This is a genomic window from Geothrix fuzhouensis, from assembly GCF_024609325.1.
Classification (GTDB): domain Bacteria; phylum Acidobacteriota; class Holophagae; order Holophagales; family Holophagaceae; genus Geothrix; species Geothrix fuzhouensis.
Genome location: NZ_JANHMQ010000001.1, coordinates 392,440 through 448,891, shown reverse-complemented (window position 1 = coordinate 448,891; position 56,452 = coordinate 392,440). Strand labels below are relative to the sequence as shown.

Genomic DNA, 56,452 nt, shown 5'->3' with positions numbered 1-56,452 from the left:
GGATTCTGATCCCAGTGGATCTTAAATCTCGAAACAAGAAACTGATTTACCACCAAGACACCAAGGCACCAAGAAAAGCGAAAAGAAATGCTTCTGCAGTTCCTGGTGTCTTGGTGCCTTGGTGGTGATCTTTAGCTTTTTGTGCCTACCCCAGCCTCAGTCGGAGGCGCCTCGGCGCAGCGGCGGCACAGGCAAACCAGGTTTCGCAGGTGCTCCGGGATCAGGGCCAGCGAGGCCGGATTGAAGGTGACGGTGGTGCACCAGCAAGGCACATCCGTGCGACCGCAGGCGGAGGGCACGCACCCGTTCGGCCCGCCGCAGAGTGGGCAGGCCTGTCTCTGGGCGGCGGTCAGGCTCTGGTAGTCGATGGGCATGGGAAACCTGAGGGGATCAGAGGCCGCGCCGTCACGGGCGGATGGTGGCGATGGTGGCCTGCATGAGCGCGACCACCTTGGGGACGGACTCAGTCCCGGAGAAGGCCTGGACCTCGCCCGTGCAGACCGTGAGGGAGCGGCCCGCGTTCTGGACCCGTCCGATGGCCAGGAAGCGGTCGCCGAGGGCAGGCCGCAGCAGGTTGATCTTGAACTCGGCGGTGACGACCTCGCAGCCCGGCGGCGCCATCGTCAGGGCCGCGTACCCGCAGGCGCTGTCGAGGATGCTCGTGATGGCGCCCGCATGCATATACCCGTGCTGCTGTGACAGCCGCTCCGAGAAGGGCAGTGCGATGTGGACTTCCCCCTCCGCCACCAGGGCCAGCTCCGCCCCGAGGGTCGCCATCAGGCCCTGGGCCTGGAAGCTGGTGGTGATGCGCTCTTGGAGGCGATTCATCGGCATGGGCGTGACCATTCACTGGCGCAGAATCTTGTCCATGGATTTGCCCTTGGCGAGTTCATCCATGAGCTTGTCGAGGTATCTAATCTTCTGCGTGATGGGATCTTGAATGTCCTCGACGCGAATGCCACAAACGACGCCTTTGATTTGAGAACTGTTTGGGTGGATCGCCGGCGCCAGGTCAAAGAAGCTCTGGAAATCGATGTTGACCACCGTGTGGTGCCGGAGCTGATCGCGACTGTAGCCCGTCAACCAGCAGATGATGGTGTCCACCTCCTCCCGCGTCCGATGCTTGCGCTCGGCCTTTTGCACGTACAGCGGATAGACGGTCGTGAAAAGCAGCTTGGAGATGTCGCGTGTGGTCATGGTGATGTCTCTTGGCTTGATTGTTCAGGGATGCCTGGCGAATGAAGCAATCCGCCCGTACCTGCATCGAGGCGATGAACGGAGCCGGGATAGCGAAATGCTGAGAGTAAAGAGAGAGCAGAAGGCGATGCAGGCGGGGTCCGAGTTGAACGGAGGGCTAGGCTCGTAGATGGCATCCCATTAATATGCCTCTTCGGTGGTAGCAAGTTTTTTAAGATAATAATTAGTTAATGCTTCTTTAGATGCGACCGAGTAAAGTTCGCTGAACCGATGGAGCAATTCGCTGCGCTCAGAAGAGAAAATGGGGGACAGTTCGCCAAGTTTGCCCCGAGCGATATGGAAAACCTGGATAGTGCGGCTATCCGTGACCATGAAGAAGTCACACTGTGTCCACAAGCAATAGCTTTTGGCCTGATTGTGCGCAGATAAAAGTTCGCGTTGCCTTGAAAGGCGACCTTCTCGTTTTGCCTCAACGGTGAGTATAGGTTGGTTCAGAAGGTCACTGTTTGATACATTAAATAATGCAAAATCAATCACAAGTGTTGTATCTCTTGACCCATGAGCAGCCGGTATAGGCATTCCGTCGTAGCGATCGTCATCTGTGTAGCCAAGGCGATGCAGGAGAGGAACAATAAACTTTATCTCCACTTCCTTTTCGGTACGGAGATCCATTTGGGCAATCTTGTCGAACCAGCCATCAGCATTCCATGTGGGCAAAGTGGGTGATGGCGTGGTTTCAACAGGAGTTTCACACGACAAGTAGATCCAGGTGTCGATGCTAATGTCCCAACTTTCGCCGAAGCGAACTATCGGTGGATTCATGCAGAGCCCCTCCGACGAAAGCAGTCGTGTGATTTCTGCGGTGTTGTTGTCTGAGCGCTTGATGTGCCCAAATTTGGCAAGCAATGACTTGAGGCGCATTCGCTTGGCGCCCCTGGTCGATTCCTCAACATCCAATCGGATGGATTTAGCAATCTGAGTGAAATCGCTGTTGGTCGTCATTACTTTTCCTGGTTGACCGGTAGGAGCTTAACTACCTTTAGACGCATATGAACGAAGAAGACGGTAATGGGACCACTTTCCCACCACCGTCCTTCCTCGTCCATCAGCAGCTTGCACTGTCTTTTCTTGGCACCTTGGTGTCTTGGTGTCTTGGCGGTGATCTTTTTATCAGTGCGAGCGGCTCACCGCTTCGGATAAGCCGGAATCGCCGGGAACGCAGGCGTGGGGTTCTCGTGCAGCTGTTTCAGCAGGGTCTCGATGCCCACATCGAGCTGACGGTCGTGGCCCTGCATGAGGCTAGCGGGGTCGTTCTCCACGGTGAGGTCGGGGTCGGCGCCGTGGTTCTCCACCCACCACTTGCCTTCGCGGCCGTAGAAGCCGTTGTTGCTCTGCTCGACGCGGCCACCGTCCAGGGTGAACTGCGTGTTGATGATGCCCACCAGGCCGCCCCAGCTGGGCACGCCCACGATGGTACCGAGGTTCCGCGCCTTCACGTGCATGAGGAAGGCCTCGCCGTCGCTGCCGTTCTGCTCGTTGGTGAGGAAGACGTAACGGCCGTCGCTGGCGGTGCCGGGGTAGCGGAAGGGACCCATGCCGCGCAGCACGTTGAAGCCCACCTGCTTGCGCTCCAGCTTGTCGATCATGAAGAACTCGGTCCAGCCACCGCCGTTGCCGCGCACGTCCACCACGATGCCCTTCTTGTAGCGGAAGGCGCGCCAGTACTTGTCGAACTGGCCGATGTTCTGGTCGCCCATGGCCGTGAGGTGCATGTAGCCCAGCTCGCCGTGGGAGGCCTTGTCCACGGCGGCGATGTTGCCCGCCACCCAGTGCTCGTAGCGCAGGGGCCCATCATTGGGAACGGGTTCAACCTCGACGGTGTGGGCGCCATCCAGAGTGGGCTTCGCGTTCACCGTCAGCGTGACCTTCTGGCCCTTGATGACCTGGAGGCGAGACTCGATGGCCTCCGGGGCCTTGAGAGGCTTGCCGTCGATGGCCAGCAGGTACTCGCCCTCCCTCACCTTGGGCGCCGGGTCGGCCAGGGGCGCCTTGAGGTCACGGGCATAGGCCGTGGGCCCATAGACCTTGGCGAAGCGGTAGACGCCGTTCTCGGCCTTGAAATCGGCGCCGAGGAACCCCGTGTGGATCGGGCTGGGCGCCAGCTTGGCCGGCCCCAGGTCACCGCCGGACACATAGGTGTGGCTCACGCACAGCTCGCCCACCATCTGGCTCAGCAGCCAGTTCAGTTCCTGGCGGGAGTTCAATTCGGGGAGCCAGGCGCGGTACTTGGCGCCGATGGCGGTCCAGTCATTGCCGTTCATGTTCACGTCGTAGAAGAAGTCCCGGTACCAGCGCCAGGTGTCCTCGAAGATCTGCTTCCACTCGGCCCGGGGGTCGGCGGTCATGCTCATGCGTTCCAGGTCCAGCTTCTCGGGCAATGCCTTGGACGTGAACACCGCCGCGGCCTCACCCACGTGGAAGTTCGGCCCCTTGCGAAGGAGCAGGCGCTTGCCTTCGGTGTCGAAGGCCCAGTCGCTGATGGCGTCGGTCAGCACCACCTCCTTGTCCTTCTTGGCGGTGGCGTCGTAGAGGTGCAGTTTCCACTTGTCGACGCCCCGGGGCGCGTAGAACTCCTCCACCACGTGATCGTCCCAGGCTTCGGCCTCATCCCAGCCCACGAGGCCGCGACCGGCCTTGAGGTGGAAGAGGTTGCCGGGCTTCACCGGCAGGGGGGCGATGCGGTCGGAGAGGCCCGCCACATCGATGCGGAAGGCCGAGGCGGACGCGAGGGATGATGCGGCCGACACCTTGTCTTCACCGGCCCGCAGCTTCACGGCCATGACCTGCACCGGCGCAGACTGGATGTGGTTGTCCTGGCTGGGGTCGAGCCTCGTGTGGAAGTTGCTGTAGCTCAGGAAATAGAGGGTGCTGCCGTCCTGGTCGAACGTGGGGTTCACACAGTCGTAGAACCCGTCCGTGAGAGCCACCTTCTGCTTCGTGGCCAGATTGAAGAGGACGATGCGGCCGTTGCGGCTAGGCTCTACCACCGAGTAGGCCACCCACTGGGAGTCCGGCGCCCAGGTGTAGTCGCTCACCTCCCAGGTGAACTGGTCGTTCTTCAGGTCGTGGAACTCGTCCACCTTGGTGAGCCTCTTCGTGGCCACGTCCATGACGTAGATGGCGAAGCTCTTGTCGCCGAAGAGGATCCTCGTGCCGTCCGGGCTCCACTCCAGGTGGTAGAGGGCGGTCTTGAGGCCCGTGGGGATGCGCTCCGCCGCGCCACCCTCCGCGGGCTGCACATAGAGGTCGTAGTCGCCGCTGGCATCGCTGAAGTAGGCCACGCGCTTGCCGTCCGGCGACAGGCGCGGGAAGCGCTCGCGCACGCCCGGCGTCTGCGTGAGGTTCTTCGCGGGCTTCGTCGCGTCCGTGGGCAGGAGGAAGACTTCACCCCGGGCCTCGAAGACGGCGGTGCCGCCAGTCAGGCTCATGGCCTGGATCCACTCTTTGGGATTCACGGGATGGGGCGCCACCTTCCAACCGTCGCTGGCGGTGGTGACGGGGACGGGATGAACAGCTTTCGTGGCCAGATCGAGGGCCTGGAGGTGGCCGCCCTGTATGAAGACGACCGTGTGGCCGTCCGTGCTGGGCTGCTGCACGTCGAAGTCCTTGAGGTCCGTGAGCTGCTCGACGGCCTTGGTGGCGGGATCGACCGCATAGAGATTGGTGATGCCGTTGGCGCCGCGGTCGGACTCGAAGAGCACCTTGCCGTTCGCCCAGATGGGGGCGCCGTTGCGGCCCACATAGTCCGTCAGCTTTGTGAAGCTGCCGGCCTTCAGATCCGCCAGCCAGAGGTCCTGGTGCAGGCCTCCCTTGTAGCGTTTCCAGTAGTACTCGACATGCCCCTTGGAGCTGTAGGCCAGGCGCTGGCCATCCGGCGAGAGGGTGCCCTGGACGGCGCGCGGAACCGCGAGGGCCGCGGGTTCGTGGCCTTCCAGATCGACGGTGAAGAGCCGTTCGATAGGGCGGCGGTCGTACCCACCAAGGGCTTTGACCACCACCTGGAGGCTGTCCGGCGTCCAGCCCTGCACGGCGGCATACCCGCTCCAGGTGAGGCGCTTGGGCGTGCCGCCCTCGGCGGGCATGACATAGGCCTCGGTGGCCCCGTCGTACTGGGCGGTGAAGGCGATCCACTTGCCATCAGGGCTGAAGCGGGCCGCGGTCTCCAGACCGGGATGCGTCGTCAGGCGACGGGCCTCGCCACCCTTGAGGGAACCCAGCCAGAGGTCGCTTTCCCAGGTGAACACCACGCGGTCTCCGCGCACATCCGGCGAGCTGACGAAACGGGGGGCGCGGTCCTGGGCCACCAGGGCGCAGGCCACGAGAAGCACAGCGGAAGCACGGAAGCGCGGCATCAAAGACTCCGGTGAAGGGTGGACTACTATACATCGCTTAACGATGAAGGCGCGAGCCCTGCCTGCGCCGCCCCCAAAATCGCCTTGTGGCACCAGGAAATCGATGCTAGTTTGACCTTCCAACAGGCTTCTCATGTCCCACGCCGGTTCCACCCTCATTATCGCCGCCATCGCGATCATTCCGTCGCGCGAGGGGGCATAGGCCGGATCCGATTCACGATTCCAAGCCCCCCGCACCGCAAGGTCGGGGGGTTTTTTCTTTATCCCGGAGCACCCATGAGCCCAGATATGGTCCAGCCCCCGCAGGATCTCCTTGAGCGCATCCTCACGGCCCTGGTCTATGACGTGGCCATCGAGTCGCCCCTGGAGGCGGCACCGCGCCTATCCAGCCGCCTGGGCTGCCCCGTGTGGCTGAAGCGAGAGGACCTCCAGCCAGTGTTCTCCTTCAAGCTGCGGGGAGCCTACAACAAGATCGCCCAGCTCGACCCGGCCCAGCGGGCCCAAGGTGTCATCGCCGCCTCAGCCGGCAACCACGCGCAGGGCGTGGCATTGGCGGCCCGTAAGCTGGGCTGCGACGCGGTGATCGTGATGCCCGTGACGACGCCCCGCATCAAGGTGGACGCCGTGCGCCGCCTGGGGGGGCGGGTGGTCCTCCACGGGGATTCCTTCGAGGAGGCCTACGCCCACTCCCAGGCCCTCATGGCCGCCGAGGGCAAGATCTACATCCACCCCTACGACGATCCCGAGGTGATCGCGGGCCAGGGGACCATCGGCCTGGAGCTGCTGCGCCAGATGCCCCGGGGGCTGCAGGCGGTCTTCGTCCCAGTGGGCGGTGGGGGCCTCATCGCGGGCATCGCCGCCTACCTCAAGCGCCTCCGGCCCCAGATCAAGATCATCGGCGTGGAGCCGGTGGACGCTGACGCCATGACCCGCTCCCTGGCGGCCGGCCATCGGGTGCGGCTGGAGCGGGTGGGTCTCTTCGCGGACGGGGTGGCCGTCAGCCAGGTGGGCGCCCTGCCCTTCGAGCTCTGCCGGCAGTACGTGGACGAGATGGTGCTGGTGAACACGGACGAGATCTGTGCCGCCATCAAGGATGTCTTCGAGGAGACCCGCTCCATTCTGGAACCCGCGGGTGCCCTGGCGCTGGCGGGGCTCAAGGCCTGGGCGGCCCGCCAGGGCGCCGACCCGGCCGCAGGCAACCTCGTGGCCATCCTCTCCGGGGCCAACGCCAACTTCGACAACCTCCGCTTCGTGGCGGAGCAGGCGGAGCTGGGCGAGAAGCGCGAGGCCATCCTCGCCGTCACCATCCCCGAGCGGCCGGGCAGCTTCAAGGCCTTCTGCGAACTCATCGGCCACCGGGCCATCACCGAGTTCAACTACCGACTCGCGGACCCGGAACGGGCCCACATCTTCGTGGGCCTGCAGATGTCAGACCGCTCAGAGCTCGAGCCCCTGCTGGCGCGCCTGCGGGCTGAGGGGCTGGAGGCCCAGGACCTGAGCGACAACGACATGGCCAAGCTCCACGTCCGCCACCTGGTGGGCGGACGAGCTCCTTCGGTGACCCATGAGCGCGTCTATCGCTTCGAATTCCCCGAGCGCCCCGGCGCCCTGCTCCGCTTTCTGGAGCACATGAGCCGTGGCTGGAACATCTCGCTCTTCCACTACCGCAACCACGGCGCCGACTACGGCCGCGTCCTGGCCGGAATTCAGGTACCGCCCGAGGACACGCCTGCCTTCCAGGCCTTCCTGGACGGGCTGGGCTACCGGTTCGTGGATGAGGGCGACAACCCAGCGTACCGGCTGTTCCTGGGCTAGAACAGCTTCCCCACCAGCGCCGCCAGGGCGGTCTCGGTGCGGAGGATGCGGGGGCCGAGGTCCAGGGGATGCAGGCCGGCCTTCAGCAGGCTCTGGACCTCAGCCTCCACCCAGCCGCCCTCGGGGCCGATGGCGAGGGTGACCGGGGCCGCCAGCACCTTCGGCGCCACCGCGCCCGTGCCGGGATGGGCCATGAGGCCCGTGCCGCCCGCCAGCAGGCCCGGCAGCTCATCCTCCACAAAGGGGCGGAAGAGCCGCGCCAGGCGCAGGTCCGGCAGGACCGTGTCCTTGGCCTGCTCCAGGCCCAGGAGCAGCTGCTCGCGGAGGTTTTCGGGCCGCATCTTCGGGCTGGCCCAGTAGGCCTTCTCCACCTTCCAGGCGTTCAGCAGGACGATACGGGCCACGCCCAGGCTGGCGGCGGCCGCCACCACCCGGTTCAGCACCTTGGGGCGCGGCACGGCGATGAGCAGCGTCAACGGCAGCTTGGGCGGAGGCGCCTGATCCAGGGTCAGCTCCAGGTCCAGGGCCTCGTCGTCCAGGCGCAGCACCCGGCCCCGGCCCATCTTCCCGCCCAGCAGGCCCACGGCCAGCTCGTCGTCCACCGCGGCGCGATGCACCTCGCGGACGTGGGCCAGGCGTCGGCCCGTGAGGCGAGCCCGATCCGGAGCCGTCAGATCCTCCGGCAGCAGCAGTACCAGGTTCAAGTCAGGTCCCGCGCCAGGATCAGGTCGCGATCGACCTGGTCCCCGATCTGGAAGACGTGGTCGCCCACCTCGCGGAAGCCGGTCCGGGCATAGAAAGCCAGGGCCTTGAGGTTGTTCTCCCACACGCCCAGCCAGAGGACATCCGCCCCCCAGGCCCGGGCCATCTCCACCGCCTCCGCCATCAGGGCCGCGCCCCGGCCCCCGCCCTGGGCCGCGCGCAGCACGTAGATGCGCTGCAGCTCGACCGGTTTCTCGCCGGGAACACCAGGCTCCCGATGGCCCAGGCGCAACTGGAGGAAGCCCGCGGGTACGCCATCCACCTCCAGGATCCGCGCGGGCCGGGAGGGATCCGCCAGTTCCGCGCGCTGGATGGCCTCGCCATAGGCAGTCGCCAGGAAAGCCTCCAGGTCCGGACCGGAGATGTGCGGCTCGAAGGTCTCGCGGAAGGTGCGGGCGCCGAGATCCGCGAGGATGGCGGCATCTTCGGACGTGGCAGGACGGATGGTGAAGGCGGGCATGGGCGTTACTTTCGTTTGGGATTGGAACGTACTTTCGATTTGGCGCGGGCGGCCACGGCGATGGCCTTGGCCATCCAGACTGCGAGCTGGTCCGGGTCCTCCAGCACCTCGGCGGGTAGCTCGTAGTACCCCATCGGCTTGGCAGGATCACCGAAAGGCAGAAAGGGACCCATGCCGGCGGCCTCGAAATCGGGCCGGTTTGTGTCATCCACCTTGAAGTAGAGCGTGTCTTCCGCCGCCAGGGCGAAGGCGCGGCCTTCGGCGAAGAAGCAGAGACCGCCGAACATGGGCCGGGAGCTCACAGGGCGGATCTGCCCCATCTGCTCCTGGAGGTATGTGCGCAAGCTCACGGAAACGGCCATGGCGCCATGGTACTCTCCTCGCGGTACCGCTGGGGCGCCCAGCGTTTTTCGACAGGATCCCCCATGCGGATCAACACCCTCGACGACCTGCTACGCGCCGTGAAGGACCGCCCCCACAAGCGGCTGGTGGTGGCCTGGGCCAACGACGCCCACACCCTGGAAGCCGTGAACGCAGCCGTGGAAGCGGGTCTGGTGGAGGCCATCCTGGTGGGCGACGAATCCGTGATGACGAAGGTACTCCAGGAGCTCGGCCTTCCCAAGGAACGCTTCCGCATGGTCCATTCGCCCTCAGCCACGGAAGCGGCCGACAAGGCGGTGGCCATGATCCGCTTCGGTGAGGCCGACCTGCTCATGAAGGGCCTGCTCAGCACCGAGCTCTACATGAAGGCCATCCTGAACAAGGACCAGGGGCTGCTGGATCCGGGCGCCATCCTCAGCCACGTGACCGTGATGGAGCATCCCGGCCACGCCAAGCTGCTCATCGCCGGCGATGTGGCCGTGATCCCTGAGCCCGAGTTCAAGGAGAAGGTCGCCATCCTCGGCTACCTGGTGAAGACCGCGAAGGCCCTGGGCATCGAGATGCCTAAAGTCGCCGTGCTGGCAGCCTCGGAGCAGGTGCAGCCGAAGATGCGCGCCAGCGCCGAAGCCGCCCTGCTCTCGAAGATGGCGGATCGCGGCCAGATCAAGGGCGCCCTGGTGGACGGCCCCATGGCGCTAGATGGCGCCATCGATCCCGAATCCGCCCGTATCAAGGGCATGGCTGGCCCCGTGGCCGGCGACGCCGACTGCCTGCTCTTCCCCAACCTGGAAGCCGGCAACACCTTCTACAAGGCCGGCACCAAACTCGGCGGAGCCGAGATCGCTGCCGTCGTCGCCGGCGCCAAGGTGCCCTGCGTCCTCAGCAGCCGCGGCGATACCGCCAAGACCAAGCTCAGCTCCATCGCCTTGGCAGCGCTGCTGGCTTAGAGCGCCTACTTTTTCTCCAGGTTCAGCTCTGAGAAAGTCATCAGGATCTGTTGCTTATTCCCGCCGGTCCAGACGCTGAGATCCAGTGCGACGGGAAGGGGCAAGTCCTGGATCGCCTTGTTCTTGATCAGGACCTTCAATCGCAGCGAGGAGGCCTTGGACAGATATTCAGCGTCGTACCCAGCCAGCACCAACCCGCCTGGCTGCCGGTCGAAGATGGGCCGGATGGTGGAATCGAATGCGGGGCTTTGCACCCTCATGTCGGTGATGACGAAGGCCTTGTCCATCTTGAGCTGGACCTTGGTGTCTCCCGCCTCTTCCCAATCCACGCGGTAGTGGGTGCCGGCATCCTCGATCCGGGCGGCGTGGCCCACGGGCGGGAACGGCGATTCGACCATGAAGGGGGTCCAGGTTTGGAAGAATCCCGTGAGGGTCTGTTCCATCCCGCCGTAGACCTGGTTCAGGCCCGCCGTTGTCTGCGGGTTGGGGCTATCCACGATGTTGTGCGAGACCTGGGCGTCGCCCTGGGTGCCCACCAGCACGTTGAACCGGATTTTCGCGAAGAGCTTCATGGCCGCGTCATAGCCCTCGGGATTGGCCTTCGCCTGCTCCGCCAGCATGGCGGCCCAGTCCGGCGTCGCGACGAAGCGGTAGCGGCTGAACCCTTTCGCTGCGAGGTTCACGTAGGCGGCGCGGGCCGGACGGAGCACGAGTTCAGGATCCGGTGCAGCCTTGGACGGGCCCGCGTGGAGCGCTGGGCCCCAGGCCGTGGGGCCGAAGACAGCCAGCAGCGTGAGGAAGATTGGGGCAAGGCGTCGGCAGTGGCTCAAGAGGCCTCCACATCGCAAGTCTCAGAAACGGGTGTCCCCAGTCTAGAGGCAATGGGCGCATCAAGCAGGGGGATATTCCTTGGCCCCTTCCCGTCCCGACAGCACACGCAAGGCACCCTTGGCGAGGGCGGCCATCTCGTTCTCCCCCGGATAGACCTTCACGGGGCATCCCATGGCCGTGGTGAGGCGGGTCAGTTCCGCCACCAGCTTCGGCGACCTGGCCATGCCGCCCGTGAGCAGGATGGCGTCGATGGGGGCGCCGTCGAAGGCCGGGGCCAGGGCCGTGATGGCCTTGGCGATCTGGTAGATCATCGCGTCGTAGACCAGGGTGGCCTCGGCATCTCCGGACTCCACGCGACGCTCCACTTCCCGCATGTCCGAAGTGCCCAGCAGATCGATCATGCCACCCCGGCCCTTGTTCTTGAGCTTCAGCTCAGCCTTGGTGTACTTGCCGGAGAAACAGAGGTCGATGAGCTGACCTGCCGGCAAGGTGCCCGTGCGCTGAGGCGAGAAGGGCCCTTCGCCGTCCAACCCATTGTTCACGTCGATGTAGCGGCCTTTGCGGTGGGCGCCCACGGTGATGCCGCCGCCCATGTGCGCCACGATGACATTGACGCGCTCGTAGAAGGTCTCGTGCTCTTCGGCGTAGCGGCGGGCGGTGGCGATCTGGTTGAGAGCGTGGCTGATGACGCGGCGGGGCAGTTCCTTGAGGCCCGAGACCTTCACCTTGGGGTCGGCTTCGTCCACCACCACCGGGTCCACGATGTAGGCGGGTTTGTCGGTCCCGGCCACCAATTCGGCAGCGATGAGGGCGCCGAGGTTCGATGCATGCTCGCCGCGCCCGCCCGCCTTCAGATCCTCGAGCATGACGGGCCCCACCCGCCAGGTGCCGTGGGGGATGGGCCGCAGGAGGCCGCCACGCCCAGCCACGGCGTCGAGGTCAGCCAGCGAGAGGCCTTTGCCCGCCAGGAAGCGCAGGACAGCGTCTTTGCGGAAGCTGAACTGTTCAGTGATCGGCTTGCCTTCGAACGCCTTGAGGTCTTCGGCGGAATGCTGGAGCTCCTCGGTGAACCGTTCCTCGTCCCCCTCGAAGATCGAGGTCTTCGTGGAGGTGGAGCCGGGATTCAGCACCAGCACGCGATGGCGGCGGAAGAAGGTGTCCTTGGGGGTGCGCTTCCACTCGCCATAGGCATGAAGCCGCATCAGCGACGCCTTCACGGCGAGTCGGATGTCCTCCGGCGTGCAGTCCATGGGCAGGTCCACGCCCTGGAACCAGAGGCCGAACATCACCGGGAACTTCTTGGCCTCGGGGAAGCGGGTGGCATAGAGGTGGTAGAGCAGGTTCCCCATGTCCAGGTTGGGACACACGATCACGTTGGGGACGCCTTCCCAGGGCAGGCCGTCCGCATGGTAGAGGCCGGCGGAACGGCGCGACAGGGCCACGCTGACTTTCACCTCGCCCCGGATCTGGATGCTCGCGTACCGGGGGCTGTGGGCGATACGCTCCGCGAGGATCTCCGGCACCAGGTCCGCCGCCTGGCGCACCAGCTCCGGCGAGGGGCCCTCGTCGCTGCCGCGATTGGAGTAGGACACCATGGCGCAGCGGATCTCCGGCAGGATCTCCTCGGGGATGAGGTCCCGGGCCACGGCGCAGGTGCCCACGGCCACCTCCGCCAGGGTGCGGGGGGTCATGCTGGCGTTCACGCCCACATCCCCGAAGACCACGATGTTGTGGGGGTAGACCTCTTCGGGGTGTTCGTCCGGCAGCACGAAGACGCCGGCCTCGCAGGTGACGCTGCGCTGGGCCAGGATGTCGACCATGGGGCGGAAGAAGGCCTTGGGCTCGTGGATGGCACCACCCACGACCATGTCGGCGTGCCCCAGCTTCACCGCCCAGATGCCGAAGCGCCCGGGCTCGGAGACCAGCGCTCGGGCCTCGGCCAAGCCGATTGGCTTGCCATGGACCTGCCCGAAGGCCACGCAGGCGGCGGCGAAGGATTCCACCATGTCGGGGCGGGAAGCGGGATCGACGAAGGCGCTTTCCGAGAGGGTATAGGCCACCCGGTCCACGCCCAGATGGGCCAGCCGCTGAGCGGCCACGGCCCGAACCTCGGCCTCTGGCGCCAGGAAGACCGGGCGGATGAACCGGCCCAGGAAGCAGGCGGCTTCGAGGGTGCGTGGGTCCAGGGCCTCCGGAAACATCACCGTGGGACGGTTCCGGGGCACGGCCAGCAATCGGCTGTCGAGGGACGCTTCGATGTCAAACATGGGGCTCCAAGGGCTTGGAAGGCCTTACCTCGCTGAGTCTAGCAGCCAGAGGATTCTATTTTGCCGATCAGGCGGTCACATATCCGGTGAGTGGTCTGCGACCCGGGCCGACTCCACCCAGATCACCTCGCAGGAGCCATCCCCGGTATCCGTCCGACTCAGGCTGCTGACCCAATGCCAGCCATCCTTCCCATCGGCACGCACGAGCTGGCCTTTCAGATCGACCACCTGCCCTACCCTGGCCGCCTTCAGGCGCCGGGCAATGCCTTCGTTTGCGGGGATCATGTGCATGTTGGCGCTGTGGTCGATGACCTCGGCTTCTGGGATGGGCATATGGGCTGACCGCCAGAAGTACCAACGGTCCCGCTGCTCGATGCTGAAGGCCTCGAGGACGCGCGAATCGGACATGGAACCCCAACCCAGGGCCAGGTCCACGGGGGATAACTCCGCGGCCCGGTCGAAGCGGTAGCGCTCAGCGCTCAACACCCGGGCATGGATCTCGAAGGCCGCGAGCGATGTGAGGGTGTGATTCCGGTAAGTCCAGGTCGCCGCCGTTTCCGGCTGAGTCTGCACTGGATCCCCCGGCGCGAGGATGCCCGGCGGCTGGGTCACGGCCCGACCCGACCACCACCAGAGCCCTCCCAAACCTACCAAGACCGAGAGCGCCAGCCTTCCCCAGCGTTCCCGAAGCCACTCCAGCGATTCATCCATGGGACAAGGCTACCTTGGGCACGGGGGGAATGATCCAGGTCAGAATTTCACGACATCGCTGACGATGAATTGATGGTGTTCCGTCCCCGGATCTCGAACCAATGGGTAGGCAACGGTCAACAGGAACACCCGTCCGACCGAGCTCTTCAGGTTACCCAGACGCAAGCCCCCGCCCACATCCGCGTAGGTGCGGCTCCAGCGTCCGGTGTCGGTTCGACGGATGGCCCCAATATCCGCGTACGCCACGAACCCTAGCCGGAGGATGCCAAGCCAGTCATAGGGCGTGTTCACACGCTCCTCTAGGGAGGTCATCCAGCGACGATCACCCAGCAGCAGGTGATTCCCGTACCCCCTCATGCCATCCATGCCGCCGAGGTAGAGGTAGGAGCTGGGGTCGGGTCGGTGAACTGCGTCCAGCTGCGCGTAGGCGGCCTGGGTCTGGTAGCGGAATCCCTGAAAGTAGGCGGTGAGATTCAGGTTGAGCGCCACGTCCTGCCAGCCGTCGGCCTCATGGCGGGCAGCACCCTGAGTTCGCAGCAACAGGAGGGAACTGGGGCCCGGGGCCCACCCCTTGGAGGCGTTCGCCCGCAGGAAGGGCGAGGCGACGTCACTCCCGAGGATTCTCAAGTAGGATCCCACGCTGACGGTCGCCTCCCAGCCGAGGTTGAAGTCCTCGGGGTGGGTCATGCCAACCAGATCCACGAAAGCGCGGAACCGGTCTTCGTACAGACTCCACGAGACATGGACGCCCCGCAGCAGGCGATCCCGCAGCTGGGGAACGGGCAGACCCCCGGCGGTCAGCGTCTGCATGGGACCATATTCCGACTGCTTGAGGTCCAAGCCCCCACCCAGACGCAACGCCCGGCCGTCCAGCACGGCCGTCGCCATCGACCCTCCGACAAGGGCGCTCTCCTGTCGGGAGGGGAACGTGTAGGCGGTCTGCTCCAGGTTATAGACCGATTCGATGGCGTCCGAGGACGAGGCACGGAAGGTCATGGACCAGGGGGTTTCCAGCCCACGATAGGGCTTCGCCAGCTCAAGGAAGCGCGTCTTCCCGTCCGAGAGCACTTGGTAGCGGGTGTCCAAGGTCCACTGGGTTCCCAGGATCTGGCGGTCCAGGTACTGCACGGTGTCGATGGACCGTTCGGGGGTTTTCTCGTGGGCCAGGATAAGGTCCTTGCCGTAACCCAGCAGGTTGGCTTCGTGGATGGAGAATCCGAAATTCCGTTGGCCGCCCACCTGCGTGAAGCCGGCGCTGCCCTTCAGGGTCCACGCATCCCGGGTGCGGACCACCGCCCTGACCGCTCCGGCCTCGTCTACCTGGGGATCGATCTGGGCATCTTTCAGAAATCGAAAAGTCCGCAGATTCCTTTCAGTCTCATGGATCAGGCGGGCATTCACGGTCTCGCCGGGATGGAAAAGGAGCTCCCGACGCACCACCTGTTCCCGTGTTTCGATATGCAGGAAGTTTGCCGCACGCCCGATCCAGTGGTTTTCCTTGGGCAGCGAGAGATCGAACACATCGCCGATGCGGAGATCAATGGTCGCGATGCGCGCCTGCTTCGCCTCCAGTTCCTCCCAAGTAGGTATGGCCTGAGCAACGAGGCTGGAACTCGCCAAGATGGCCAGAACCACGGCCAGGTCGCGGTGGTCTCCCTGGCCCCGCCCTCGTTTCGGGAAGATTTCCATGCCCCAGCCTAGGCGGAATGGTGATGCCCGTCACGGCGCAACCCCCGGACCTGACTATGATCTGAGCCTTCGTATGGTTCTTTCCGCGTCGGATCCCAGTTGCCCACCCCCCCAGGCGTGCGGGTGCGGGACCGCGGACGAACTCCGGAATCCCGGCGGGACGGCGCCCGGGGCCGGTATGCTCAGAGTGCCAAACAAAACCCTGACGAGGCCGCGATGATGCCAGGCTGGATGCACCGCAAGGAAGGGCCCGCAGGGCAACGTGGTTCGTTGTTCAAGGGCCCTGACGCCGCGGAGCCCCAGCCTGGCTTCATCCCTCCGGGCGGGGGCCGGCGGGGAGGCTTCGCCTCCGCGAGGAACGAGCGGGAGGGCCCTGCGGGGCAGGGCCCGTCAGGTGGAGGGCGATGCCGCGTCACCTCCAGCTATCGCGACGCCATGCGCCGCTCCTGCTCGCCTCCGGTTCGCAGAGCCGGAGGCTCCGTCGCGCGTAGTACCCGCTACGCGTCTCCTCGCCTTCCTCGCCTCGCTCGCCCGGCGGCCCTCGCGCGGCCCCGTGAGGGTTTTGTTTGGCACTCTTAACCCGTCTCCTGGAGTCCTCATGGACCTCACCTGGCTTTCCGCCAACCCCGGCCTGAGTCTGCTCAGCCTTCTCGTCATCGCCTTCGCGGTGATCCTCCTCAGCAAGTGGATCCGCTATATCCCCAACAACCGCGTGGGTATCGTCGAGAAGCTCATCAGCGGCAAGGGGTCCGTCAAGACTGGCCTCATCGCCCTTGGCGGCGAAGCTGGCTTCCAGCCCCAGCTCCTGCGTGGTGGCTGGCACTTCCTCACACCTTTCCAGTACCGCATCCACAAGATGCCCTTGGTCACCATCCCCCAGGGCAAGATCGGTTACGTGTTCGCCCGGGACGGCAAGGACCTGCCCTCCTCCCAGGCCCTGGCCAGCAACGCCCGGGGCGCGGACTTCCAGGATGTGCTGGCCTTCATTCAAGGGGGCGGGGAAAAGGGCCCTCAGCGGCAGATCCTCCGCGAGGGCATGTACGCCATCAACCTGGTCCAATTCGTGGTGCTGACCGAAGACCAGGTCTACTACTTGCCGTTGGACAAGAGTGAGGTGGAAACCTTCCAGAAAATGAGCGCCATCATCGCCGAGCGTGGCGGCTGGCGCCCCGTGATCATCAAGGGCACGGACGACGCCGTGGGCATCGTGACCGTGCACGACGGCCCTTCCCTGGCCAGCGGCGAGATCATCGCCTCCACCGTGGGCGAGGACCCGCACCAGGCCGCCACTTACCACAACAACTTCCAGGACGCGGACAAGTTCCTGGCGGCGGGCGGCCAGCGCGGGCGCCAGTACCAGGTGCTGGTGGAAGGCACCTACTACATCAACCGCCTGTTCGCGACCGTGGAATTGATCCCCAAGACGGTGGTGGATGTGGGCACGGTGGGGGTGGTGGTGAGCTATACCGGCGCCAAGGGCGCCGATATCAGTGGCCTCGACTACCGCCATGGCGAGCTGGTCACCATGGGCCAACGCGGCGTCTGGAGCGACCCGCTCCTGCCCGGCAAATACGCCTTCAATACCTACGCCGGCAAGGTACTCATGGTGCCCACCACCAACTTCATCCTGAAGTGGTCCAAGGGCGAGGTGGGCAGCCATAAGTTCGACGAGAACCTGACCGAGGTGAGCCTCATCACCAAGGACGCCTTCGAACCCAGCCTGCCGCTGTCCGTGGTGGTCCACATCGATTACCGGAAGGCGCCCCTCGTCATCCAGCGCTTTGGCGACATCAAGAAACTGGTGGAGCAGACCCTCGATCCCATGGTCAGCGCCTACTTCAAGAACATCGGCCAGACCCGCACCCTCATCCAGCTCATTCAGGACCGCAGCGCCATCCAGGAGCAGAGCGGCACCCAGATGAAGGAGAAGTTCGCCCAGTACAACCTCGAGCTGCAGGAAGTCCTCATCGGCACGCCCACCAGCGGCGCGCCCGGCGGGCAGATTGAGCAGATCCTCGTCCAGCTCCGCAGCCGCCAGATCGCCGACGAGCAGGTGGAGACCTACGGCCGCCAGCAGAGCGCGGCGGTGAAGGAGCGGGAGCTGCGCGAGGCCGAAGCCCGGGCCAAGCAGCAGACCCTGCTGACGGAATCCGCCATCGGCATCGAGGTGCAGAGCAATCAGGGCAAGGCCGAGTACGCCAAGGCCCAGCAGCAGGCGGCGCAGATCCAGACGCTCGCCGGCGCCGAGGCGGAGAAGGTGCGCCTCATGGGCGAAGGCGAGGCCAAGCGCATCAAGGTCATGGCTGAAGCCCAGGCCGAGCAGGCGGCCCGCGTGGGCATCGCCCAGGCCATGGCCATCGAGGAGCAGGTCCGAGCCTACGGCGGCCCGCAGTTCCAGTTGGTGCAGCAGGTCATGAACCGCTTCGCCGAGGCCATCGAGAAGTCCCAGGTGGACGTCGTCCCCAAGATCCACATGGGCGGCGGCGACAAGGGCGGCGGCAGCCTTATCGAGAGCCTGCTGGGCCTCCTGCTCAGTGAGAAGGCCGGGCAGCTGGCGGGCGTGGTGCCCACGGCGGCCAACCCCGAGGCCGAAGCCCTGAAAGCAGCCCTGAGGCAGAACCTCACGAAGTAGGTCCGAAGGTCTCGTGGGAAGGGGCGGCCAAGCCGCCTTTTCCTGCTGGGCTCGGGTCCTGCAACCACCTCGAGCTGAAGCGCCAGGATGCGATCCATGACTTCAAAATGTCTTCCCCTCGGCCTTCTGGCGCCCTGCCTGTTGATGGCGGGCCAGGCCGTGACATCCACCCCCGAGATGGGGTTCGCCCTCATCCAGCGCTGGGCCGGGCCCGGCGCCACCCAGCAGGGATTCACCCGGGAGCAGTTGGAAGCTTTCCTGGCCGACCGGCAAGCGGATCTTGGAGCCGGTCGGCAGCCGAAGTGGTCCGCCTGGCTGAAGGGATTGGAGGCCTCCAGCCATCCCAACCTCAAGGCCTGGGCACTCGCCCGCCGGGTGGAGGCGGGCGACTACGCCGCATACCCGGCCTTGCAGGAGGCCCTCATCGCGCACCTGCTGGGCATTTCGAGGCCTGGTAGCGGGAGGGATGATCGCATCCTTACCGATCCACCGACGGCCGCGCTCCGTGGATTCCTGATGCCCGAGACCCTGCGGCTGGACCATGAAAGCGTCTTCTGGCGCTCCCTGAGAAAGACCCTCCAAACCACTCCGGACTGGAATCTCGATGGGGGGATGTACGCGATCTGGTGTTTCGGCACCCATCCGGACCAAAAGGACCTGATCCTGGAACTGGCCGCCCGGGCGGACGCCCATCCAACCGTCCGGAACCAGGCGTCGGACCCCTGGAATGATCCGCGCTTCTGGATCGTCCTCGACTGGGCTATCGCCTGGGGAACCGAGGCAGATCTCGGCGCCATCCGTTCCGCTCTGAAGCAGGGGCTTCCCAGAGCCGCATTCGATCGGGCCATTCAGCCCCTCGAAGCCATTCCGGGATTCTTCACGACCAAGCCGCCAGTCCTCCTGGAGACCCGGCAGATTCCCTACCCCCCTGCCGGAACGCCCCCATCAAATTCCGTTTCCCTTCCACCCACGTTGCCCACCACCTTCGATTTCAGCCAGATCCGTGTCCTCCACCAGCCACCTCCGCCTTCCTATCCACATGAGGCCAGGGCGCGGAAGATGATGACCAATCTTGTTCTCGAGATCGTGGTGGATCCCGAGGGCAAACCCGTTTCCTGCCATCCCAGGCCAGGGCCCTGGCTGGGATTCTTCGCCCCGGTGGGTGTGGCGTATGGCCTCCGCTGGCAATTCCACCCCGCGAAGCTGAACGGAGTTCCCCAGACCACCCGGTTCCGCCTCACCATGCCCTTCCGGTTGAGGATCTGAGGCCGTACCGTTCGGATCCGCCCGCTGTCCTGTGCTAGCTTGGGGTTTTCATCCCGGACGACCGCCCATGCTGCCTCTACCGCCTCTGCTGCCTCCGATTCTCATGGCCCAGGTCCAAACCCAGGGACTCGTCATGCCCCTGCCCCCTCCGGCGGAGGCCCTGTTCAAGGCCCAGGACTGGGGGGGCCTCGCCGACTGGTTCGAAACGGTCTCGCCAGCCCTGCGCGGAACGCACTACGAGCTCTGGATGCGCTGCCTCAACCGCAGCCAGCGGTGGAGCCGCCTGCTTGAAGTGTACGAGGCTGTCCAGCCGCAGCTCGAGGCAAGGACCGGCCCCCAGCTGGGCACCTGCCGCCTCTATCGCGCCCAGGCCCTGAGCCAGCTCGGCCGCCACCGCGAGGCGGCCGCGGCCCATGCAGAAAACGGAAGGCTCGGCCATCCGGACGGGTACCCCAACGCCTGCGCCGAGGACCGGATGGCCCAGGATTGGCCCGCGCTGCTCACCCACGCGGAGACCCTGCTGGCCCTGCGGCCGGGGAACGCCACGGCCACCGCCTGGAAGGGCGAGGCCCTGGCCCGCGTGGACCGCTTCCCCGAGGCCGAGCCCTTCCTCAAGGAGGCGGTGGCGAAGGATCCCGGAATCGCGTACGCCTGGAACAACCTGGGCCGCTGCCTGAACGAACGGAAGGCCTGGGCCGAGGCCGACGACGCCTTGAACCATGCGCTGGCCTTGGAGCCGAACCAGCTTGAGGCGCTCTTCAACCGGGGCCGGGCCCGGTTCGAGCTGAAGCGCTACCAGGAGAGCCGGGACGACTTCCGCGCGGCCCTCTCCCTGCAGCCTGACAACCCCGTGATCGTCGAGAACCTCCGCCAGGCCGAGCGCTACGCCGCCATGCCCGCAACCAAGCAGCGCTAGGCTCGGTCATTCCGAGGCATGCCATGACCATCCCCTGCCTCCCTGCCCGTGACTTGTCCCGACCTTCCAGGATGAGCCCATGAAAAAGACAGACGCGAATCAAGGCCAGTCGGCCTCGGAACTCATCTCGGAACGGATCGCCGAGCTCGGTGGCTGGCGGGGGAAAACCCTGGACAAGATACGCAAGCTCATCAAGGAGGCCGACCCGGAGGTCGTCGAGGAGTGGAAATGGATGGGCACGCCCGTCTGGTCGCACGACGGCATCATCTGCACGGGCGAATCGTACAAGAAGGCCGTGAAACTCACCTTCATCAAGGGCGCGTCTCTGGAAGATCCGGACCATCTCTTCAACTCGAGCCTCGAGGGGAACGCTCGCCGCGCCATCGACATCCACGAGGGAGACGAGATCGACGCGTCCGCCTTCAAGGCCCTAATTCGCCGAGCGGTCATGCTCAACATCGCCGGCAAGTCGAAATCTTCGAAAAAAGCAAAACCATAGGGGAGCACAGGCCAATTCCCGTCCATCCTCAGGCGATAATCCCGTCATGGACGCCACCGGCCCACTCCACGATCTCCTCGACGGCTGCCGGCGGCTCCATGCCGCGGGGTTGCTGGCGGCCTCGGACGGCAACCTCTCGGTGCGCCTGCCCAACGGCCTCATCGCCATGACGCCCAGCGGCGTCCCCAAGGCCAAGGTGCGCCTGGAGGACCTGGCCCACCTCACGCTGGAGGGGGAGATCCTTTCGGGCCGTCCCAGCAGCGAGCGAGCAATGCACCTGGCCATCTACCGGGCGGTGCCGGAAGCGAAGGCCGTGGTCCACGCCCACCCGCCCACGGCCATCGCCTGGTCCCTGGCGCGCCCCGCATTAAAGGAACTGCCTGCGGACGGCCTGCCGGAAGTGATCCTCGCCGCCGGGCGCATCCCCATCGTACCCATGGCCACCCCCGGCACCGAGGCCATGGGCTCGAACCTCCTGCCCTTCCTGCCCGAGCACCGCCTCCTCATCCTGGCCCGCCACGGCGGCCTTTGCTGGGGCGAGCACCTGGACGAGGCCGTGGGCGGCCTCGAGCGCCTAGAGCAGGTGGCCCAGATCCTATGGAGGGCCGAGGCCCTCGGCGGAGCCAAACCCCTGGCCGAATCCGAGCTCACCGAACTCCGGGCCCTGAGGGCGAAAATCGGGCCGAGGATCATCTGATGAACGCCTTCGAATCTCTGGGCCTGAAACACGATGGCCGCGCGCTCTGGGTGCTGGACCAGACGCAGCTTCCGGACGCGGAGGTGTGGCTGGACGGCAGCGATCCGGCGGTCATGGTGGGCCTCATCAAGCGCCTGGCCGTGCGCGGGGCGCCGCTCATCGGCGTGGCGGCGGCGGCGAGCCTGGCCACCTTCGCGCACCGGGGCGCCTCCGCTTCCGAGTACGCCGCCGCCTGCGCGGCCCTACGGGCGGCCCGACCCACGGCCGTGAACCTCATGTGGGCCATGGATCGCATGAAGGCCGCCAGCACCCCCGTGACCGAGGCCCAAGCCATCTTCGAGGAGGATGTGCGGCTCTGCGAAGGCATGGCCATCCGCGGCGCCGCGCTCATCCAGGATGGCGAGGGCATCCTCACCCATTGCAACACCGGTGGACTCGCCACCGCGGGCATCGGCACGGCTCTGGGCGTCATCCGTCGCGCGCATGAGCAGGGCAAGCACATCCACGTCTATGCCGACGAAACACGCCCCCTGCTGCAGGGTGGCCGGCTCACAACCTGGGAATTACAGAAGCTGGGCATTCCTTCCACCCTCATCACCGACAGCATGGCGGCCCTGCTTATGCGGGACGGCAAGGTGCAGCGCGTCCTGGTGGGCGCGGACCGCGTGGCCGCCAACGGCGACTTCGCCAACAAGGTGGGCACCTACGGCGTCGCGGTGCAGGCGCGGTACCACGGTGTGCCCTTCCATCCGGTGGCCCCCTTTTCCACCGTGGATCTGGCCTGCCCGAACGGCGCGGCCATCCCCATCGAGCTGCGCGATGCCACCGAGGTGCGCGGCTACGGGAAGCTGCGCTGGGCGCCGGAAGCCATGCCCACCTGGAACCCCAGCTTCGACGTCACGCCTGTGGACCTCGTCACCAGCCTCGTGCTGGATCGGAGCGTCTACAGTGCTTCCGCCTTGAAGGCAGGGGCTCTGGCGAAGAGCTAGTGCCGTTTCTTTCCATCTCTGTTTCAATGAGGGGAAAGTTCTCACGCACTGGAGCATCTATGATCATCACGCGGCCTGCGACAGCGGGACGGATCGTCCTATTGTCGGCGTTGACCCTGGCCCTGGCCGCTCAAGCGCCGGTACCGCCGGTTCAGGGGGCCCCGGGCGAACCGCCGAAAGATGAGCACAAAGAGTCCTGGGCGGCGGAATCCCGGCCCGTATCGGTGAGCCGGACGCCGGGACAGGTGGCCATCTTCGATGAGGAGGACATCCAGCGGTCTGGCGCCCGCACTTTGGGTGAGTTCCTCCTCCGCGAGCTGCCCGCCCAGGTCCAGAACCAGGGCGGACCAGGGCTGCCCTCCCGCATCTACCTCGGAGGCAGCCGCCCGCACGACACGCTCGTGATGATCGATGGCATGCCCCTGATGGATCCCGGCCGCCTGGGCCAAGACCTCAGCGAGGTGCCCCTCCTTGGCATCACCCGCGTGGAGGTCATCACCGGCTCACCCGGCTCGGGCCCCAGCGGCCAGGGTGGCACCATCGCCCTCTTCACGGGCAAGCCCGTCAAACCTGGCGCCTCCGGCGACCTGAGCGGCCTTGGCGGCAACAACGGCCAGGGGCAGAGCACGGCCACCCCGGGCTTTGCCTGGGCCGGTGGCTATCTTCGCGGAGGAAACCTCAGCGCCGAGGAGAAGCAGGTCACACCCGCGGACCGGCCCTACCGCCAGGTCACCAACTTCCTTGGCCTGGGACAGGCCTGGGGACCGACCGTGTGGACGGTCGCGTGGCGCGGTACCTCCTTCGGTGTTCCGGAGCCCTTTCAGGAGGTCTCGGATACCCTCCGCATCTACAACCCAGCACGGGAGAGCCGTCAACGGAGTGACAGCGGTCAGCTGCGTGTCGACTGGGCCCTGGGGGCAGGTCTGAACCTCGAGACGAGCCTCGGCCTCGCCAGATTCCGACACGATCAGCCCGAGACGGGGGCTGCCCTGCCCACGCATTTCGAAGGCCGCGAGACGCGCTTCCAGTCAACCCTGCGCCTCACGACCGGTCCCCGGTCAGGATTGAGCTTCCGACTTGAGGGCCAGGACACGCGCCAGGACGGGGATGTGGATCCAGCGATACTCGGCGCCGCGAAAGGCACCCAGGTCGGCCTCGGTCTCGAATGGACCTTCGAGCCCTTGCCCGGAACGCGCTTCCTGGGCCAGGCTCGGGGAACCCGGGACCGCCAGTCCCTCGTTCAGGGAGGCACTGACGCGGAGGTGCTCAGCGCCTCGGGGCACACCCTTCGGCTGGGGTTCAACCAGGAACTCGGTGGCGGCTTCCGCGTCTATGCCGCAGGAGGAACCGGTCGCACAGCACCAACCCTCCTGCAGCAGCTGCGTAACAGCCGGAGTCCCGGCACTGCGCCGCTCCGCATGGAACAGGTCACTTCCCTGCAGGTCGGCCTCGGCTGGGGTCAAGGCAACTGGTACGGCAGATTGGAAAGCCAGCAACAGAGTGGCAAGGATCTCATCGGTCCCAGTGGCCTGGCCTATGCGAACCAGGACCGTGTCCGGGTACGCGGGACCGATGCCGCCTTCGGCTGGCACACGGCGAAGAAGCTGGGCCTGGAAGCCTTCGTCCGGGCCCAGGAAGCTCGGGATCTCAATGCTCCCGATGGCCAGCAGTTCAGCACCTCGGCCTCGCAACGGCGACCCTTTTCCACCCACGGCCTCAAGGGCTTCATGGGCTGGAGTCAAGTGCAGACAGAAGTCCACTACACGCTCCAGGGCCACCAGTACTCCTCTTTCGGCGACGGCGGGGGCCGCGCGGCGGCGAACGGCCTACCGCCCGTCATCCGCGCCACCCAGGTGGTCTACCGGGACCTCGGCATGTCGACCTCCGTGACGGCCGGCCAGCACTGGACCTTCATCGTCCGGGGTGAGCACCTGCTCCAGCCCAGGACCACCCCGGACCAGTGGTTGACCGCTTCGCGCGAAGGGCAGAACGACGCCTACATCATCGACGGCTATCCCGCCGCCCCGCCCAGCTATTCGCTCGAAGCCCGGTTCAGGTTCTAGCCCTGTGGGGCCGCCTCGCCGTGGCAACCGGAAGCACAGCGCACCCGGAGCTTCGCCCAAGGTAAACCAGCGATCACTGTCCTCGTCCGCTCAAGGCCTGCAATCCCACACCGATCACGATGATGAACAGGGCCACCCAGCGCATGGGGGTCATGGCCTCGCCGAGGAAGGCGCGGGCCATGAGGGCATTGGCGATGAAGCCGAGGGCGAGGAAGGGGTAGGCGTAGTTCACCTGCACCATGGAGAGCGCGCCCAGCCACACCACCACGCTCACGGCGTAGCAGGCGAGGCCGGCGATCACCCAGGGCTCCAGCATGAGCCTCACCAGCGGGCCGGCGGCGAGCTGCATCCCCCCGGCAGCCTGGAGCCCTTTCTTGAGGCAGATTTGTGCCGCCGCGTTGAGCAGCACGCCGAGCACGATGAGGGGGATGGCCTTCAAGTTGGGGCTCATGGGATCTCCGGGACTGGGATGGCGAGATGGGCTGCGAGGGCGGTCCAGATGGTTTCTGCGGGCACCTGGGTCATGCACGGATGATCCGGCAGGGGGCAGTGCCACTGCTGGCACTCGAGACAGGCGAGGTCTTCCTTGCGCACCACGGTCACCTGCGGTCCCTGGGGTGCCGTGTGGCGGGGGATGGTGGGGCCGAACACCGTGACTACGGGCACACCGCAGGCTGCGGCCAGATGGGCCAGACCCGAATCATTGGCCAGCACGGCGGCGGCACCCGCCAGCCAGGCGGCACTCTGGGACCACGGGATCTGCGCCGTGAGGTTCAGCACCTCAGGCACCCGCTCTTGGAGCCGCCCACCCCAGAGCACATCGTCGCCGGGGCCTCCCAACACCACGATGCGGAGGCCCTGGGCAAGGGCCTGACGGGCCAGCTTCACCAGCACCTCAAGCCCGAGACGTTTGGCCCCGGCGGCGGCGCCGATGGCGAAGGCCAGGTAAGGGCCCCGGTCGAACCCATTTGCCTGAAGCGCTGCCGCCACTGCCTCGGCACTTTCCGGCCTGGGACGGAACGGCAGGAAGGTGGGTGGCCCCAACTCCGGATAGCCCAGGCGCACGATATTCCGGTAGCGATCCAACGAGTGGTCGTCCCGGCCCCAGTAAGGAAGGCTGGCCGTCAGCAAGAACGAGGCGCCCCCATCCCCGCAACCCACTCGGCGGGGCACCCGGGCGACGAAGGCGGCGGCGGGGGCGCGCAGACTCTTGGCCAGAGCCAGGATGGAAGCGGGCCGGTGAGCCCGCAGGAGCCGGGCGCCTGCCAGCAAGCTTGTTTTTTGCGCCGGATCAGCACAAGCCCCGACATAGCCCTGGGAGCCCTCGAAGAGTTCTACGGTGGCAGCAGGTCCCCAGGCCACCAGGGGCAGGCCTTCGGCCAGGAGGGGCGCCGCCGCCTGGTGCATCAAGATGGCATCGCCCACGAAGCGGGGCATCCGGATCCAATGGGCGCCAGTGGGGATCATGGCTTCTTTTTCAGGAGAAGGATCTCGCCGCCACCCGTCGGCACGGCGGCCAGCACCTCGAAGCGGGCGCGCAGGGCCGGGGTCATACCCCAGGCGTCCTGCTCCCACTCGCCGCGCTGGGCCACCAGGCGGGCTTCGGAATCCAGGCGTTCCAAAGCAGCGGCGCTGCGCAGTTCAGGCATGAGGTGGTCCGTATAGACCATGACCCCGCTGCGGATGGTCTGCCAGTAGAAGACCTGCCGCTCGGCGATTAGCGGTTGGACAGTCGCTGTCCAGCGCCGGTAATTCTTCGCAGGGTCGAGCAGGCGGAAGCCCCAGGTGCCACCCACCAGGTAGAGCAGGCCCAAACTAAAGGCGGCAGCGGGAACCAGGCTGCCCACCCGTTGCCGCCACGCCTGGGCAGCCACGATGAGCGTTCCACCGACCATGAAGAGGGCCATGAGTCGGATGGGACCAAGGAAGGGAATCACTTGGTCCTGCAGCTTCGCGCCACCTACGCCTTGAGCCAAGGCAATCAAGGCGAAGGTTGGCAGGGCGAGACCGGCCGCTAGCAGGAGCCCCAGGCGACGGGCCCGGACACCTTCCATCCGGCGGAACAAGTCTCCCAGCAGCAGAGCCAGGAAGGGGTAGCTCATCAGCAGGTACTTCCCCTGCTTGCTTTGCACAGCACTGAGGAAGGCGAAAGGCATCACGAAGGCCAGCAGGAGAAACCGCTTCGCGGGATGGCCCAGGCTGCGTTCGCGGCGCAGGTGCAGGGCCAAGGCTGGCAGCAGGAGCACCCAGGGGAAGAAGTCACCCAAGACGTACTCGAAGTACCGCCACCAGGGTTGGATGTGGTCCCAGGCGTGTGTGGCGCGTTGGAAGTTCTGGAAGATGATCAGCTCATAGGCGTAGTGGGCCCCGCCCTTCAAGCCCGCGGCCACGTACCAGGGCGTTACCAGCAGCAGTGTGATGCTGAGGCCGGCGACGATACCCGCCCTGCGCAGCACGGCGAGATCCCGCTGCCAAGCCAGGAAGGCAGCCAGCACCAGCACTGACAGGACTGGCGCCAGCGGTCCCTTGGCCAGAAAGGCCAGGGCCAGCCAGAAATAGGCCTTCAGGAACCAGCGGCGGTGTTCCCCAGGCACGGCTTCGGAGTGATCTTCTCGAAGCAGGAGGTAGCCACCCAACCAGGCCAGCCAACTCCAGGCCAGCAGGGCCGCAAAGAGCATGTCGATCTGGATGAACTGGCCCTGCCAGAACCAAAGGGGCGTGGTGGCGAGGATCAACGCCGCGGGCTCCGCCGTGCCCGGCTCCAGGAAGCGGACGGCCCAGCGCCGGAACGCCGACAGAAAGGCCACGGCCGCGATCACCGAGGGCAGGCGCAGGGCCCAGGCAGCCACGCCCTGCGTGAAGCCCAGGCCCCCCGTGAGCGTGTCGAACAGGACAGAGGACGCCTTCATCACCCAGTAGTACAGGATAGGCTTCTCACTGTAGGGCACCCCGTTCAGGTAGGGCAGCAGCCAGTCGCCCCGCAGGCGCATCTCCTTGACGCATTGGGCGAAGTCCGGCTCATCCGGCGCCCAGAGGTCGCGCATGGGCAGCACCGCCAGCAACAACAGGGCGAGAAGCAGTTCGGGCGCATGGGCGCGCAACCAGCCGGCAAGGCGGGCCAGAGCTTTCGAGTCACGCTGGGGTGGCTGAGTCGGAGTTCCATCCATCCTTCCATCTTCGCCTGGAATGGGCCCTCTCGCCCAAGGGGGTAGAATCGTTCCATGGTCCCCGCCCTCCTTGCCCTCCTGCTCATCGCTGCCCCGGTTGCCCCCGATGGCGTGAAAGAGGACATCAAGCAGGCCGCCAAGCAGATCGGCCATGGCGCCAAGGAAGGCGGTAAGGCTGTGGGCCACGCCGCCAAGGAAGGTGGCAAAGCCGTGGGCCAAGCCGCCAAGAAGGGTGGCAAAGCCGTGGGTCAGGCGGCCAAGGAGGGTGGCAAGGCCGTGGGCCACGGTGCCAAGACCGCCGGCAAGGGCGTCGCCAAGGGTGCCAAGGAAGCCGGGCGCGGCGTCAAAGAGGCAGTGAAGTAGCAGTCTGGAGAATTGGCGCGGCCTGGAGGGTCGCCACGAACATGTTCCCATCTGACTGAAGCCCTACCCTACCGCCGCCGTGCCACCACGGCGCTGGGGTTGCGCGCCACTTCCTGCCAGCCGGCCTTCTCTTCCGGGCTGAGTTGCTTCCAGTTGGCAGCCTTGGCCATGACGAAGATGGGCCGGGAGGGTTCCTCCTGCTTCATGCGGTCAGCCACTCTGCCCAAAGCGGCCGGGTCCTCGTTGAACCACCTCTCCGCGCCAACCAGGTGATCGCGCCCATAGGCCAGCTCTCCGGTTCCGGCCACGACCACCGCCCGGGTGCGGGCGTAGAAGGGCAGCCCATGAAAGTAGGTGCCGTAGCTGATCCACTGCGCCCCGGGTGGAGCGAGTCGCGCAAGGTCGGCCACGGACTTGCCGGGGCCCGCAGCGGTCTGAGCTGTCAGGACCAGCAGCCACAGGGCGGCGCCAATTGAAACCATCAGGCGAGAGGCGGTCAGGCCCTTGGGTCGTAGGGCCCAGAGGCCCAGGCCGGCGAAGGCCGCACCCAAGGCGATCATCCACGCGAACCCACTGAGATCCTTGCGGAAGATCGCGGCACCCACGAGGTAGATCCCCCCGAGCACCAGCAGCTCCCAACCCATGCGGCGCAGGGCTGCGGGCTCCTCGCCCTCCCGCTCGAAGGCGCAGGCCAACGCCGCCAGGGGCACCAGGACCGGCAAAATGTAGGGGGGCAGCTTGGAGCCCGACAGGCTGAAGAAGGCCACGGGCCAGAGGAAGGCCACGACACTGGCCCCGACGATCCACCGGGCGAGATGGTCCGCACCCCGGGGCCCCCGTCCCAGGAGGAAGGCCCAGGTGCGCTTCAGGCCGATGACCGTGGCGGACAGCCAGGGCAGCAGGCCCACACCAAGTACCCCGAGGAAGTAGAGTTTGTCGAGCAGCCAGTTGTTGGATCCCTGGCGCGCGTGCTCATGGGTGAGGAAGCGGGTGAAGTGCTCGTGGATGAAGAAAAACTGCGCATGGCCTGGATTGGCCCTGTCCACCAGCCAGAACCAAGGCGTCACCAGGATCAGGTAGAGCAGCCATCCCAGGGGACTGAACCCAGTACGCAGCACGGCCCGGCGGAGGGCTCCATCCTTCCAGGCGAAGGGCAGTGAGAACACCAGGATGCCGCCCATCAGGATCGCCTGGGCTAGTCCCTTCGTGAGCATGGCGCCAGCCATGAAGGCGAAGGCCGCCAACGTCCAGCCCAGGCCACCCTGTCCTTCCCTGCGCCGTGCCACCGCCTCTATGAAGGCCGCCAGGGCCGCGACGAGGAAGGCACTAAAGAGCGCATCAAGGGTGAGGATCTGACCCACCACGAAGGCCAGCAGGCCTGTGGCTGCCATGAAGGGTGCCCAGCGGGCATCCCGGGCGCCGAGGCGTTTGGCCAGCCGCCAGGCGGCCCAGATCATGAGGCCCGAGGCCAGGGCCAGGGGCAGCCTAGCCGCGGCGCCGTTCAGGCCGAAAAGCTTCATGCTGATGGCCGACAGCCAGTATTGGAGGGGCGGCTTCTCGAAGTAGAGCACTCCGTTGACTCGCGGCGTCAGCCAGTCGCCGGTGGCAAGCATCTCCCGCGGGATCTCCGCGTAGCGCCCCTCGTCCGGCTCCCAGAGCGGCCGCACCAGCAGGGGTAGCAGCCCCAGGAAGAACCAGAGGGCGAGGAGGGAAGTGCGTTCGCGGCGCGTCATGAGCTTCAGAAATCCCTGAAGATAAATCTGACCACCAAGATTCCAAGACACCAAGAACTGCAAAAGCACTTCATTTTTTCTTGGTGTCTCGGTGTCTTGGTGGTGATCCGTTGCAGTCCGAAAAAGCTAGTTCTCGGTCTCGACGACTTTCTCCAGCGACTTGTGCTCTTCGATGAAGAAGTCCATGGCCTTCTTGAGGGAATCCTTCATGGAGACTTTGGGCTGGAAGCCGAAGGTTTCCTGCATGCGCTTGATGCTGGGGGTGCGTCGGGCCACATCCTGGTAGCCCTTGCCATAAAACTCGCCGCTGCCGGTCTCCACCATGCGGCCTTCGGGAATGCCGCGCTCAAGGCGGAAGGGGTGATCCTTCCAGATGGCGATCATCATTTCAGCGATCTCGCGAACGCTGAAGTCGTTGACGGGGTTGCCGATGTTGAAGATCTGGCCATCGGCCTTCCCACCCTCGTTGCGCAGCACGGCCATGAGGCCATCCATGGCGTCGGCCACGTCGATGAAGCAGCGGCGGGCGGTACCGCCGTCCACCAGCTGCAGGGGCTCCCCGTTGAACAGGTTCCAGCTGAACTGGGTCACCAGGCGGCTGCTGCCCTCCTTGGCGGTGTTCAGGCTGTCGAGCTTGGGGCCCATCCAATTGAAGGGACGGAACAGCGTGAACTTGAGGCCCTGCTGGAAGCCATAGGCCCAGATCACGCGGTCAAGCAGCTGCTTGCTGGTGCTGTAGATCCAGCGGTTCATGGGGATGGGGCCCGTCACCAAGGGCGACTCGTACTCGTCGAACTCAGTGTCCGGGCACATGCCGTAGACCTCGGAGGTGCTGGGGAACACCACGCGCTTCTTGTACTTCACGCACTGGCGTACCACACGGAGGTTCTCCTCGAAGTCGAGCTCGAAGACGCGCAGGGGGTCGGTGACATAGACCTTGGGTGTCGCAATGGCCACCAGGGGCAGCACCACGTCGCACTTCTTGATGTGGTATTCGATCCATTCCTTGGAGATGGTCACGTCCCCCTCCACGAAGTGGAAGCGGGGGTTGGTCAGGTGATCCGATACCTTGTGGGTGCCCAGATCCAGGCCATAGACCTCCCAGTCCGTGTCCTGCATGATGCGGTCCACCAGGTGGGAACCGATGAAACCATTGACACCCAGGATGAGGACTTTCACAGAGGCTCCTTGCGCAAACGTATCAGTCTAACCGCTTGACACCAAGGCGGCAGCAGGTGATTAACGCAGCCAGCCCTTGCGCCGGAACCAGATCCAGATGACGAGGGCCGTCAGGGCCATGGCGCCGATCACCAGGGGATACCCGAAGCGGTGCTCCAGCTCCGGCATCCGCCTGAAGTTCATGCCGTAGACCCCGGCAATGAAGGTGAGCGGCAAAAAAAAGGCACTGAAGACAGTGAGCACCCGCATGACCTCGTTGGTGCGCTGACTGGCCAGGTTGATCTCCAGGTTCATCAGGTGGGTGGCGTTCTCCAACAATTCGTCCGCCCAGGTATGTAGGCGGTCGGCCTCTTCCACCACGTCCGCCAGCAACCCCTGGTCGTCACGAGCCTGCTCCTTGAGCGGACCCAGGGCCGTGGAGATACGCCCCAGGGTCCGCTTGATGACGGCGCAACGACGTTTGAGCCCGTAGACCTGCCGGATGCCCTGATGCGGAAGCTTGCGGTGGAAGAGGGCGGTCTCGATCAGATCGAGGCTTTCCTCGCTCTCCCGAAGGGGCTCGTCGAAAGAGGCCACGGCCTTCGCACAGAGGGAAAGTACCAGCTGCTCCGACCGGAGGGCCTGCCCCGTCGCGGCCCGCTGCGCGGCTTCGGCGAAGAAGGGTTGTTCCCGGCGATGAACGGTGATGATGGCGCCGTCCAGCATCAGCACCACCAGACGGCGAGTCATGGCCTGGATGGTGTCGCCTCGCTTGGCCACCTCGTCGTAGGCCCGGAGGATGAGGAGCTGCTGGCCCGGCAGCCGCTCGTATTTGGGGAGATGGGGCTGATTGAGGAGATCCCGCACCGCGGCGGGATGCAGCCCGTAGCGGTCGGCCACCTCCGCCATCTCGGCAGTCGTGGGATCCACCAGATCCACCCAGGTGAAGGTGGAGCCTTCTGGAAGGGGCAGGTTGCGCAGCATCAGGGCACTCGGCAGACCACTTTGCCGAAGCCCTGGCCGGCTTCGAGGTGGCGCTGGGCCTCGGGATACTCGGCCAGGCCGAAGACGCGCTCGATCACGGGACGGAAAGGCGGATTGGTGGGGTTGCGTTTCAACAGGGCGAGCAGCGTCCAGAGGTGTTCCCGGCGACCCATGTACGAGCCTCGGATCTGAATCTGCTTGGCAAAGAGGGTGCGCAGATCGAAGGTGGTTTCCCGGCCCGTGGTGGCGCCACAGGTGACGATGCGCCCGCCCCGCGCGCAGACCGCGAGGCTGGTGTTCCAAGTGGTGGCGCCGGTGTGCTCGAAGACCACCTCCACGCCCCGCTTGCCCGTCAGCTCGCGCACCTTGGCCGCCAGGGCCTTCAGCTCGTCCCGGACCAGCACATGCTCGGCGCCCAGGTCCCAGCAACGCATGGCCTTGGCCTCGCTGCCCACCACAGCGATGGCCGAGCCTCCCAGGGCTTTGACCAGCTGGATGGCTGCGCTGCCCACCCCGCTGCCTCCGCCCCAGACCAGCACGGTCTCGCCAGGCCGCAGGGCCGCCTTGTGGACGAGCATCTCCCAGGCCGTGAGAAACACCAGCGGGAAGGCCGCCGCCTGCTCGAAGTCCCAGTTCTGGGGAATGGGCAACAGGTTGGCCGCGGGTACCAGGACATGGGTGGCAGCGGTACCATCGCAGGCGTGGCCCAAAATGCCATAGGTGGGACAGAGCATGTCGTCGCCGCGAAGGCAGGCTGGGCAGACGCCGCAGCTGAGCCCGGGCGCGATCATCGCGCTGCTTCCCGCTTCCAGGCCCGGGGGCAGGACCGTCCCCTCGCCCACGGCCTCGATCACGCCCGCCCCGTCGGAGCCCGGCGTCAGCGGCAAGGGCAGTGGGAAGCCCGGCAAGCCCCCCGTGGTCCAGAGATCCAAGCGGTTAAGGGCCATGGCCTTCAGTTCAAGGCGAACCCAGCCCGGCTTTGGCTCGGCAGCCGCGAAGGGCTCGCGGACGGGCGAGCCTGCGGGGCCATGCTGGTTCACGCGGAAACGGAACGGCTCAACCATGGCGGCCTCCTATTCGGACTTCAACGACCTCGTCATCAGCCGGCGCACGGCCTGTTCGGGGCGCTCGCCGTTGAGGAGGCGCTGCACTTCGGTGGCGATGGGCAGTTCGAGGCCGTGTTCCTTGGCCAGAGCCAGAGCCGCCTCGGTGGTGAACATGCCTTCGATCACCTGGCCGCCCAGGGCGTTCCGAGCAGCGTCGACGCTGTTCCCCTGCCCCACCAGCTCCCCGAAGGTGCGGTTCCGGCTTTGCGGGCCCGTGGCCGTGAGCAGCAGGTCGCCCATGCCAGCCAAGCCCATCACCGTGGAAGGCTGGCCACCCAGCACTTCCACCAGGCGGGCCATTTCGGCCAGGCCCCGGGTGATGAGGGCCGCACGGGCGTTGTAGCCCAGTTTCAGGCCATCCACCAAGCCCGCAGCGATGGCGAGAACGTTCTTGAGGGCACCGCAGAGTTCGGTACCCACGACATCGCGGCTGAGGTAGATGCGCAGTTTCTCGGAGGACAAGTGGGCCTGGAGGGCCTTGGCACGGTCATGGGAAACCGTGCCCGGAAGGGCCAGGACAATGGCGGAAGGCACCCCGCGACTGACTTCATCGGCGAAGGTGGGCCCTGAGAGCACGCCCACGGGCACATCCAACACGCCCGTCAACGCCTGGGAGAGCGTCTGGTGCGTGCTCTGCAGGATGCCCTTGCTCACGTGGATCACCAGTTCGGGAGCCTTGGGCGCCTTCGGCCGGAGGTTGCGCCAGGCGTCGGGCGTCACCTGCGTGGGCATGGCGGAAATCCAGAGGGGCGCGGTAAAGGCTGCGGTGGGATCATCAGAGGTTTGAAGCCCGGCCGGAAATTCGACATCCTTCAGGCGCAGGTGCCGCCGCGTGGCGGCCATCTGCGCCATCTCGTCGGGGAAGCTGCCCCAGAGGGCGACGTTGGCGCCCGCCCGGGCCCAGGTGATGGCCAGGGCCGTGCCCCAGGCTCCGGAACCGAAGACGCCGATGTCAACCTTGGACATTCGCGTCCTCCTTTTTGTCGCCCCAGAGCTTGGATTCCGTCCCCGCCTGGAGGCGCAGGATGTTCTCGCGGTGCTTCCAGATCACCAGGATCACCAGCGCAGCCCAGGGCAGGACCGGTGCCGGTCCGTGACCCAGCAGCTCTTCCACAGGGTGATGGACTCCCCGGTTCAGGAAGAGCTGTACGGGCACCATGGCCGCTGCCAAGATGCTGCCCAGGCTCACATGGCGCGTGAGCCAGAGGACGAAGAGGAAAGTGCCCATGGGCAGCAGGACCATGGAGGCGTCGGCAGCGAGGATCACGCCCAGGGCCGTGGCCACCCCTTTGCCACCTTGGAATTTCAGCCAGGGCGTGAACACATGGCCCAGCACCGCCGCCAGGGCCATGAGGGCCAACAGGTCGACGCTCAGCCCGGCCCGTTTCGCCAGAAAGACCGGCAGGAAGCCCTTGGCGATGTCCAGCAGCAGCGTGACAACGCCCAGGGCCTTGCCTCCGACCCGGCTCACATTGGTGGCGCCGATGTTGCCGCTGCCGTGGGCACGGACATCCCCCTTCCCGGCCAGCTTCACCAGCAGAAGACCGAAGGGGATGCTGCCGCACAGGAAGGCCGCAAGGCACCAGAGAACCGGGGAAGGCAGGGACGTTGAGGACATGGACGCAGTGTATCAGCCGTTCCGGATGGTCCGCCGCAGGAGGTCCAGGGCCCAGGCCGTGGCACGCAGCTGCACGTCCGCCCGATCGCCCGGCAGCGTGTAGGCCTTGGCTTCGGTGCCATCTGGTCCCGCCAGGGCAATGAACACGGTGCCCAGGGGCGCTTCCCCTTCAGCGCCGGGGCCGGCATTGCCCGTGAGCCCCAGACCCCAGGTGGCGCCAAGCTTGAGGCGGACGGCTTCCGCCAGGGCTCTGCTGGTAGCTTCGGACACGGTGCCTTCATGGAGCAGACGCCCAGCCCCCAGGCCCAAGAGGGCGATCTTGGCCTTGGCCGAATAGACCGTGGCACCCCCGAGGAACACCTCGCTGGCGCCGGGAATGGCCGTGAGCCTGGCCGCCAGCAGACCGCCGGTCATGCTCTCGGCGATGGCAAGGGTCTCGCCGCGGGCCTTCAGGCTCCCCAGCACGGCATCTTCGAGGTTGCCATCCCCCACGCCCACCAGATCCTCGCCCAACACGGGCAGGAAGTCGGCTCGGGCCGCCTCCAGGGCGGCGGGATCCGCCCCCCGCGCCAACAATTCCACCTGGGTGAGGCTAGCCAGGATGGTCCAATCCAGCTGGCGGTGCCGCTCGCGTACTTCGCGGATCCGTTCGTCCAGAGCGCTTTCCGGCACCCCCGCCACGACCATGCGCAGGGTGCGGACGGACTCGCCGGCCAGGGCGCGCAGACGCGGCTCCACCTGCTCCTCCCACATGCGCTTCATCTCGCGTGGCACGCCGGGCAGCATCACGATGCGCACGCCGGGATGCTCTTTCGGATCCTCCCACCAGACGCCGGGCGCGGTGCCCACGGGGTTGCGCAGAGCCTCAGCCCCCTCGGGCAGCAAGGCCTGCTTGAAGTTCGACTCGGGCGGAACCCGCTTGCGGGCTGCGTAGAAGGCCAGCATGTCCTCGCGGCTCTGTGCGTCCTCCCGCAATTCCGCGCCCAGGACTTCCGCGAAGCACTCCTTGGTGAAGTCGTCGAAGGTGGGCCCCAGCCCGCCGGTGGTCACGATGAGGTCGGACCGCGTCAGGGCCTCGCGGAAGAGTGCGGCCAAATCCTCATGGCTGTCCCCCACGGCGGTCTTCCGGTGAAAGGCCAGGCCCAGAGCCGCCAGGCGCTCCCCCAGCCACACCGAGTTGGTATCCAGGCGCCGCGTGGTGAGCAGCTCGGTTCCGATGGCGATGCATTCGATGCGCATGACTGATGGAACCACGACGATGGTGAAAGCTCAAAGGCCGGTCACGACTCCAGCCACTGCCGCGTCGCCCAGCGTCCCGCCCAGATGCCAGCGCCCGTGCCCACCATGCTGAGTACGACCCCGGTCGACACCCCGATGAGGGCGCCCAGGTACCAGCCGACCAGGCTGCCCAAGGTGGCGCCGATAAAGCCCATGAGCTTTTCCACGAAGAGGCCTCCAGGGATCTAGGATGAGGGAACTGCGCGAGGTGTTCCCATGATCATTCCAGACCTGGACGACCTGGTTTTGGAATCCGACGAGGAATCTGGCATCCAGGAGCTGGGCCGGCGGTTTCTGGCGCGGGGCCCCTGGACCACGGTGGTCTTCCTCGTGCGCACGAAGACGGACCCCGAAGGCGATTGGGAAGGGCCCTTCCTCTGGCTTCACCGCTACCAGAAAGTAGCCCAGGGCTGGAAGCTGGTGAGCCGCTTCCGCACCACCGAGACCGCCCAGCTCGAGAAGCTGGCGGATGCCCTCGAGGGTTGGAAGGACTACTTCAGCGCCGGCAAGTAGCGCTCCCGGATCACCGCCAGGTGATGGGCCGCGTGGCCCAAGGAGATAAAGGGAATGCAGCGGGCGGTGATGGAGCGGTTGTTGGTGGTGCCCTGGTTCAGCCAGGCCGCCTCCGGAAGGCTGCGGAAGAGGGTAAGGCTGGCCGTGCGCACGGCACGCCAGTCGGCCACCAAGTCAGCCATCGCGCGGGCGTCGGCTTTGGCAGCCACGGCGTAGGGGTCCTCCTCGAAGCCCGGCATCGGGGTGGCGTCACCCCGTCCGATGCGCAGGCAGCGGTAGGCGAAGATGCGCTCCGCGTCGCAGAGGTGCTGAAGCAGGTCCTTCAGACTCCACTTGCCCGGGGCGTAGCGGAAGGCGCCCTGGGCTTCGGAGAATCCTCCGAACAGGGTGGCGATGTCCTCCATCTGCGCCTGCAGCAGATCCAGTACGTCGCCTTCGTCGGCGGCGGCGATGTACGGCGCGTATCCTTCGGCGTACTCGTCGCGAAGTGGGCGGCTCAAGGTCATGGGAAACTCCTGGAGGCTAGAAGGTCATCACCTTCATGGTGTTCGTGCTGCCGGTCTTCCACAAGGGCAGGCCCATGGTCATGACGACACGGTCAAGGCTCTTCAATTCGTGCTTGGCCACCAGCAGTTCGCGAACCACCGCGACCATCTCGTCGGTGTTGCTCACCCGGGGGATCATCAACGCGGTGACACCCCGGAGCAGGCCCATGCGCCGGGCTGTGACCTCATCCACGGTGGCGCCCAGCACCGGCGTGCGACCCGCGAGCCGGCTCACCATGCGGGCCGTGCCGCCGCCCTCCGTGAACGCCACGATCCAGCGGGCGTTGATCTCGTCCGCCGTGCGACAGGCGGCGAAGGCCACCGAGATGTCCGTGCGGGAGAGCACCTTCTCGGCCAGCTCATCGGGCAGCGTGGGCGTGCGCTGTTTCACGTTGGCGTCAGCCTCCGCGGCGATGCGCGCGAGCCACTGGACGGCTTCCACGGGATGGGCGCCGGTGGCGCTCTCGGCGCTGAGCATCACGGCGTCGGTGCCGTCCCAGATGGCGTTGGCCACGTCGCTCGCCTCGGCACGGGTGGGCTGGGCGTGCTCGATCATGCTCTCCAGCATCTGAGTGGCGGTGATCACGGGTTTCAGGGCCTTGCGGGCGGCCGAGATGATCTGTTTCTGCAGGCCGGGGACGCGCTCCACGCCCAGCTCCACGCCCAGGTCGCCACGGGCCACCATCACGCCCCAGCACACATCGAGGATCTCGCCCAGGTGGGAGAGGGCCGTGGGGTGCTCTATCTTGGCGATGATGGGCTGGGTGCCTCCCAGGTGCTGGATGATGGCCTGCAGCTGCTGGACATCCGACGCGCGCCGGACAAAGCTCTGCGCGAAGAGGTCCACCGCGTGCTCCACGCCCCACCGGATGTCCACATGATCCTTCTCGGTGAGGGGATCCATGTTCAGCTCCATACCGATGGGATGGATGCCCTTGCGGCTCTTCAGGGGCCCGCCGACGAGCACGCGGACCTTAATCAGGTCAGCGGACTTCTGAATGATCTCCAAGGAGATGGCGCCGTCGTCCAGCAGCCAACGCTGCCCGGGCCTGGCGCCTTCGAACAGCTCCGGATGAGGCAGCGGCGCGGCCCAGGCCAGGCCGGTTGGGGCCGTCCTGCCTGCGGCGTAGAAGGCGCCTTCGCTGCCATCAGCCAGGTCCAACGAGGCCTCCAACAGGCCGATCCGCCACTTCGGGCCCTGGAGATCCAGAAAGACGGGGATGGATCGGCCCAGCTCTGCGGCCACGGTGCGAACCTTCTGGAGGGCTTCCAGGCGGGTCTCGGGGTCTCCGTGACTGGCATTCAATCGCACGGCATCGGCCTCGCGGAGCGCTTCCCGCAACCGATCGCCCTGCATCATCGCGGGGCCCAAGGTCATCACGAGTTTGGTCTTGCGCACATCAGCTCCCGTCGCCTGCACAGGCATTCCACAAACTTTTCCACAGTCTGCGCGTGCGTTTTGAAGTTGTCACGGGGCTTTCGCTCTTGTCATCGCGGTGCTACCTTTTTGATCCCGATACGGTTGATGGAGAAGATTGAATGCGCGAAAAGCTGCGTATCCTCGTGGCCGAAATGGTGCGTGGCGGCGTCCCTCTGGATCTGGCCTGCCGCGAGTTCGAGCGAGTGTACCTGGAGGAAGTGCTGTCGGCCCACCAGGGCAATCACAGCGCCGCCGCCCGCGAGTTGGGCATCCACCGGAACACCCTCGCCAAGAAGCTGGAGGCGCCGCCCAGTCGGCTCAGGCGCGTGAGCCTCGCGAGCTGACCTTCTGCCCTGCCTGCGAATGAAAAACCCGGCTGTGCCGGGTTTTTCATTTCGCATACCGCCCTCCTTTTCTTTCGACAGCAGGTACCGGGGCAGGTACAACATAGGGTTCGGAGGGCGCCATGAAAAAGGTGGCCATCAATGGGTTGGGGCGGATCGGACGGCTGGTGCTGAGACACCTGATGAAGGTTCCCCATGTCCGCGTGGTGGCCGTGAACGACCTCACCGACGCCCACACGCTCGCCCATCTCATGAAATACGACTCCGTCCACGGCCCCGCGGACTTCCCCGTGGCTTCCGACGGGAACTACCTCGTGCTGGATGGCCGGCGGATCCGCGTCTACGCCGAGAAGGACCCCCAACTCATCCCCTTCGGCGCCCAAGGGGCCCAGGTGGTGCTGGAGTGCACGGGAAAATTCACCAAGCGCGACCGTGCCGCCCTCCACCTTCAAGGCAGTGTGAGCCACGTGATCATCAGCGCCCCGTCCGATGATGCGGACCGCACCGTGGTCATGGGCGTGAACGAAACGACGCTGGTCCCAGCCACCGAACATGTGATCTCCAATGCCAGCTGCACGACCAACTGCCTTGGGCCGGTCGTGAAGGTCATGGATGACACCTTCGGCATCGACTACGGCTTTATGACCACGGTGCACAGCTACACCAACGACCAGCGCCTGCTTGACCTGCCCCACAAGGACCTCCGCCGGGCCCGGGCGGCGGCCCTCAGCATGATTCCCACCAGCACCGGCGCTGCGAAGGCCATCGGGCTGGTGCTGCCCCACCTCAAGGGGCGCCTCGATGGCCTTGCCATTCGAGTCCCGACCCCCGACGTGAGCATCGTGGACCTCACCGCCACCCTCAAATCCGATGCCACCCTGGCAACCGTGCAGGAGGCCTTCCGCAAAGCCGCTGCCAGCGGCCCCTTGGCCCCTTACCTCGAAGTTCTCGATGCCGAACTTGTGAGTGCGGACCTGGCAGGACGGACCGCCAGTACCCTCTATGATCCCTACCTCACGAAGATTCTGGGGCCCCGTCTGGTCAAGGTCTTCGCCTGGTACGACAACGAGTTCGGTTATGCCGCCCGCTTGAAGGATCTCTGCGTGCATGTGCTGGAGCGCATCTAGCCGATGAATACCCTAGCTCTGAATGGCCTGGGCCGCATCGGCCGGTTGCTGGTGCGTCGACTGGGCGGCACACGGCCTGGACTCCTGGGCGCCGTGAACGATCCAGCGCCCATCGACCAGCTCGTCCATCTGCTCCGGTACGATTCCGTCCATGGGCCCAGTGACAAGCCCATCGAAGGCTTCACTGAAGGGGGGCAAGACTTCCTCCTGCTGGGCGACCATCGCGTGCCGCTCTTTCATGCCAGCAATCCAGCGGAGATCCCCTTCCCGGCGCCCACGCGCCTGGTGGTGGAGGCTAGCGGACGCTTCACGCACCGGGCCGATGCCGCCCGGCACCTGAAGGGGAGTGTCTCCCATGTGGTCATCAGCGCCCCCAGTCCTGACGCCGATTTCACGGTCATCGCCCCGGTCAACGGCGCCGAGCTTGATCCTGGCCTGCACCGGGTGATCTCCAACGCCAGCTGCACCGCCCATGCGACCGCACCCATGCTGAAGATCCTGGACGATGCCTTCGGCCTCGAGCATGCCGGCATGAGCACGGTGCACGTGGTCACCAACGACCAACGCCTGCTAGACCTGCCCCACAAGGACCTCCGCCGGGCCCGGGCAGCCTTCAAGAGCATCATCCCCACCACCTCAAGCGCCTTCGGCGCCCTGCACCGCGCCATGCCGGGCCTGCCCCGGGCCTTCGACGGAGTGGCCCTCCGGGTGCCCACCCTCAACGTCAACCTGGTGGACTTGGTGGCCACCCTCCGCCGCGATGCGGATGCCACCTCCGTGAACGCCGCCTACGAAGCCGCGGCCGCCGGCCACTGGAGGAATCTCGTCGGCTTGGCGCATCCCCACGCGGTCAGCTGCGACATCACCGGGCGGCCGGAGAGCGTGCTGATGGACCTGGACCTCACCATGATGCTCGGCCCGCGCTTCGTGAAGGTCTTCGGTTGGCACGACAACGAGACGGGTTATGCCGCGCGGCTCTGCGACCTGGTGGTGGAGCTGGCCGGACGGATCTAGATGGAACCGGCCACGTAGCCGGTGCTGAAGGCCGCCTGGAGGTTGTAGCCACCCACCGGACCGTCGATATCCAGCAATTCGCCGCAGACGCGCAGGTTCTCCCACCCCTTCAGGACCATGGTGTGAGGATCCACGGCCGTCAGGTCCACGCCACCCGCGGCCACCTCGCCCCGGGCCAGGGGCACCGGCTGGGGCTCGCCCAGGGGCAAGGCCGTGACCAGGGCCACCAGCACTTTCCGGGCGGCCTTCGAGAGATCCTTCAGCATGAGGCTGCGGATGATCCCGGCTTCCTCCAGCAATGGATCCACCAGCCGTTCCGGCAAATGCCGCTGCAACCAGGTGGCTGCGAGGAGGCGAGGATTGGCGCGAACTTCCGCCAGGAGCGACCTCTCCACGCCTTCCGGTGCATCCCGGATCGACGCGTAGACGAGCCACGCCATCCCGGCGCGACGCGCACGCTCCACGGCCTGACTCAATTCCAACGCCGCGGGGCCGCTGATACCCGTCTTCGTGAACACAACGTCCCCCGCGAAAGCACCCAGGCGACGGCCTTCCGTCCCCGCGCTCAGACGCAGCTCGCCATCGCGCAGGGCCACGCCCTCCCAGGCGGGACGGGGGCGCACCAGGGGGATGGGGGCCAGGGCCGGGAACCAGGCCTGGACAGGCACACCCAGCTGGTTCAGCCACCCCAGCACTTCGCCCCGGGTGCCAGTCTCCGGATAGCTGGCACCCCCGGTGGCGAGGATGAAGGCATCCGCGGTGATCCGCTCGTCGCCCAGGCACAAGGCCTTCAGGCGGGGCGCCCTGCCCTCCAACGCCGTCACGCGGACACCCGTACGCACGTCCACACCCACCCGATGCGCCAGGGTCTCGAAGGCGGCCACGACCGCCGCCGCGCTCCCCGGGCGATCCAGGGGGAACACGCGGCCATTCTCGCGGGTGTACGTCGCCACGCCCTCCCGGCGCAATAGGTCGAGCACCGCCTGGTTGTCGAAGGCATGCAGCGACGGCCGCAGGAAGCGGGCCTGCTCCACGGGAAAGGCCGCCATCAGGGCTTTGGGCGGGCCGGCGTGGGTGATGTTGCACTTGCCGCCGCCGCTGATCCGGAGCTTCACCCCCAGGCGACCGTTGGCCTCCAGCAGCGTGACGACATGCCCCAGCGAGGCCGCCCGCCAGGCCGCCACCAGCCCAGCCGCACCCCCACCCACCACGATCACACTCACCATGGTTCCATCATGGCGGAACCGGCTGTCAGCTATCAGGTATTGGCTTTGACTGACTGCTGTCAGCCCCCTATTGGAAGATGCCCTTGAAGAACTTCTTGATCTTGCCGCCGCCCTGCTTGACCCGGTGTTTCTGGAGGCGGATGGGATCCGGCAGGGGCCGGTGGCGTTCCGGGACGACGATCCAGGACTGGTACCCGTCCAGGTCGAGCCGCAATTGATGGCTGCCTTCGCCGGAAATCTCGACGGCAGCGGGGGCCTTACCCTTCGAGACACCGTCCAGGAAGATCTCTGCGCCCGGCGGCTCACTGACGACCTGGACCTGGAACGGTGCCGGCAGGAGACGCAGGGACAGGTCCTTGTCCTCCGCCTTAAGGTGGTATCCCAATGGCACGAAGTCAGGCTTCTCCAGGCGGAGCAGATTCGCTTTGCCCTTCACCACCACCTGGCGAAGCGGCGTCCGCCCCAGTGGCGTTCCATCCAGGAACACCTCGGCACCACCAGGTTTCGATTCGATCGACAGAACCCGGCTGGACTCGGGCCGGAGGACAAGGAAGCCGAGCGCCAGGGCCGCCAGGAGGGCACCACCACCCCAGAGCCAGCGGTTCCGCGGGGTGACAGGTGCGACCATGCGCTCGATCCGCAGGGTGCCCGTGCCCTTTACCGGCGCGGTGGAGGCGAGCTGGGCGAGGTGGGCTGCCCGCGGCTCCGGCTCCAGGGGAAGGGCCTCGATCAGGGCACGGAGAAAGGAAGGGAGATCGGCAAACCGTTTCCCTGGATCCTTGTCCAGGGCCTTCGCGAAGACCGCAGCTAGGCCTTGCGGAAAATCGGGTGGCCACACCGGCGCTTCGTGCACGATGCGATAGAGGGTCGCGCCCACGCTATCGCCTGCGAAGGGCAGCGTGCCCGTCAGCATCTCGAAGGCCGTGAGCACCAGTGCCCACTGGTCGGAGGCCGGCGTGGCCTTGGCGCCGTTCAGCACCTCGGGCGCCGCATAGGCCGGCGTGCCGAGGAAAGCGGAACTCGTGGTCAGGCGCCCCTGGTCCCCCCGGGCGATGCCAAAGTCCATGAGCTTCAGGCGGCCGTCCTTGGCCACCATGAAATTGTCGGGCTTGATGTCCCGGTGGAGAATCCCCAGGCCGTGAACCGCCTCCAGGGCATCGGCCGCCTGGATCAGCAGGCCCATGGCTTCGTCCGGGTCCAGCCGGCCGCGATGGATCCGGTCCGAAAGAGATTCCCCCTCCACGTACTCCATGACCAGGTAGGGCCCCAGGTCCTGGGCTTCGCCCACATCGAAGACCGTGATGGCGTTGGGATGGTTCAGCCGCGCCGAGATCTCGGCCTCGCGCTTGAAACGGAGCAGCACCTCGGCGTCGCCGGTACCCTCGCGGACCACCTTGATGGCCAGCGCGCGCTTGAGCAAGGGATCTTCCGCCAGGTACACCGTGCCCATCGCGCCGAAGCCGAGGGTACCCAGGACCTTGAAGCGGCCGATGGTGGAAGGATCCAGACTCATCCTTCCACCGATCATGCCAGAGGCTGGGCTCATCCGATGCCCCGGCTACACTCGAAGCATGTCTGAAGTCGGTTTCTCTGTTTCCCGCCCAGCCCAGCTCCGCCGCTTCGGGCGGGTGTTCTACCCCGCCGGACTCCGCCTGCAGAAGGCCCTGGCGGCCCATGTCAGCCAGGAGGGAAATCCCGACCAGCTTGTGATCCTCGAACACGACCCTGTCTTCACGCTGGGCAGAAACGCCACGCCCGCCGACATTCACATGAGCGACGACTTCCTCGCTGCGCAAGGCGTGAGCGTCCACCGCACGGACCGGGGCGGCGAGGTGACCTACCACGGGCCCGGCCAGATCGTCGCCTATCCCATCTGCAACCTGCGGGGCGGTCGGGAGGATGTCGGGCGTCTGGTGCGGGGTCTCGAAGAGGCCATGATCCGCACCGCGGCCGAATTCGGGGTGATGGCCGATCGCCTCAAGGGCGCGCCGGGAATCTGGGTGGAAACAGCCCCCTACCGAAAGGGTGGAGGCCTCGAGAAGCTTGGCGCCATCGGCCTCCACCTCAGCCGTTGGATCACCACTCACGGCATTGCCTTCAACGTGTGCCCCAACCTCGATCACTTCCGTTGGATCACCCCTTGCGGCTTCACGGATAAGGGCGTGTGCAGCCTCCAGTCACTGCTGGGCGCGAGTGCCCCTACCTGGGACGAGGCCGCGGATCGGCTCCAGGCCCATCTCACGGCCTACCTGGCTCTGGATCTCCAGCCCGTGCGGCAGCCCAGCCGCAGCGTGTCGGCCATGACCTGGCGCCACGCCGCCAACGGGCCGGAGATCCTCATGATGCTGCGCGTCCCCGAGCACGGGCTTTGGTGGCAGAGCGTCACCGGCATGATGGAGCCCGGAGAAACGCCCGAGCAGACCGCTCATCGTGAGCTCAGGGAAGAGACAGGACTCACGGGCACGTTGCGGCCCCTGGGCCTCTCCCACAGCTTCTGGGTGGATCCCACCATCGTGCACTTCCCGGACGCGGAACCCCGATTCAACACTGAGACCTGTTTCTCCATGGAAGTCCCCGCCGAGGCTCAGGTTCGCCTGGAGCCCCTGGAGCACAGTGAATTCAAGTGGTGTGGGCTCGCCGAGGCCTACGGCTTGATGAAGTGGGAAGGTGCCAAGGCCTCCCTGAAACTCCTGGAAGCCTGGCTAATCCACGGCTAAGTCACGGCCGCCCCCTGGGGGCCACTGTGATCCCGCAGACCTGGGAGCTTCTGGATCGCGGGTGGACCTTTCGCCCGCCCGCGGTCTGTGATCCGCGGCACGCTGCGACCGGGGTTCCGGAGGACCCCCAGGCGGGGCGGCTAACCTGGGATCGTCCCCTGGAGCGCCCATGTTCCCCATGTTCACCGATGATCAGACCGCTGTCCGCGAAGCCGCCCGGGACTTCGCCCAAACGGAGATCGCCCCGGGCGCGGCGGCCCGCGATGCCAGCGGGGAATTCGCCAAGGACATCCTGCAGCAGCTGGGCGAGATGGGCTTCCTGGGCATGACGGTGCCGGAAAGCTACGGTGGCGCGGGTGTGGACTTCATGAGCTACATCCTGGCGCTCGAACAGGTCGCCTACGCCGACGCTTCCGTGGCCGTGGCCATGAGCGTGAACAATTCCGTGGCCTGCGCGCCCATCCTGTCCTTCGGCACTGAGGCGCAGAAACAGAAATACTTGAAACCCCTGGCCAGCGGCGAGGTGCTGGGCGGCTTCATGCTCACCGAGCCCGATGCCGGTTCTGACGCGGCGGCCCTCAAGACCCGCGCCACCAAGGTGGACGGCGGCTGGCGGCTGAACGGAGCCAAGGCCTGGATCACCAACGGCGGCGTGGCCCGGTACTTCGTGACCATGGCCCGCACGGACCCAGACAAGGGGAAGCGTGGCATCAGCGCCTTCATTCTCGATGCGGAGCAGCCCGGCGTGATCATGGGCCGGCCCGAAGAGAAGATGGGCCTGCGCTCCAGCAAGACCGTGATGGTGGCCCTGGAAGATGCCTTCGTGCCCGAGGACGCCATCCTCGGCAAGCCCGGCGACGGCCTGAAGGTGGCCTTCGGCGGCTTGGATGGGGGGCGCATCGGCATTTCGGCTCAGGCCCTGGGCATCGCCCAACGGGCCATGGATGAGAGCGTGGCCTACGCGAAGGCCCGCGTTTCCTTCGGCAAGCCCATCGGCGAGCACCAGATGATCCAGACCTACCTGGCGGAGATGGAAGCCCGCCTCCAGGCCGCTCGCTTGCTGGTCTACCGGGCCGCCGCCCTGAAGGGGGCCGGGAGAACCTGCACGGTGGAGGCCGCCACCGCCAAGCTGTTCACCACCGAAAGCGCCGTGTGGATCTGTGACCGGGCCGTGCAGATCCACGGCGGCTATGGCTACTCCCGCGAATACACCGTCGAGCGGCTCTACCGGGACGTGCGCGTGACCACCATCTACGAAGGCACCAGCGAGATCCAGCGCATGGTCATCGCCAGGGAGATCCTGAAATAGGGTCTTTTCAACGCATGGTGAAATACCTCTTGCCCTCATCATGCGAGGTGGGCATGCTGCTTCTTGGGGCCATCTAAACCAGGCCCCGGACCTGTGCGTAGGCACCATGTCCCTATGGCGGTTCTTTTCGATTCTCTAAGGAGTGGTGATGATGCGTCCCCCGATCCTCCCGGCCCTGCTCGTGGCCTTCTCCCTGGTCGGCCAGGAGGCTCCCACGGGACCTGCGGGGCAGGTGGTACCTAAGGCCGGTGCCACCCAGCCGACGGCCATGAAGCTGACCCTTCAGAACGCCATCGAGACCTCCCTGAAGAACAACCTGCAGGTGCAAATCGCCGTCGAGACCCGGGACTTCACGCGGGCAGGGTTGACGATCGAACAGGGTGCCTTCGACTGGAATCTCACCAGCAGCCTGAGCATTGGCAAAACCGAAGACGCCACCCGAGGCCAGAACTTCCCCGGTGGCCCGCTGACGGCTTCTGAGACGACGACGTTCAGCCGGAACTTCACCCTGGGTTCCACGAAGGCCTTCGGTTGGGGCGGCAACCTGAGCCTGAACTACGCCCCCACCTACCGCTTTAGCAAGGGCACGGTCAACGGTGGACCAGAGGCCCCCTTCACCACCAATCCCTATGACGGTAGTTTCTCGGCCACCTATTCTCAGAGCCTGCTGAGAAACTTCGGCCGGGATGCGACGGAAAGCCGCCTCATTGTGGCTCGCAAGAGCGCCCAGGCCGCGGACCTGACCTTCCAGCTTTCCATCATCAACCTCGTGGCCAGCACGGAATCGCTTTACTGGGATGTTGTCTTCGCCCAGCGGAACCTGGAGAACAAGCAGCAGGCCCTGGCCCTGGCCCAGAAGCAGCTCAACGAAAACCAGATCCGCGTCCAGGTCGGCACCCTCGCGCCCATTGAGGTCACCTCCTCCGAAGCCTCGGTCGCCCAGGCCCAGCAGGACATCATCTCGGCCGAGGCCCAACTCTACAATGCCAAGGACGCCCTCATCCGCGCCCTCTATCCCTCCTCCGAGCGCCCACTGAACCTGGAACCGGCCGACGCCCCCAGCATCAAGCCCCTGGAGATGGAGGAGGCCACTGCCGAGAAACAGGCTCTGGCCAGCCGCCTGGAGCTAAAGGCTGCCCGTCTCGACCTGGAGTCGAAGCAGGCCCTGGAGACCGCCGCCAACAACCGCACCCTGCCCCAGTTGGATGCCTTCGCCACCTACAACGGCAACGCCGCCTCCCAAATTCCCTCGGAGGGCCTTGCCGCCGTCAACAAGGATCTCACCAAGGGCGCCTATCCTGGATACACGGTGGGCCTCCAGTTCGCCATGCCCATCCAGAACCGCGCCGCCCGTGGCAATCAGGCCCAGGCCCGAGCCAACCGTCGCCAGAGCGAACTGAACCTGCGTGACCTGGAGCTCGGCATCACCCTCGAGGTTCGTCAAGCCTTCCGCAACCTGGACGCCTCCGGCAAGGGCGTGGTCGCCGCCGAGAAGACCCGGATCTTCCGCGAAAAGGACCTCGAAGCCGAGCAGAAGAAATTCGAGAACGGCATGAGCACCAACTTCCTCGTGCTCTCGAAGCTCAATGACCTGAACACTGCCAAGAGCAACGAACTCCAATCCAAAATCACCTACGCCAAGGCCGTCACCGCTCTGGAAAAGGCCCTGGGGCATCTGTTGGAAGCACGGAAGCTGGAAGTCAAATAAGATCCGTTCCCAGTTGAAAAACGGGCCCCATCCGGGGCCCGTTTTTCAACTGTCTCCACCGAGCAGGGCGGAGTTGGAAGGACGGTCAGTCCATCCGCAGGCTGAGATCCGCCCCGGGTGCGCTGTGCGTGAGGGCGCCCACGCTGAGGAAATCGACCCCGGTTTCCGCCACGGGCCGGGCCCGCTCAAGGGTGATGTTGCCGCTGGCCTCAAGGAAGAGGCGCCGTCCGCTGCGATCCCGCAGAGCTACCGCCTCGCGCATCTGCTCCAGGGCCATGTTGTCCAGCAGGACACCGTCCACATCCGGCAAGTCCAGGCAGGCCTTCAGCTGGCCGAGAGTCTCCACTTCGACTTCGATTTTCAGCAGGTTTGGCGCCGCATGCCGGGCGGCCTCCACGGCGGCCCGAACACCGCCCGCGGCTGCGAGGTGGTTCTCTTTCAGCAGCACACCATCACCCAGGGTCAGCCGATGGTTCACCCCTCCCCCACAGCGGACCGCGTACTTCTCCAGCAGCTTCAGGCCTGGTGTGGTCTTGCGCGTATCGAGGATGCAGGCACCAGTGCCCTCAATGGCATCAACGAATCGTCGTGTGAGAGTCGCCGTTCCCGAGAGCCGCTGGAGCAGGTTCAGCATCACCCGCTCGGCCAGGAGGATGCCGTGGCTTGAGCCTCGCAGCCGCAGCACCTCAGTTCCCGCCGCCATTTTCTGGCCATCGTGACGGACTGGTTCCGCCGACAGCGTGGTGCAAGTCAATTTCAGGACTTCCATCGCCATGGGGAGTCCCGCCAGGACGAGGTCTCCCTTGGCCATCACCCGGGCCCTCATGGGCCGGTCGGGCACCGCGGCGGTGCTCCAGTCCTGGGTGCCCCAGTCTTCGCGCAGGAAGGCACGCAGCTGGTCGCGGTAGGTCTCGGGATGCGGCGGATGGAACATCGGTCACTCCAGACTCAGCATAGAATGATCCCAAACCAGGAGACCCCATGTCCTTTGTCCTCGTAGAGAAAACTGATCGCATCGCCTGGGTCACCCTCAACCGGCCCGAGAAACTCAACGCGCTGAACAACGAGGTGTTGAAGGAGCTCGAACAGGTCTTCGCGGAGCTGGAACACGACACCAGCGTGGGCGTCGTGGTGGTGACGGGCGCCGGGGAGAAGGCCTTCGTGGCCGGCGCCGATATCGCTGAGCTGAAGACTCTCGACACGACCAGCGCCCGGGTCCAGGCTCTGCGTGGCCAGGCCGTCTACCAGCGCATCGAAGCCATGCCCAAGCCCGTCATCGCCGCCGTGAACGGCTTCGCCCTGGGCGGCGGCTGCGAGCTGGCCCTGGCCTGCCACATCCGCATCGCCAGCGAAAACGCCAAGTTCGGCCTGCCCGAGGTGAGCCTCGGCATCATCCCCGGCTACGGGGGCACCCAGCGCCTGCCGCGTCTCGTGGGCAAAGGCGTGGCTCTGGACATGATCCTCAGCGCCGAGATGACCTCCGCCACCGACGCCCTCCGCATGGGCCTCGTGAGCCGCGTGGTACCCCAGGCCGACTTGAAGGCCACCGCCGAGAAGCTGGCCAAGACCATTCTCTCGCGCGGCCCCCTGGCCTTGCGCAGCGCCCTGGCCGCCGTGAACGAAGGCATCGAGATGCCCCAGGACCAGGGCCTTCAGTACGAAGCTGCCCTCTTCGGCCTCCTGGCCGCCACGCAGGACATGCAGGAGGGCATGGGCGCCTTCATGGAGAAGCGCCAAGCCCAGTTCAAGGGTTTGTAGCCGTCCATTGCCTTCAAAAAAAGGCGGGCCGGATGGCCCGCCTATTTTTGAGTCGGCACCAACTATCGCTTGGCGCCAGCGGCGCCGATCGTCACGGCTGCCGTCTGTTCATTGCTGCTCTGATCCGCAACCTTGACGAGGACGCGGTCGCCGCGCAAGGCGTCGCGGGGCACGAGCACATCGAAGCGCTCCTCCTTCTGGTCGAACACCCGGTCCTCGGGCACGATCTGGAGCCAATGTTCGCCATCAGCACTGATGGCGGCCTCCTTCAGGGTGGAGGTTTCGTCCCGGGCCACGAACCGGACCCGGGCGCCCTCGCTTTCGGAGGCCGCGCTGAGCTCGGAGATGACCGGAGGCGTGTGGTCGATGAGGAAGGGCGCCGTGCGCCAGGTGCTGGTGAGGGCGGCATTGAAGGCGGCGGAGGGTGCATCGGAGGCGGTCACTTCCAGGCGGTAGCGGCCATCGGGCACCGGCAGGGTGTCGAAACTGAAGAACTTCTCCTTCCAGGCTTTCTCCAGGAGGAGCGGCGCGCCCCGGTCAGGCACCAGCCGGATGGTGAACTCGAGGGTGTCGGCGTTGGGATCGTTCACCCGGAAGACGAAACTCTGGCCGGCGCGACGGAAGCTGCGCTTCTCTGCACCCATGTAGCCAAGGGCCGGAATGAGCTTCTGGGTCTCCAGGGGTACCCGCTCAATGCCGATGTCGTCGGGTGGTGCGGTGCGGGTGATGATCAGGCCCGGCGGCATGATGTCCACACCTTCCCAAACTGGCGCCAGGTTGCGATGGGCCCAGTGCATGGTGACGGTCTCCACCACCGGTGTGGCGCCTCCCCGGGTGCTGCTGAGGCGCAGGCGAAACTGGGCGAACCGCGAGGGGGGCAGAGCCGGTCGCTCGCCGCTGCGCAGGGGCGGTGTCCAGGGGCTCCAGGTGGCATCCGGCGTCTCGGTGCTCCCGGTGCGGAATTGGAACTCCACATTGGTGCCCGTGGGCGTTTCCGCATCCAGGTAGGCCCGGCCCCAGTCCGCGAGAGGTGCTCCCTTGAGGATCATGGATTCCAGCGTGCCCTCGGTGGCCTGGGCCTCGGATAGCAGGTGCAACTCCGCAGGATTCGAGCCCACCACCAGGAGATCTCCACCAGAGGGCAGGAAGGCCGTGGCCTGGGCCGTGCCCAGTTCCTGCACCACGGCAAAAGGATCCGTGTCCCGAACCTTACCCAGGGGCAGCGAGAATAGGCGCGAGCGATTGCCTGTGCCCACCAGCAGTTGCCCCTTCCAGGCGGCCAGGGCATAAACCTGGCTCTGGGCGCTCTGCCATAGGGTTTCGGGGACGCGCTCCTTGTCCAGGCGGATGACCGCGGAACGGGCGGCGACGGTGGTTTCCGCCTGAAGGTAGCCCTCCCGCCGTTCCAATTGTCCGGTACTGAACTTGGGTGTGAGCCCGTTGTCAGCCCCAATGTAGAGCTGCCCATCGACCACGGCCAGGGCACGCACCTCTTCAAAGGGCGTGTCCATCAGGGTCTCCAAACGGTCGCCTTGGCGGTTGTAGCGGAGCACCAGGCCCCGGCCGTGGCTGCCCAGGTACCATCCGCCCTGCCCGTCGGGCGTCAGGGCAGTGAAGGCCGTTTCGTCGGCCAGTTCCGCCAGGCGGCGGCTGGACCCTGCCCGGGCCTGCACCAGCACAGCACCTTTCTCAGAGCCGCCGGCCGCGATCACCGCATCCCCCTCCACAGCCAGGGCCCAGACGATTCGGGCCTCGATGTCCGCGAAGGGCTTCACGTCGCCGTTGGGTGACACACGCAGCAGCTTGCCCTCCCCCGTGGGCGCCACGATCAGATCCTGCCCCAGGCGCGCCAAGGTGAACACGATGCCGCCCTTGACCTGACCCAGGGGCTTCACCTGGCTACCGGTGTAGTGGAACAGCTTGCCCTCGGTACCGGCAGACAGGTAGGCGCCACCGGAACCATCTGGTACCGCCGCCCAGATCACACCTTCGGGGAGCTGGCCCACGCGACGCAGGCTCGGCGCCAAGCGCAGGCGGCCGTCAGCACCGATGCGGACGCCACGGGTCTCGGAGCCCAGCCAGTCGTTGAACCCAGAGAAGGTGGCCATGGGCTGGCCCGCCAGGGCAGCCACACCCACGGCGGCGGAAAGAAGGATGGTCACCCAGCGCATAGAACCCTTTCGTCTCATACCCATCACTCGATTTCAACTTCCAGCTGGCTGAGACCTCTTACCTCGCGATCCAGGGGCAGGACGGCCCGCCCCACGATGCGCCGCTGGAGTTTATTGTCGCTGCTCGCCCCATCGCCACTGACCAGACTGGCCACCGTGGGCGGGATGCCCTCGATACGGCTCCCGCGGAGCCCGGCTCCGGGCTGGCTCTGCACCAGCAGCGCGTAGGCGTGGTTGTTCCGGAGGGCTCCGTTCAGGAGGCGCACCACATCCCCAAGATTGGCCACCTCGATCATGCGCTCGTCCGGATCGGCGGCCATGAGGCTGAAGCCGTCTCCCACCATGAGGGTGGCCTTGCCCTTGGCGGCCGAGGAGGGAACCTGAATGTTGAAGGTGGCCGTCTCCCGCACCCCCTGGATGTTCTGGAGGGTCACGAGCACCGGCAGTACTTCGCCCCGCTTGGCCCGGGCCTTCAGCAGGCGTACGCCGGCGATGCCTGACAGGTCCAGCCGTTCCTCCGCCTTGATGGTGAGGGAGATGCCCTCGAACACCGGTTTTTCGAAGGGATTGAGGGTGATCGCCTGGAGCATGGCCCCGATGTACTGGGACATGCGCGAGGGGTTCAAGTCGGCGATGACGTTCTCGATCAGGATGGCGGGTTGCCCAGCGAGCTTGATGTTGCCCTGCATGGACAGGCTCTGGAGTCCAAGACCCCGGGTATGGGCATCCAGCGTCTGGGCCACGGCCGTGGCCACCAGGGCTGGCGTGGCTACCGGATGGTCCATCAGTTCGAAACGGAAATTCAGGGTGCGTTTGCCCGCCAGGTTCAGGCCGATCCGCAACGGCACCATGTGCGCCTCGGCCCCTAGCAGGCCCGCCACGCCGGAGCTGCGGTCCAACCGCAGGGCGCCGATCGGTGCCACCGGCATGGCCATCTTGAAGGAGCTTTGGTAGCTGGCGACCGTGCTGGCCACGGTCGCGGACCAAAGGGGCAGGTCCACCGCGCCCAGGTTGAACAGCTGATGCCCAAAGAGCAGCACCCGCTTTCCCGAAATGAAGGTGATGGTACCCGCCGCGGCCAAGTCCAGGTCCCCCTGCATCAGGGTGATGGCCGCCATGCCACCTGGTTCGATGGGGCTGGCCTCCTCCCGCCCTCCGGACAGGATCGGCGCGGCGACGAAGGCGATGGGAAGTCCCGCCCACAGTCGCTGCGCCTCAGGTCCCAGGGCGCTGCCAACAATGGACATCGGAAGAGCCTGAGGATCCGCCTCTCCCATCAGGGTCTGGAAGTCGAGCATCTTTCCGGAAAGCGCGGCCTTGAGGACCTTCGGCGGCTCCAGCTTGGGCAGGATCAGGGGGGTGCGGCTCGGTGCGGTCTCGGGGATATCCCGGAGCTGGTCCAACATCTCCGCGATGGGGGTGATGCCGCCAATGGCCTCTTTCTCGAAGAGGATGCCCGTGCTCAAGGCCCCGATGAGCTTCCCGTCGATGTAACAGGGGCTGCCGCTCATGCCGGCCAGGATGCCCGTGTCCGCCAAAGGCCCACCCGAAGCCCGGACCATGATGCGGCTTTTGCCTGGCGCTGCGTTCCGCTGCACCCCCAGCACTTCAAAATCGAAGCGCTCGATCTTCCCGCCCTGGAACACGGTCCGGCCATAGCCCTTCATGCCGGACCGGATCTCGGAAACGGCCAGGGTGGCGGGCCCCTGGCCAGCCAGGGGAGCCAGGGAAAGGAGGGCGAAGGCGAGGGCGACCAGTCTCATCGATATCTCAAGGAATAAATGAAGCCTAGCAGGACTGTCCCGGAATCCGGGACGGCCGCCGGCCGGCGCCCCTGTGAATTCCAAGTGCTATTTGTGACTTTTTCGTTCCTTGACCAACGGATCCCTTTTAATGCGATACCACCCGTGGCTATTCTTTTGGCATACGGAGGAACTTCTTATGCGATCAAGGCATTTCGCCGGCTCATCCCTTGTGGCCCTGCTCGTGGCAGCCGCCCCCATCATGGCCCAGGGTGTTTCCACCCAACTGGGTGGCCGTGTTCTGGACAACTCTGGCGCTGGCATCACCGGGGCCACGGTGGTCATCCGGAACACTGAAACCGGCCTCACCCGCACCCTGCAGACCAACGGCGAAGGCCGCTATTTGGCCACCCTGCTGCCCGTTGGCCCCTACAACGTCACCGTCACCAAGGCCGGGTTCCAGACCGCCAGCAATGTGAAGGTGAACCTGAACCTGGGCGACGCCGCCCCCCTGACCATCAGGCTGGCCCCCATCACCGGCGCCGTGGTGGAAGTGGTGGCCGTGTCCTCGCAGGTGGACAGCGAGCGCGCCAGTGCCGCCGCCATCATCTCCCCGGACAACCTGGTTGAGCTGCCCGTTTTCAACCGGTCCTTCACCAACCTCGCCACCCTGGCCCCCCAGGTCGTGGTGGAAGGCAGCCGTAACAACCTTGCCATCGCGGGACAGCGGGGGGTGAACACCTCCATCAACATCGACGGGGGCGACAACAACGAACCCTTCTTCGGCGGAGCGGTCGGCGGCGGCGAAGGCAAGACCCCCTTCACCATCTCCATCGAGGCCATCCGCGAGTACCAGGTCATCACCGACGGTGCCAGCGCCGAGTTCGGCCGCATGGGTGGCGGCTACGTGAACGCCATCACCAAGAACGGCACCAATGACCTCACTGGCAGCCTCTTCTACTACAAGCGCCCCAAGAGCCTGGTCGCTGCGGGTCCGACCCTCGTTCAGCCCAGCGGCGCTATCACCAGGAATCCTGTGGGCGATTTCGACCAGCAGCAGTTCGGGTTCAGCGTGGGGGGCCCGATCCTCAAGGACAAGCTCTTCTATTTCGTGGCCTACGACGCTCAGCGCCTGAAGACTCCCACCAACCAGGTCTGGGGTGGGAATACCCCCGTGACCCTGGATGCCGCCACCTACCCCAACGATGCCGCCCTGATCTCCCGTGCGGGCAACTACTCCAGCAAGGGTGATTCCGACACGATGTTCGCCCGCTTTGACTGGAACATCAACGTCGACCAGAACCTCCAGTTGCGCATCAACCACTCGAAGTTCAGCGGCGATGTGGGCGCGGGCGCCATGGCCGCCTACGAGAACCTCTCGTCCGACACCATCACCACGGATTCCTACGTGCTGCAGTGGAACTGGGTGATCAACGCCAACTGGCTGAATGAAGTCCGGGTGAACTACACCAAGGACGACATGCCCCGGACACCCTACTCCACCACGCCTGAAGTCAGCATCTCCAACGTCGGCTACTTCGGCGCCTACCCCTTCGACCGCACCTACAACACCAAGCGCACCCAGATCCAGGAGAACATCAGCTACGTCACGCCCACCCTCCAGGTGAAGGCCGGCCTTGACTACAACAGCATCGATGTCTCTGAGTTCTTCGCCGGCAACTGGCGCGGCGTCTACAGCTTCAGCTCTCTGGCCAACTACCGGGCCGGCAACTGGTCCTACTACCGCCAGAACTTCGGCCTGAGCGGCCCCGTCCAGCAGGCGGGCCAGTTCAGCGCCACGGAGAAACAGGAAGCCGCCTTCGTCCAGGCCGACTGGCGCCTGACGGACACCTTCAAGCTGGGCCTCGGCCTGCGCTGGGACCGCCAAGAGAATCCTGATTACGCCATCCTGGACTTCAGCAATCCTCTTGCCGCGTCCATGCCCCTCACGGCCCGAATTCCCAACGACAGCCAGTTCTCACCCCGGGTCTCCTTCACCTGGACCCCCGCCTTCGACCAGGGCAAGACGGTCGTTCGCGGCAGCCTTGGTCGATATGTGAGCACCACACCCTCCGTCTTCCTTTACCAGGTCTACGCGGCGAACAGCATGCGGACCGGCTCAGTGGACTTCCAACCCGCCCAGGCTGCCACCTTCGGCATCCCCCGCGGCGCCTCCTTCGATCCCAACAACCTCTTCTGGTTCCCCTCCTTCCCCACCGGCGCCACGACCCCCACGGTCGACATCTGGTCCTTCTCCCAGAACTTCAAGAATCCCTACACCGACCGTGTCAACCTGGGCGCGGAGCGTCCCTTCTTCCGGGACATCGTGCTGGGCGTGTCGGGCACCTACGCGAAGGGCAACCAGCTGGAGCGCACGGCTGACCTGAACCTCGGCGCCCCCACCGGCGTGAGCGCCCAGGGCCGCATCCTCTATTCGAGCACCCGGCCCAATGCAAACTACCTGCGCATGGGCTACTACATGTCCGATGCCACCAGCATCTACCATGCCTACACGGTCAGCCTGAAGTACCACAAGGACGACAGCGCCCTCGACGCTCAGCTGTACTACACCTACAGCATCAACAAGGACAGTGACTCCAACGAGCGCAACTACTCTGGCGTGAGCATCCAGGACCCTGCCAACCTGGGCGGTCAGTGGGGCTACGCGGACACTGACCGGCGTCAAGTGCTGACCGGGTACGTGAGCTACCTGGAGAAGAACTACACTGGCATCCTGTCTTCCCTCTCCCTCCGCTACCAGACCGGAAATCCCTACACCCTGATGTACACCAAGGATGTGAATGGGGATCGCAACACCGGCAATGACCGTTACTTCGTCAACGGCCAGGACTCGGGACGGAACACCCAGCGGGCCGGCTCCGTGCTTTACATGGATCTGGGCCTGCGGCGCGACTTC

General features: G+C 65.8%; 50 protein-coding genes and 1 pseudogene (2 of these 51 running past the window's edge). 20 read left to right on the top strand and 31 right to left on the bottom strand.

Features of this window, described 5'->3' with window-relative positions:
* Positions 1-9, top strand: partial view of a M29 family metallopeptidase gene (locus NOV74_RS02080; RefSeq protein WP_257308821.1) — the final stretch only. 1,140 nt of this gene lie to the left of the window's left edge; 9 of the gene's 1,149 nt are visible here — the last part of the coding sequence; its start codon lies off the left edge, out of view; it ends in the stop codon at positions 7-9.
* A gap of 122 nt (positions 10-131) precedes the next feature.
* Here NOV74_RS02080 and NOV74_RS15425 read toward each other — a convergent pair whose 3' ends face one another.
* The 5 genes from NOV74_RS15425 to NOV74_RS02060 form a co-directional block, all read right to left on the bottom strand.
* Entirely contained in the window at positions 132-374 is a 243-nt protein-coding gene (locus NOV74_RS15425; RefSeq protein ID WP_371748403.1) for a cysteine-rich CWC family protein, read from the bottom strand.
* Between the two features lie 31 nt (positions 375-405).
* Positions 406-828 carry a PaaI family thioesterase gene (locus tag NOV74_RS02075; RefSeq protein WP_371748416.1) on the bottom strand — a complete coding sequence of 141 codons (423 nt, stop codon included), beginning with the start codon at positions 826-828 and terminating at the stop codon, positions 406-408.
* A gap of 18 nt (positions 829-846) precedes the next feature.
* Positions 847-1,197, bottom strand: coding sequence for a DUF2200 domain-containing protein (locus tag NOV74_RS02070; protein ID WP_257308817.1), 351 nt, complete (start codon positions 1,195-1,197; stop codon positions 847-849).
* Between the two features lie 180 nt (positions 1,198-1,377).
* The gene (locus NOV74_RS02065) at positions 1,378-2,199 is read right to left on the bottom strand and encodes a type I restriction enzyme HsdR N-terminal domain-containing protein (RefSeq protein ID WP_257308815.1); all 822 of its coding nucleotides are present in this window, start codon (positions 2,197-2,199) and stop codon (positions 1,378-1,380) included.
* Positions 2,200-2,381: 182 nt separating this feature from the next.
* Positions 2,382-5,609, bottom strand: coding sequence for a S41 family peptidase (locus tag NOV74_RS02060; protein WP_257308813.1), 3,228 nt, complete (start codon positions 5,607-5,609; stop codon positions 2,382-2,384).
* Between the two features lie 276 nt (positions 5,610-5,885).
* Here NOV74_RS02060 and ilvA point away from each other — a divergent pair, with 276 nt between their 5' ends.
* Positions 5,886-7,424 (top strand): threonine ammonia-lyase, biosynthetic, encoded by a 1,539-nt coding sequence (ilvA, locus tag NOV74_RS02055; RefSeq protein ID WP_257308812.1) that lies wholly within the window; start codon positions 5,886-5,888, stop codon positions 7,422-7,424.
* Here the strand turns inward: ilvA and NOV74_RS02050 are convergent.
* From NOV74_RS02050 to NOV74_RS02040, 3 genes are read right to left on the bottom strand one after another with little or no spacing between them, the layout of a single operon-like run.
* Positions 7,421-8,128: a 16S rRNA (uracil(1498)-N(3))-methyltransferase gene (locus tag NOV74_RS02050; RefSeq protein ID WP_257308811.1), complete on the bottom strand. Its 708-nt coding sequence runs from the start codon at positions 8,126-8,128 to the stop codon at positions 7,421-7,423. The genes ilvA and NOV74_RS02050 overlap by 4 nt on opposite strands.
* The gene (locus tag NOV74_RS02045) at positions 8,125-8,646 is read right to left on the bottom strand and encodes a GNAT family N-acetyltransferase (RefSeq protein ID WP_257308810.1); all 522 of its coding nucleotides are present in this window, start codon (positions 8,644-8,646) and stop codon (positions 8,125-8,127) included. Before NOV74_RS02045 ends, NOV74_RS02050 begins: the two co-directional genes overlap by 4 nt.
* A gap of 5 nt (positions 8,647-8,651) precedes the next feature.
* Positions 8,652-9,008, bottom strand: a complete 357-nt coding sequence (locus tag NOV74_RS02040) for a TfoX/Sxy family protein (protein ID WP_257308809.1) — start codon at positions 9,006-9,008, stop codon at positions 8,652-8,654.
* A 63-nt stretch (positions 9,009-9,071) separates the two neighbouring features.
* Here NOV74_RS02040 and NOV74_RS02035 point away from each other — a divergent pair, with 63 nt between their 5' ends.
* Positions 9,072-9,974: a phosphate acyltransferase gene (locus NOV74_RS02035; RefSeq protein WP_257308808.1), complete on the top strand. Its 903-nt coding sequence runs from the start codon at positions 9,072-9,074 to the stop codon at positions 9,972-9,974.
* Positions 9,975-9,979: 5 nt separating this feature from the next.
* Here NOV74_RS02035 and NOV74_RS02030 read toward each other — a convergent pair whose 3' ends face one another.
* The 5 genes and pseudogenes from NOV74_RS02030 to NOV74_RS02015 all read right to left on the bottom strand — a co-directional run bounded on the left by NOV74_RS02030 (position 9,980) and on the right by NOV74_RS02015 (position 15,472).
* Positions 9,980-10,804, bottom strand: coding sequence for a hypothetical protein (locus NOV74_RS02030; protein WP_257308807.1), 825 nt, complete (start codon positions 10,802-10,804; stop codon positions 9,980-9,982).
* A 60-nt stretch (positions 10,805-10,864) separates the two neighbouring features.
* The gene (gene buk, locus NOV74_RS15420; protein WP_371748415.1) at positions 10,865-12,007 is read right to left on the bottom strand and encodes a butyrate kinase; all 1,143 of its coding nucleotides are present in this window, start codon (positions 12,005-12,007) and stop codon (positions 10,865-10,867) included.
* A gap of 36 nt (positions 12,008-12,043) precedes the next feature.
* Positions 12,044-13,072, bottom strand: a pseudogene (locus NOV74_RS15415) (phosphate acyltransferase); the annotation flags it as partial.
* A gap of 75 nt (positions 13,073-13,147) precedes the next feature.
* Positions 13,148-13,783 (bottom strand): hypothetical protein, encoded by a 636-nt coding sequence (locus NOV74_RS02020; protein WP_257308805.1) that lies wholly within the window; start codon positions 13,781-13,783, stop codon positions 13,148-13,150.
* A gap of 39 nt (positions 13,784-13,822) precedes the next feature.
* Positions 13,823-15,472 (bottom strand): BamA/TamA family outer membrane protein, encoded by a 1,650-nt coding sequence (locus tag NOV74_RS02015; protein ID WP_257308804.1) that lies wholly within the window; start codon positions 15,470-15,472, stop codon positions 13,823-13,825.
* Between the two features lie 598 nt (positions 15,473-16,070).
* On the opposite strand from NOV74_RS02015, the gene NOV74_RS02010 reads away from it, so the two are divergent.
* From NOV74_RS02010 to NOV74_RS01980, 7 genes are all read left to right on the top strand, one after another.
* The gene (locus tag NOV74_RS02010) at positions 16,071-18,104 is read left to right on the top strand and encodes an SPFH domain-containing protein (RefSeq protein ID WP_257308803.1); all 2,034 of its coding nucleotides are present in this window, start codon (positions 16,071-16,073) and stop codon (positions 18,102-18,104) included.
* Between the two features lie 96 nt (positions 18,105-18,200).
* A complete protein-coding gene (locus NOV74_RS02005; RefSeq protein WP_257308802.1) occupies positions 18,201-19,370 on the top strand; it encodes an energy transducer TonB in 1,170 nt (389 codons plus the stop codon).
* A 67-nt stretch (positions 19,371-19,437) separates the two neighbouring features.
* The gene (locus tag NOV74_RS02000; RefSeq protein WP_257308801.1) at positions 19,438-20,286 is read left to right on the top strand and encodes a tetratricopeptide repeat protein; all 849 of its coding nucleotides are present in this window, start codon (positions 19,438-19,440) and stop codon (positions 20,284-20,286) included.
* A 79-nt stretch (positions 20,287-20,365) separates the two neighbouring features.
* On the top strand, positions 20,366-20,785 hold the full coding sequence (locus NOV74_RS01995) for a DUF1801 domain-containing protein (RefSeq protein ID WP_257308800.1): 420 nt from the start codon (positions 20,366-20,368) through the stop codon (positions 20,783-20,785).
* 46 nt (positions 20,786-20,831) lie between these two features.
* Positions 20,832-21,482 (top strand): class II aldolase/adducin family protein, encoded by a 651-nt coding sequence (locus NOV74_RS01990; RefSeq protein WP_257308799.1) that lies wholly within the window; start codon positions 20,832-20,834, stop codon positions 21,480-21,482.
* Positions 21,482-22,471 carry an S-methyl-5-thioribose-1-phosphate isomerase gene (gene mtnA, locus NOV74_RS01985; protein ID WP_257308797.1) on the top strand — a complete coding sequence of 330 codons (990 nt, stop codon included), beginning with the start codon at positions 21,482-21,484 and terminating at the stop codon, positions 22,469-22,471. Before NOV74_RS01990 ends, mtnA begins: the two co-directional genes overlap by 1 nt.
* 59 nt (positions 22,472-22,530) lie before the next feature.
* Positions 22,531-24,534, top strand: coding sequence for a TonB-dependent receptor plug domain-containing protein (locus NOV74_RS01980; RefSeq protein WP_257308796.1), 2,004 nt, complete (start codon positions 22,531-22,533; stop codon positions 24,532-24,534).
* A 73-nt stretch (positions 24,535-24,607) separates the two neighbouring features.
* Here NOV74_RS01980 and NOV74_RS01975 read toward each other — a convergent pair whose 3' ends face one another.
* From NOV74_RS01975 to NOV74_RS01965, 3 genes are read right to left on the bottom strand one after another with little or no spacing between them, the layout of a single operon-like run.
* Complete coding sequence (locus NOV74_RS01975; protein ID WP_257308795.1) at positions 24,608-24,985, bottom strand: DMT family transporter; 378 nt, start codon at positions 24,983-24,985, stop codon at positions 24,608-24,610.
* Positions 24,982-26,001: a glycosyltransferase family 9 protein gene (locus NOV74_RS01970; RefSeq protein ID WP_257308794.1), complete on the bottom strand. Its 1,020-nt coding sequence runs from the start codon at positions 25,999-26,001 to the stop codon at positions 24,982-24,984. The genes NOV74_RS01975 and NOV74_RS01970 overlap by 4 nt, the downstream gene beginning before the upstream one ends.
* Positions 25,998-27,701: an ArnT family glycosyltransferase gene (locus NOV74_RS01965; RefSeq protein WP_257308793.1), complete on the bottom strand. Its 1,704-nt coding sequence runs from the start codon at positions 27,699-27,701 to the stop codon at positions 25,998-26,000. Before NOV74_RS01965 ends, NOV74_RS01970 begins: the two co-directional genes overlap by 4 nt.
* A 54-nt stretch (positions 27,702-27,755) precedes the next feature.
* Between NOV74_RS01965 and NOV74_RS01960 the strand changes: the two genes are divergently transcribed.
* Positions 27,756-28,064 (top strand): hypothetical protein, encoded by a 309-nt coding sequence (locus NOV74_RS01960; protein WP_257308792.1) that lies wholly within the window; start codon positions 27,756-27,758, stop codon positions 28,062-28,064.
* A 68-nt stretch (positions 28,065-28,132) separates the two neighbouring features.
* Here NOV74_RS01960 and NOV74_RS01955 read toward each other — a convergent pair whose 3' ends face one another.
* From NOV74_RS01955 to NOV74_RS01920, 8 genes are all read right to left on the bottom strand, one after another.
* A complete protein-coding gene (locus NOV74_RS01955) occupies positions 28,133-29,797 on the bottom strand; it encodes a glycosyltransferase family 39 protein (protein ID WP_257308791.1) in 1,665 nt (554 codons plus the stop codon).
* Between the two features lie 126 nt (positions 29,798-29,923).
* A complete protein-coding gene (locus NOV74_RS01950) occupies positions 29,924-30,976 on the bottom strand; it encodes a bifunctional UDP-4-keto-pentose/UDP-xylose synthase (protein ID WP_257308790.1) in 1,053 nt (350 codons plus the stop codon).
* A gap of 60 nt (positions 30,977-31,036) precedes the next feature.
* Positions 31,037-31,939: a CorA family divalent cation transporter gene (locus tag NOV74_RS01945; protein WP_257308789.1), complete on the bottom strand. Its 903-nt coding sequence runs from the start codon at positions 31,937-31,939 to the stop codon at positions 31,037-31,039.
* The gene (locus NOV74_RS01940; protein ID WP_257308787.1) at positions 31,939-33,003 is read right to left on the bottom strand and encodes a zinc-binding dehydrogenase; all 1,065 of its coding nucleotides are present in this window, start codon (positions 33,001-33,003) and stop codon (positions 31,939-31,941) included. The genes NOV74_RS01945 and NOV74_RS01940 overlap by 1 nt, the downstream gene beginning before the upstream one ends.
* 9 nt (positions 33,004-33,012) lie before the next feature.
* Positions 33,013-34,011 (bottom strand): NAD(P)H-dependent glycerol-3-phosphate dehydrogenase, encoded by a 999-nt coding sequence (locus tag NOV74_RS01935; RefSeq protein WP_257308785.1) that lies wholly within the window; start codon positions 34,009-34,011, stop codon positions 33,013-33,015.
* The gene (gene plsY / locus NOV74_RS01930; protein ID WP_257308784.1) at positions 33,998-34,663 is read right to left on the bottom strand and encodes a glycerol-3-phosphate 1-O-acyltransferase PlsY; all 666 of its coding nucleotides are present in this window, start codon (positions 34,661-34,663) and stop codon (positions 33,998-34,000) included. Before plsY ends, NOV74_RS01935 begins: the two co-directional genes overlap by 14 nt.
* 12 nt (positions 34,664-34,675) lie before the next feature.
* Complete coding sequence (locus tag NOV74_RS01925; protein WP_257308782.1) at positions 34,676-35,902, bottom strand: CinA family nicotinamide mononucleotide deamidase-related protein; 1,227 nt, start codon at positions 35,900-35,902, stop codon at positions 34,676-34,678.
* A 41-nt stretch (positions 35,903-35,943) separates the two neighbouring features.
* On the bottom strand, positions 35,944-36,108 hold the full coding sequence (locus NOV74_RS01920; RefSeq protein ID WP_257308780.1) for a hypothetical protein: 165 nt from the start codon (positions 36,106-36,108) through the stop codon (positions 35,944-35,946).
* A 49-nt stretch (positions 36,109-36,157) separates the two neighbouring features.
* Here NOV74_RS01920 and NOV74_RS01915 point away from each other — a divergent pair, with 49 nt between their 5' ends.
* Complete coding sequence (locus NOV74_RS01915; protein WP_257308779.1) at positions 36,158-36,454, top strand: hypothetical protein; 297 nt, start codon at positions 36,158-36,160, stop codon at positions 36,452-36,454.
* On the opposite strand, the gene NOV74_RS01910 is transcribed toward NOV74_RS01915, so the two are convergent.
* On the bottom strand, positions 36,433-36,960 hold the full coding sequence (locus NOV74_RS01910; RefSeq protein ID WP_257308777.1) for a DinB family protein: 528 nt from the start codon (positions 36,958-36,960) through the stop codon (positions 36,433-36,435). The genes NOV74_RS01915 and NOV74_RS01910 overlap by 22 nt on opposite strands.
* Before the next feature lie 16 nt (positions 36,961-36,976).
* Positions 36,977-38,398, bottom strand: coding sequence for a pyruvate kinase (gene pyk, locus NOV74_RS01905; protein WP_257308775.1), 1,422 nt, complete (start codon positions 38,396-38,398; stop codon positions 36,977-36,979).
* 140 nt (positions 38,399-38,538) lie between these two features.
* On the opposite strand from pyk, the gene NOV74_RS01900 reads away from it, so the two are divergent.
* From NOV74_RS01900 to NOV74_RS01890, 3 genes are all read left to right on the top strand, one after another.
* Positions 38,539-38,763, top strand: coding sequence for a helix-turn-helix domain-containing protein (locus NOV74_RS01900; protein WP_257308774.1), 225 nt, complete (start codon positions 38,539-38,541; stop codon positions 38,761-38,763).
* Positions 38,764-38,885: 122 nt separating this feature from the next.
* The gene (gap, locus tag NOV74_RS01895) at positions 38,886-39,890 is read left to right on the top strand and encodes a type I glyceraldehyde-3-phosphate dehydrogenase (RefSeq protein WP_257308772.1); all 1,005 of its coding nucleotides are present in this window, start codon (positions 38,886-38,888) and stop codon (positions 39,888-39,890) included.
* Between the two features lie 3 nt (positions 39,891-39,893).
* Positions 39,894-40,904 (top strand): type I glyceraldehyde-3-phosphate dehydrogenase, encoded by a 1,011-nt coding sequence (locus NOV74_RS01890; protein WP_257308770.1) that lies wholly within the window; start codon positions 39,894-39,896, stop codon positions 40,902-40,904.
* Here the strand turns inward: NOV74_RS01890 and NOV74_RS01885 are convergent.
* Both NOV74_RS01885 and NOV74_RS01880 read right to left on the bottom strand, forming a co-directional pair.
* Complete coding sequence (locus tag NOV74_RS01885) at positions 40,901-42,130, bottom strand: BaiN/RdsA family NAD(P)/FAD-dependent oxidoreductase (RefSeq protein ID WP_257308768.1); 1,230 nt, start codon at positions 42,128-42,130, stop codon at positions 40,901-40,903. The two genes, NOV74_RS01890 and NOV74_RS01885, sit on opposite strands and share 4 nt — an antisense overlap.
* Positions 42,131-42,197: 67 nt before the next feature.
* Positions 42,198-43,643 (bottom strand): serine/threonine-protein kinase, encoded by a 1,446-nt coding sequence (locus tag NOV74_RS01880; protein ID WP_257308766.1) that lies wholly within the window; start codon positions 43,641-43,643, stop codon positions 42,198-42,200.
* 58 nt (positions 43,644-43,701) lie between these two features.
* On the opposite strand from NOV74_RS01880, the gene lipB reads away from it, so the two are divergent.
* The 3 genes from lipB (at position 43,702) to NOV74_RS01865 (ending at position 47,864) form a co-directional block, all read left to right on the top strand.
* Positions 43,702-44,847 (top strand): lipoyl(octanoyl) transferase LipB, encoded by a 1,146-nt coding sequence (gene lipB, locus NOV74_RS01875; protein WP_257308764.1) that lies wholly within the window; start codon positions 43,702-43,704, stop codon positions 44,845-44,847.
* A 169-nt stretch (positions 44,848-45,016) separates the two neighbouring features.
* A complete protein-coding gene (locus NOV74_RS01870) occupies positions 45,017-46,156 on the top strand; it encodes an acyl-CoA dehydrogenase family protein (protein WP_257308762.1) in 1,140 nt (379 codons plus the stop codon).
* A gap of 148 nt (positions 46,157-46,304) precedes the next feature.
* A complete protein-coding gene (locus NOV74_RS01865) occupies positions 46,305-47,864 on the top strand; it encodes a TolC family protein (RefSeq protein ID WP_257308760.1) in 1,560 nt (519 codons plus the stop codon).
* Positions 47,865-47,949: 85 nt separating this feature from the next.
* On the opposite strand, the gene nadC is transcribed toward NOV74_RS01865, so the two are convergent.
* On the bottom strand, positions 47,950-48,798 hold the full coding sequence (gene nadC / locus NOV74_RS01860; RefSeq protein WP_257308758.1) for a carboxylating nicotinate-nucleotide diphosphorylase: 849 nt from the start codon (positions 48,796-48,798) through the stop codon (positions 47,950-47,952).
* Between the two features lie 47 nt (positions 48,799-48,845).
* Here nadC and NOV74_RS01855 point away from each other — a divergent pair, with 47 nt between their 5' ends.
* Positions 48,846-49,622, top strand: a complete 777-nt coding sequence (locus NOV74_RS01855) for an enoyl-CoA hydratase-related protein (RefSeq protein ID WP_257308756.1) — start codon at positions 48,846-48,848, stop codon at positions 49,620-49,622.
* Positions 49,623-49,684: 62 nt separating this feature from the next.
* Here NOV74_RS01855 and NOV74_RS01850 read toward each other — a convergent pair whose 3' ends face one another.
* Complete coding sequence (locus NOV74_RS01850; protein ID WP_257308754.1) at positions 49,685-51,793, bottom strand: ligand-binding sensor domain-containing protein; 2,109 nt, start codon at positions 51,791-51,793, stop codon at positions 49,685-49,687.
* 23 nt (positions 51,794-51,816) lie between these two features.
* Positions 51,817-53,556 carry a SpoIVB peptidase S55 domain-containing protein gene (locus NOV74_RS01845; protein ID WP_257308753.1) on the bottom strand — a complete coding sequence of 580 codons (1,740 nt, stop codon included), beginning with the start codon at positions 53,554-53,556 and terminating at the stop codon, positions 51,817-51,819.
* A gap of 178 nt (positions 53,557-53,734) precedes the next feature.
* Between NOV74_RS01845 and NOV74_RS01840 the strand changes: the two genes are divergently transcribed.
* Positions 53,735-56,452, top strand: the 5' portion of a protein-coding gene (locus tag NOV74_RS01840) for a TonB-dependent receptor (RefSeq protein WP_257308752.1). It continues 186 nt past the right edge of the window; only the first 2,718 of its 2,904 coding nucleotides appear in the window; the start codon lies at positions 53,735-53,737; the stop codon falls past the right edge of the window.

Bases quoted from the DNA above. Each gene is read 5' to 3' on its own strand.
- NOV74_RS01965 (WP_257308793.1), bottom strand. From the start codon at position 27,701: ATGGATGGAACTCCGACTCAGCCACCCCAGCGTGACTCGAAAGCTCTG.
- NOV74_RS01940 (WP_257308787.1), bottom strand. From the start codon at position 33,003: ATGGTTGAGCCGTTCCGTTTCCGCGTGAACCAGCATGGCCCCGCAGGC.
- NOV74_RS01855 (WP_257308756.1), top strand. From the start codon at position 48,846: ATGTCCTTTGTCCTCGTAGAGAAAACTGATCGCATCGCCTGGGTCACC.
- NOV74_RS01960 (WP_257308792.1), top strand. From the start codon at position 27,756: ATGGTCCCCGCCCTCCTTGCCCTCCTGCTCATCGCTGCCCCGGTTGCC.
- NOV74_RS01845 (WP_257308753.1), bottom strand. From the start codon at position 53,556: ATGAGACTGGTCGCCCTCGCCTTCGCCCTCCTTTCCCTGGCTCCCCTG.
- NOV74_RS02065 (WP_257308815.1), bottom strand. From the start codon at position 2,199: ATGACGACCAACAGCGATTTCACTCAGATTGCTAAATCCATCCGATTG.
- NOV74_RS02005 (WP_257308802.1), top strand. From the start codon at position 18,201: ATGACTTCAAAATGTCTTCCCCTCGGCCTTCTGGCGCCCTGCCTGTTG.
- NOV74_RS01865 (WP_257308760.1), top strand. From the start codon at position 46,305: ATGATGCGTCCCCCGATCCTCCCGGCCCTGCTCGTGGCCTTCTCCCTG.
- NOV74_RS01910 (WP_257308777.1), bottom strand. From the start codon at position 36,960: ATGACCTTGAGCCGCCCACTTCGCGACGAGTACGCCGAAGGATACGCG.
- NOV74_RS15425 (WP_371748403.1), bottom strand. From the start codon at position 374: ATGCCCATCGACTACCAGAGCCTGACCGCCGCCCAGAGACAGGCCTGC.
- lipB (WP_257308764.1), top strand. From the start codon at position 43,702: ATGTCTGAAGTCGGTTTCTCTGTTTCCCGCCCAGCCCAGCTCCGCCGC.
- NOV74_RS01885 (WP_257308768.1), bottom strand. From the start codon at position 42,130: ATGGTGAGTGTGATCGTGGTGGGTGGGGGTGCGGCTGGGCTGGTGGCG.
- NOV74_RS02045 (WP_257308810.1), bottom strand. From the start codon at position 8,646: ATGCCCGCCTTCACCATCCGTCCTGCCACGTCCGAAGATGCCGCCATC.
- NOV74_RS01900 (WP_257308774.1), top strand. From the start codon at position 38,539: ATGCGCGAAAAGCTGCGTATCCTCGTGGCCGAAATGGTGCGTGGCGGC.
- NOV74_RS01870 (WP_257308762.1), top strand. From the start codon at position 45,017: ATGTTCCCCATGTTCACCGATGATCAGACCGCTGTCCGCGAAGCCGCC.
- NOV74_RS01880 (WP_257308766.1), bottom strand. From the start codon at position 43,643: ATGAGTCTGGATCCTTCCACCATCGGCCGCTTCAAGGTCCTGGGTACC.
- NOV74_RS02075 (WP_371748416.1), bottom strand. From the start codon at position 828: ATGAATCGCCTCCAAGAGCGCATCACCACCAGCTTCCAGGCCCAGGGC.
- gap (WP_257308772.1), top strand. From the start codon at position 38,886: ATGAAAAAGGTGGCCATCAATGGGTTGGGGCGGATCGGACGGCTGGTG.
- NOV74_RS01955 (WP_257308791.1), bottom strand. From the start codon at position 29,797: ATGACGCGCCGCGAACGCACTTCCCTCCTCGCCCTCTGGTTCTTCCTG.
- NOV74_RS01945 (WP_257308789.1), bottom strand. From the start codon at position 31,939: ATGCTGCGCAACCTGCCCCTTCCAGAAGGCTCCACCTTCACCTGGGTG.
- NOV74_RS01970 (WP_257308794.1), bottom strand. From the start codon at position 26,001: ATGATCCCCACTGGCGCCCATTGGATCCGGATGCCCCGCTTCGTGGGC.
- NOV74_RS01990 (WP_257308799.1), top strand. From the start codon at position 20,832: ATGGACGCCACCGGCCCACTCCACGATCTCCTCGACGGCTGCCGGCGG.
- plsY (WP_257308784.1), bottom strand. From the start codon at position 34,663: ATGTCCTCAACGTCCCTGCCTTCCCCGGTTCTCTGGTGCCTTGCGGCC.
- NOV74_RS02020 (WP_257308805.1), bottom strand. From the start codon at position 13,783: ATGGATGAATCGCTGGAGTGGCTTCGGGAACGCTGGGGAAGGCTGGCG.
- nadC (WP_257308758.1), bottom strand. From the start codon at position 48,798: ATGTTCCATCCGCCGCATCCCGAGACCTACCGCGACCAGCTGCGTGCC.
- NOV74_RS02000 (WP_257308801.1), top strand. From the start codon at position 19,438: ATGCTGCCTCTACCGCCTCTGCTGCCTCCGATTCTCATGGCCCAGGTC.
- NOV74_RS01915 (WP_257308779.1), top strand. From the start codon at position 36,158: ATGATCATTCCAGACCTGGACGACCTGGTTTTGGAATCCGACGAGGAA.
- mtnA (WP_257308797.1), top strand. From the start codon at position 21,482: ATGAACGCCTTCGAATCTCTGGGCCTGAAACACGATGGCCGCGCGCTC.
- NOV74_RS02015 (WP_257308804.1), bottom strand. From the start codon at position 15,472: ATGGAAATCTTCCCGAAACGAGGGCGGGGCCAGGGAGACCACCGCGAC.
- NOV74_RS02035 (WP_257308808.1), top strand. From the start codon at position 9,072: ATGCGGATCAACACCCTCGACGACCTGCTACGCGCCGTGAAGGACCGC.
- ilvA (WP_257308812.1), top strand. From the start codon at position 5,886: ATGAGCCCAGATATGGTCCAGCCCCCGCAGGATCTCCTTGAGCGCATC.
- NOV74_RS02040 (WP_257308809.1), bottom strand. From the start codon at position 9,008: ATGGCCGTTTCCGTGAGCTTGCGCACATACCTCCAGGAGCAGATGGGG.
- NOV74_RS02010 (WP_257308803.1), top strand. From the start codon at position 16,071: ATGGACCTCACCTGGCTTTCCGCCAACCCCGGCCTGAGTCTGCTCAGC.
- NOV74_RS01925 (WP_257308782.1), bottom strand. From the start codon at position 35,902: ATGCGCATCGAATGCATCGCCATCGGAACCGAGCTGCTCACCACGCGG.
- buk (WP_371748415.1), bottom strand. From the start codon at position 12,007: ATGCGGCTTCATGCCTATGGCGAGTGGAAGCGCACCCCCAAGGACACC.
- NOV74_RS01850 (WP_257308754.1), bottom strand. From the start codon at position 51,793: ATGCGCTGGGTGACCATCCTTCTTTCCGCCGCCGTGGGTGTGGCTGCC.
- NOV74_RS01935 (WP_257308785.1), bottom strand. From the start codon at position 34,011: ATGTCCAAGGTTGACATCGGCGTCTTCGGTTCCGGAGCCTGGGGCACG.
- NOV74_RS02070 (WP_257308817.1), bottom strand. From the start codon at position 1,197: ATGACCACACGCGACATCTCCAAGCTGCTTTTCACGACCGTCTATCCG.
- NOV74_RS01995 (WP_257308800.1), top strand. From the start codon at position 20,366: ATGAAAAAGACAGACGCGAATCAAGGCCAGTCGGCCTCGGAACTCATC.
- NOV74_RS01975 (WP_257308795.1), bottom strand. From the start codon at position 24,985: ATGAGCCCCAACTTGAAGGCCATCCCCCTCATCGTGCTCGGCGTGCTG.
- NOV74_RS01980 (WP_257308796.1), top strand. From the start codon at position 22,531: ATGATCATCACGCGGCCTGCGACAGCGGGACGGATCGTCCTATTGTCG.
- NOV74_RS02060 (WP_257308813.1), bottom strand. From the start codon at position 5,609: ATGCCGCGCTTCCGTGCTTCCGCTGTGCTTCTCGTGGCCTGCGCCCTG.
- NOV74_RS01890 (WP_257308770.1), top strand. From the start codon at position 39,894: ATGAATACCCTAGCTCTGAATGGCCTGGGCCGCATCGGCCGGTTGCTG.